Genomic DNA, 56,759 nt, shown 5'->3' with positions numbered 1-56,759 from the left:
GCCGGTCCTCGACCTCGTCGACGGCGACGCCGAGCTGGCCCACGACCCACTCGGCGACGATCGGCTCCACGAGGTCCATCTCGTCGGGCAGCTCGTGGGGCTCGGGGGTGGGGAGGTCGGAGAGCAGCTGGGCCAGGTACTCCGCCAGCGCCGCCACCTGTGCCTTCTCCAGGCGCAGGGTCACCAGGTGGCCGCTGCTGACGCCCTGGAGGTAGAAGACCCGCTGCCCGGGCGGGCCGACGGTCCCGGTGGTGAAGCGGTCGAGGTCGGGCAGGTCGAAGGAGGAGCTCATGATCGGTCCCTAGTGTCCCGAGTCGGTGAACCATTGGCAATGTGAGGCGCAGCGGGCGCTGGTGAGTAGAGTCGAGGTCGATCGCACGGGAGTCCGGCGCACTGGGCTGAGAGGAGGGCTGAGACGGCCCTCGACCGGAGGAACCTGATTCGGGTCATGCCGACGCAGGGAGACGGAGCCATTCCCATACCGAAGTTGCACCTCATCACCCCGCCGGGCATCGACGACACGGTGCTGCGTGTCACTGCGGACGCGCTGGCCGCCGGTGCCCCTCTGGTGCAGGTCCGGACCAAGGACCACTCAGACCGGGTCCGCCTCCACAACGCCGGACTCGTCCGCGAGCGCTGCGCGACGGTCGGGGCTGTGTGCCTGGTGAACGATCGCGTCGACCTGGCCCAAGCGGTGCACGGCGACGGCGTGCACCTTGGCGACGACGACCTGCCCGTCGACGTGGCCCGCCGCATCCTCGGCGACGCCGCGATCATCGGCGCCACCTGCCGCGATCCCGAGGCCGCCCGCCGGGCTGCCGACGCCGGGGCCTCCTACTTGGGTGTGGGCCCCGCCTACGCCACCAGCACCAAGACCGGCCTTCCCGACCCGCTCGGCCCGGCCGGCATCGAGGCCGTCGCCACCGCGGTCGACCTGCCCGTCATCGCCGTCGCCGGTGTCACCGTCGACCGGGTGGCCGAGCTGCTCGATGCGGGCGCCCGGGGCGTGGCCGTGGTGGGCGCGGTGTACTCGGCCCCGGACCCGGCTGCCGCCGTCGACGCCTTGCTCGACGCGCTGGGGGGCCGGCCGTGAGGGTCTCGGTGGTCGGTGGTGGCGTCATCGGTCTGGCCGTGGCCTGGCGCTGTGCCCAACAGGGGTTGGACGTCACCGTCCACGACCCTTCCCCCCACACGGCGGCGGCCCGGGTGGCGGCAGGCATGCTGGCCCCGGTCACCGAGCTGCACTACGGCGAGGAGGACCTCCTCGCCCTCAACCTCGACTCGGCCCGACGGTGGCCTGCCTTCGCCGACGAGCTGGCCGCCGACGCCGGGATGGACCCCGGCTACATGCAGACCGGCACCCTCGCCGTGGCCCGCGACACCGACGACCTCGCCGCCTTCGAGGTGCTGCACGCCTACCAGACCGAGCTCGGGCTGAAGGCCGAGCGCCTCACCTCTCACGAGGTCCGGCGCCGGGAGCCGGCCCTGGCCACCGGGGTGCGGGGCGGCCTCTACGTGGCCGGCGACCACCAGGTCGAGAACCGGCGGCTGATGGCAGCCCTGCTGTCCGCCGCCGAGAGCCGGGGCGTCGAGGTGGTGGTCGATGCTCCTGACGGCCCCGAGGCGCTGGCCGCCATGGACGCCGACGTCGTGGTGGTGGCCGCCGGCTGGGCCTCGGCTCGGCTCCTCCCCGAGCTGCCCATCAGGCCGGTGAAGGGCCAGATCGTTCGGCTGGCCGCCACCGCCCGCTCGGTCCTGCCTACCCACGTGCTGCGTGGGCTCGAGGTCTATGTGGTCCCCCGCCACCACGAGATCGTGGTGGGGGCCACGGTGGAGGATGTGGGCGTCGACACGACCGTCACCGCCGGCGCCGTCCACGAGCTCCTGCGGGCGGCGTGGGAGCTGGTGCCCGGCATCGCCGAGGCCGAGCTGGTCGAGACCGCCGCCGGCCTGCGCCCCGGCACCCCCGACAACGCGCCCGTCATCGGCGCTGTCGACCACCGCACCGTCGTCGCCACCGGCCACTACCGAAACGGGATCCTCCTGGCGCCCGTCACCGCCGACGCCGTCGCCGAGCTCATCGCCACCGGGTCCGGCCCCGACGTGATCACGCCGTTCGGCCCCGGACGCTTCACCGGCGGCCGCGACCGCCGACCGACCGACGCGCCAGAGGAGGCGAGCGCCTGATGAAGCTCTCCGTGAACGGCGAGGAACGCCAGCTGCCCGAGGGAACCACCGTGGCCGACGTGCTCGAGGACCGCACCCGGGGCGTGGCCGTCGCGGTCAACCTCGAGGTCGTGCCCCGCAGCACCTGGTCCGATGCCGTGCTCCACGCCGGCGACCGGGTCGAGATCCTCGAGGCACACCAGGGTGGCTGACGATGTGCACGACGACGCCCTGGTCATCGCCGGCGAGCGGCTCAGCTCCCGGCTCATCACCGGTACCGGGGGCGCTCCCAGCCTCGACGTTCTCGAGCGGGCCCTGCGGGCCTCGGGCACCGAGCTCACCACCGTCGCGATGCGCAGGGTCGAGGCGTCGGCACGGGGGTCGGTGCTCGACATCCTCGAGCGCCTGCACATCCGACCTCTGCCCAACACCGCTGGGTGCTTCACCGCCCAGGAAGCGGTCCTCACCGCCCGCCTCGGCCGCGAGGCCCTCGGCACCGACTGGGTGAAGGTCGAGGTGATCGGCGACGATCGCACGCTCCTGCCCGACACCGCCGAGCTGCTCGTCGCCTGCGAGCAGCTGGTCGACGACGGCTTCGTCGTCCTCCCCTACACCTCGGACGACCCGGTGATCGCCCGACGGCTCGAGGAGATCGGCTGCGCCGCGGTCATGCCTCTCGGCTCGCCCATCGGCAGCGGGGCCGGCATCCGGAACCCCTACAACATCCGCATCATCCGCGAGACCGTCAGCGTGCCGGTGATCCTCGACGCCGGCATCGGAACGGCGTCCGATGCCGCGCTGGCGATGGAGCTCGGCTGCGACGCCGTCCTGCTGGCGTCGGCGGTGACGAGAGCCCGGGACCCCGAGCGCATGGCCCTGGCCATGCGCTTGGCGGTGGAGGCGGGCTGGGCCGCCCGTCACGCCGGGCGCATCCCCACCCGTCTCTACGCTGAGCCGTCCACCCCCTTCGAGGGCATCGCCGATCTCCACGGGGGGCAGACCCCGTGAGGGCCCTGCCCCCGCTGATCGTGCTCACCGACGGCCGGCAGGCCGCCGATGCCGGCCACGACCTGCGGGATGTGGTCGGCGCGGTCATGGACGCGGGCGGCGAGGAGCTGGCCGTGGTCGTGCGCGAGCGCCACCTCCCTCCCGCCGAGCGGGTCGCGCTCATGGCGTGGGCCGGCCAACGTGCCACGGCGAGCGGCAGCCTGGTCATCGCCGCCTCGCCCCCAACCGCTCCCGACCAGGCCGTGCACCTCACTGCCGCCGAGCCGTTCCCGACGAAGCGGCCCCACGTCGTGGGCCGGAGCTGCCACGACGCCGGCGAGCTGCGGGCGGCGGCCTCGGAGGGATGCGACTACGCCACCCTCTCGCCCATCTTCACCACTGACTCCAAGCCCGGGTACGGCCCCGCGCTCGGCGTGACCGCGCTTGGCGGCTCCCCGCTCCCCGTCTACGCCCTCGGCGGGGTCACCGGGGCCAACGCCGGCGCCTGCCGGGAGGCCGGCGCCGTCGGCGTCGCGGTGATGGGCGCCGTCATGGGCTCGTCCGACGCCGCCGCCACCGTCACCCAACTGCTCGACGTCCTCGGAGGACACCGATGAGCCCACCCCCCGTCGCCCTCACCATCGCCGGTTCCGACTCGGGCGGCGGGGCCGGCATCCAGGCCGACCTCAAGACCTTCGCCGCCCTGCGGGTGTTCGGAGCCAGCGCCCTGGCCGCCCTCACCGCCCAGAACACCATGGGTGTGAGGGAGGTCCACGTGGTCCCCCCCGACTTCGTCGTCGCCCAAGTGGAGGCGGTGCTCGACGACCTCCCGGTGGCGGCGGTGAAGACCGGCATGCTGGCCACCGCCGAGATCGTCGACGCCGTGGCCGGCCTGGCCGCCGCAGGCGAACTTCCGAACCTGGTGGTCGACCCGGTCATGGTGTCGTCCACCGGCCACCGGCTCCTCGACGAGCGCGCGGTGGTCTCCTACCGGGAGCGGCTCTTCGCCCATGCCCGGGTCGTGACGCCCAACCTCCGGGAGGCCGAGGTGCTGGTGGGGCGCGAGCTGCCGACCCTTGACGACGTGCGAGCTGCCGCCGCCGATCTGCGGGAGACGGGCTGCGAGGTGGTCGTGATCAAGGGCGGCCACCCCACCGCGGACAGCGGCGACGAGGCCATCGACATCTGGTTCGACGGCTCGGGTCCGCATGAGCTGCGTGGCCCGCGGGTGGCCACCGAGAACAACCACGGCACCGGTTGCTCGTTCGCCTCGGCCATCGTCGCCCGCTTGGCCCACGGCGACGACGTCCCCACCGCGCTGGCGACGGCCAAGGTCTACGTGGCCCGGGGCCTGGCCGGCGGCATCGGCTGGCGCATCGGCGCCGGCCACGGCCCCATCGACCACTTCGGCTGGGAAGCCGAACGGACGGGAGAGAACCGGTGAGCGCGGCCGCTGCCATCGCCGCCCTCCTGGCGACCCTCGCGCTCTTCGCGGTGGTGGGGACCACCAGCAGGTCGCGGCCCACCTCCCGCGACGACTACCTCGTGGCCCGCTCCTCGCAGCGGACCGCGCCCCTCGCCCTCAGCCTCTACGCCTCGGGCATGGGAGTGTGGATCCTGTTCACCCCACCCATCGTGGCCGCCTTCACCGGGGTGCTTGGCGCAGTGGGCTACGCCCTGGCCGCGGCGGCGCCGCTGGTCGCCTTCGCCGTGCTGGGCCCCCGGGTCCGGCGCTCGGCCCCGGCGGGCATCACCCTCACCGACTGGGTGCGCCTCCGCTACGGCCGGTCGTTCCAGGCGTACGTGGCCGTGGTGGCCGTCTTCTACATGTTCATGTTCCTGACCGCCGAGCTCACCGCCATCGGACAGGTCCTGGCCCTGCCGAGCTTCGGGGCGACCGAGCCGTGGATCGCCATCGTCGGCACCGCTGTCGTGACCACCGGGTACACCGCCTACGGGGGTCTGCCGGCGTCGCTGCGCACCGACCGCTGGCAGGGCTGGCTGGTCCTGGTCCTGCTCGCGGGCGGGCTGGCGGCCATCGTGTTCCACGTCGATGCCCCCGTGCGGGCCGCGGTCGATGGCGGCCTCACCCGCGTCGACCGGGTCGGGCTCGAGACCGTTGCCGTGCTGGTCATCGCGGTGGCGGCCGCCAACCTGTTCCACCAGGGCTACTGGCAGCGCATGTGGGCAGCCACCGACGAGCGGGCGCTGCGCTCCGCGGCGGGCACCGCCGCGGGACTGACCCTGGTGACCGTGTTGGCCGTCGGCCTCACCGGCGTGGTCGCCGCCGGCCTGGGCGGGCGTGCGGTGCCGTTCTTCGATCTCCTGGCCGAGCTGCCCGGCGGCCTGCGGCTCCTGATCGTCGTGCTCGGCGTGGCCCTCGTGGCTTCGAGCGTGGACACCCTCGAGAACGGGATGGCGGCCCTCGTCGCCCAGGACGTGACCGATCGCCGGCTCGGCATGGGAGCGGCCCGGGTCGTGACCGCCGCCCTCGTGGTGCCGGCGTGTGTCATCGCCGTGCAGGGCCTCGACATCCTGCGGCTGTTCCTCATCGCCGACCTGGTGGCAGCCGCCACCGTGGTGCCGGTGTTCCTGGGCCTCGGGCGCCGGGTGGGCGGTGGCGGGGCCATCGCCGGGTCGATGGCCGGGTTGGCCGCCGTGTTCGTGCTCGGGGCGGTGACCGGTGACGGCCTCGCCGGAGGATGGGCGCTGCTCACGATCGCCGAGTCTCCCGTCCTCGACCTGGGCGCCTTCGTGACCGCGCCGCTGGTCTCGACCGTGGTCGCCCTGGCGTGGCCGGGCTCGCGAGAGCGGGCCCCCTCAGCCGGTGAAGGTCATGGCCCAGAAGGTCGCCTCGTGCCCGACGGTGAGGGCGATGACCTGCCGAGCGGCGTCGACCTCCGCGGCTGAGGCCTCCGCCAGCGACCGGTCGGCCGCCGTCTCGAGCCGGGCGACGAAGGCGGCGAAGGCGGCGTCGGTCCAGTGCTCGACGAAGGGCCGGTAGGCCGGAGCACCCGGTAGCGCGCTTCGCCAGGCCTCCAGATAGGTGGCCTCGACCGCCCACATGGCGGACAGACCCACGGGATGGGGCCTGCCCGCCGCGTGCAGCAGGTGTGCGTTGTAGGCCTCGGTCGCGGCCAGCGCCTCGGCCGGGATGGCAAGCGCCCGCTCGGTGCCGAGCTCCTCGAACCACTCGACCTCGGCGACGAAGGCGGCGATGCCGTCCGAGATGAGAGCCAGATCGTCGGTCGGGGCATCGACCAGCAGCAGGCCCCAGGCCCGGGTGAGCGTCTCGACGAAGAGCCGGTCCTGCTCGAGCCACCGGTCGAAGGCTGCCGCGGGGAGCGAGCCGTCGGCGGCCCCGTCGAGGAACGGGTGGCTGGTCGCGGCCGTCCATCCGGCGGGGTCGAGAGCAGCGAGGTCGCGCACGGTGGTGGTCATGCCCCGGCTCCGTGGGCGGCGGCGAAGAACGCCAGCTCGAGCTCCATGGCCCGCCGGTAGTGCAAGGCGATCGCTTCGTCGTCGCCGCCGAGGCGGTCGAGGAGACCCTCGAGCCCGGCGGCCAGCTCCTGGAAGCCGGGGGCGGCGTAGGTGTGCACCCACTCGGCATAGGGGCTGCCGGCGTCGACGAGGGGGAGCAGCTCGGTGCCCAGCCAGGCGTAGAGCCGCATGCACGGCGTCATGGCGGCACACACGTGGCCCACCGGCTCGAGGGCCGCGACCCGGAGCAGGAAGTCGGTGTAGGCCGAGGTGGCGGGGGCGGGGGCCGGATCGAGGTCGACCCCCCAACGCTCGGCGTAGCCGGCGTGCAGGCGCAGCTCGTCGAAGCCGCCGTCGAGCAGGCCCTTGAACTCCTCGAGGCTGCGACGGTCGGGCGCCCTGGCCACGCACAGGGCGTAGGCCCGCACGAAGGCCTCGAGGAAGGCGGCGTCTTGACCCACGTAGAAGCAGAAGGCCCCCCGGTCGAGTGTTCCGTCGGCGATCCCCCGGAGGAAGGGGTGGTCACGGCAGGCCTCGGCCAGGTCGCGGTTGGCGTCGAATCGCTCACTCGCCTTCATGGCGGCGAACTTAGGACACGTCGTGGTTCCAGCCGGACAGGGGTGTTGGCTCGGGCTCCGTTGCGCACCGACCGGGAAGGCCTAGGAGGGGGCGAGGGTGGTCAGCGGTCCGGTGATGGAGTTCACGGTGAGCACCGTCGGGCCGGCCGTGCCGTAGGCGATGGCGGTCACCGAGCAGGGCGACACCACGATGCGCTGGAAGAGGTCGAGGTGGGTGCCGAGGGCGTCGGCCACGGCGGCTTTGATCGGGTCGGCGTGCGAGACGGCGACCACCACCCCGCCGCGGTGCGCCTCGACGAGAGAGGCGACGGCGCCGGTCATGCGGGCCTGCATCTCCACGAACGACTCGCCACCGGGGAAGCGGAAGCCGCTCGGGTAGCGCTGCACGGTGGTCCACTCGGGCAGCTTGGAGAGCGCCTTCAGCTCCCGACCCGTCCAGTCGCCGAAGTCGCACTCGATGAGGCCCTTCGTGGTGCGGACCCGCAGCCCGCGGGCCTTGGCGATCGGTGCCGCGGTCTCGCGAGTGCGCTCCATGGGGGACGCGTAGACGGCGTCGACCCGCTTCAGCTCGCCGAGGCGGGCGGCGACCGCGTCGGCCTGCTCTCGGCCGCTGTCGGCCAGGTGGAGCCCCGGGGCCCGGCCGGGCAGGGTGGCGCCGGTGGTGGGCGTCTGGCCGTGGCGGACGAAGAGCACCAGGGTCGAGGGCGGTGGCTTGGCCCCGCGCGGCGACCGGGAGCGTGAGGTCGTGGAGGCGATGGGGCCAACCTACCGTGCAGGGGTGGACTCCCTTCAGCGCCTGCACGACGAGATCGTCGACTGCCGGGCATGCCCGCGACTGGTGGCGTGGCGGGAGGAGGTCGCCCGCACCAAGCGGGCGTCGTTCGCCCACGAGGACTACTGGGGCCGGCCCGTCCCGGGCTTCGGCGATCCCGATGCGACCGTGTTGGTCGTCGGTCTGGCGCCGGCCGCCCACGGTGCCAACCGCACCGGGAGGGTCTTCACCGGCGACCGGTCAGGCGACTGGCTCTTCCGCGCCATGCACCGGGCCGGCTTGGCCAACCAGCCCACGAGCGTGAGCGCCGACGACGGGCTGCGGCTCACCGGCGCCTGGGTTAGTGCCGCCGTCCGGTGCGCCCCGCCCGCCAACAAGCCCACGCCCGAGGAGCGCGACACGTGTCGCCCGTTCCTCGAGCGGGAGTGGGCGCTGCTCGACCGGGTTCGGGTGGTGGTCGCCCTGGGGTCCTTCGGCTATCAGGTGGCCGCTGGGCTGGCGGCGCTGCGCCCCCGGCCGCGCTTCGGCCACGGGGTGGAGGTGCTCGCCGGGGGCCGGACGATCATCTGCTCGTACCACCCGAGCCAGCAGAACACCTTCACCGGCACGCTCACCGAGGAGATGCTCGACGCCGTGTTCAGTCGGGCGCGGGACCTGTCGGTGGCGCCGCCTCGCTGAGCCGGTCGGCCCGGTCGCGCCGGGTGGCGATCACGTCGAGGGCGACCATGCGCCCGCCGACGATCGACATGAGGGCGCCGAAGAGGACGGCGGACAAGGTGGGGTCGAGGCCGATCGAGACGCGCGAGGCGCCGAAGGCGGTGATGACGCCGCCGATGCCCACCGCGGCGGCGACGCGCAGGTCGGTGTTGCCGTGGTGGCGGTTGCGGTAGGTGCCGAGCAACGCGGTGGGGAGGATGACCAGGAGCGACGTGCCCTTGGCCACCACCGCGCTCATGCCGAGCAGCAGCATCATCGCCGGCACCATGACGATCCCGCCGCCCACGCCGAGCAGGCCGGAGAGCACGCCGGCGACGAGGCCGATCACCACTGCGCTCCAGTCGGGCAGCAGGGCGTCGCCCCGCTCGGCCACGCCGCCGGGGGCGAGGAGGAAGCGCAGGCCGGTGGCCACCAGGATGGCGGCGAAGCCGACGCGCAGGGTGCGCTGGGGCAGCACCGACAGCAGGTGGGTGCCGATCCAGGCTCCGACGAGGCTGCCCGAGACGAGCAACGCGGCCACCGCGAAGCTCACCTTGGCGTCGAGCAGGTAGCCGAGGGCGCCGGCGGCGGCGATGGGGACGATGGCCGCCAGGGAGACGCCGTGCGCCATGCGCTGCGTCATCTTCGTCAGGCCGGTGAGGCCCGGCACGATCACGATGCCGCCCCCGACCCCGAAGAGGCCGGAGAGGGCACCGGCGATGGCACCCACCAGGCCGGAGCGGCCCACGCTGGGACCCGGCTCCCCGGCCCGGCGGGTGGTCATCGTGAGGTCAGCCGCTCAGCTGAGGCGCTCGACGATCATGGCCATGCCCTGGCCGCCGCCGACGCACATGGTCTCGATCCCGAAGGTCTTGTCCAGCGTCTGGAGGTCGTTGAGCAGGGTGGTCATGATGCGAGCGCCGGTCTGGCCGAAGGGGTGGCCGAGGGCGATGGCCCCGCCGTTGGGGTTGAGCTTGTCCTCGATGGAGATGCCGAGCTCGTCGCACACGGGGATCACCTGGGCGGCGAAGGCCTCGTTGAGCTCCACCACGTCGATGTCGTCGATGGTCATGCCCGCCTGGGCGAGGACCTTCTTGACGGCCTCGATGGGACCGACGCCCATGATCTCGGGGGCGAGGCCGGAGACCGAGGAGGCGACGATGCGGGCGAGGGGCTTGATGCCGAGGGCCTTGGCCTTGTCGGCGCTCATGACCACCACGGCGGCGGCGCCGTCGTTCAGCGGGCAGGCGTTGCCGGCGGTGACCTTTCCGTCCTCCTTGAAGACGGGCTTGAGGCTGCCCAGCTTCTCGAGGGTGGTGCCGGCGCGGGGGCCGTCGTCCTTCGAGACGACGGTGCCGTCGGGGAGGGTGTAGGGGCTGATCTCGCGGTCGAAGAAGCCGTTCTCCTGGGCGGCCACGGCCCGGTCCTGGCTCAGCTTGGCAACCTCGTCCATGCGCTCGCGCGAGACCTTGAACTGCTCGGCCACGTTCTCGGCCGTCATGCCCATGGGGATGTAGACCGAGCTGATGAAGTCGTTGCCGCCGGGGATGAACCGGGGGTTCATGTCGTCCTTCTGGAAGCCACGACCGCCGGTGCGGCTGACGCTCTCCACGCCGGCGGCGACGTAGCAGTCGCCCTCGCCGGCCTTGATGGCGTGGAAGGCCATGCGGATGGTCTGCAGCGACGAGGCGCAGAAGCGGTTCACGGTGGTGCCGGGCACGGTGTCGGGCAGGCCGGCGAGGAGGGCGATGTTGCGGCCCACGTTCATGCTCTGCTCACCGGCGCCGTTGGCGGCACCGACGATGACGTCCTCGACGTCGGCCGGGTCGAGGCCGGGGACCTTCTTCATGGCCTCGGCCACGATGAAGCCACCCATGTCGTCGGGTCGCGCCTCGGCGAGGGAGCCCTTGAAGGCTCGGCCGATGGGCGTACGGGCGGTTGAGACGATGACTGCCTCGGGCATGTGTGGACTCCCCCTGTGGGTGCTGATTCGCGGGTCGGACGTGCGTGAGCGAGCGTAACCAGCCTGTCCGGGCCCCCGACAATCCGGTCAGGAGGCGGGCAGCACGCCCGGTGCCGCCACCGCGGTGGCGGGCCAGCGGGCGCGGCTCTTCCCGGCCAGCTTGTGCATGAGCTCGATGGCACCGGGGTCATCGTCACCAGGACGGCCGATGATGGAGCCGTCCTCGAGCATCTTGATGATGATCTCGCGCCCGAGGTCGGTGCGGACCACGGTGAGGGTCCAGTCGGGGTACTGGCCGATGCCGCCGGTGGAGATGTCGGCGTGCTCGGCGGCGAAGTCGGGGCAGAACAGGCAGCCCTCGCGCGTCCAGGCGTGGCACTCCTTGAGCGGGACCTCGCGGTAGGTGCCGTCCTTCATCCAGAGCTGGAACACGCCCTTGATGTTCATCTTGGCGATCTCGGCCTTGGGCAGGTCGTACTTGGCCTCGAAGAGCTCCTCGAAGATGGCGTCGTCGAACGTCTTCGAGCACAGCAGCCCGATGTTGAGGGCGAACTTGCGCCCCAACTTGCCGATCTTGCGGGAGCTCATGGTGGGCAGCGCCGAGGTCTGGCAGCCCATGCCGACGAGGGCCAGCTTCTCGGCGCCCCCCTCGATGGCCTCGTCGTAGGCCAGCGTGTTGGCCGAGTAGGTGTAGCGGCTGCCGGCCGAGCGGACGACGTCGTCGGCGTTGCGGGCCACGCCCGGCGTGGCCGTCCAGCCGGTGTCGCCCTCGAGGTACGACACGAGGGCGGCGTCGATGTAGCCGTGATCCAGGGCCCAGATGAGGATGGCCGACACGAGGCCGCCGTCCTGGCCCTTCTCGTGGATGAAGTCGTCGGAGGCGCGGGCGAGGATCACGTCCTTGCTGATGCCCGCGATCTCGTCGGGCTGGCGCTCGCGGCCGAACATGTAGGTGTCGGCTTCGATCTCCCATGCCCGGAAGCGGGGGCAGGCCCGGGTGCAGCTGGTGCAGCCCTTCTGGCCGTGGATGCAGTCGTCGTCGCCCAGCTCCTCCTCGAGGTGGAAGGGCCGGTAGCCGCCCTGGTTGTGGTCGTAGCCGATGACGTCGTGGGGGCAAGAGATGACGCAGGCGGCGCAGCCGGTGCAGAGGCCGCTGGTGATCACCTCGGCATAGAGCTCGGCCCACTGGGCGGTCCAGCGTTCCCTCTTCGATGCGGGCGGTGGGGCGTCCTCGGTCACTGCCATGGGCCGATCCTATTGGCGCGGCGCGGACTGGCCGGCAGTTGGGTTCGACCCTGCAGGCGGGCAAGATTGGCGGATGGACCTCACGTACCCGCCCGAAGCAGAAGAGTTCCGCAGCGAGATCCGCGCCTGGCTCGAGGCCAACCTGCCCGACGGCTGGTTCGACGACGACTTCGACCTCGAGGGCGAGGCGCGAGAGCAGTTCAACAAGGAGTGGACCAAGAAGCTCTACGAGGGCGGCTGGATCTGCTCGACCTGGCCCCAGGAGTACGGCGGCAAGGGTCTAAGCACCATCCAGGCCGTGGTCCTCAACGAGGAGTTCAGCGGGGCCAACGCCCCGATGCGCGCCGACTTCTTCGGCGACACCCTCGTCGGCCCCACCATCCTCCAGTGGGGCACCGAGGAGCAGAAGCAGGAGTTCCTCCCGAAGATCCTCTCGGGCCAGATCGCCTGGTGCCAGGGCTTCTCCGAGCCGGAGTCCGGCTCCGACCTCGCCTCGCTGAAGTGCAAGGCCGAGCTCGACGGTGACGAGTGGGTCATCAACGGCCAGAAGGTCTGGACCACCCAGGCCCAGCACGCCGACTACGTGTTCCTCCTCGCCCGCACCGACCAGAGCGTCTCCAAGCACGCCGGCATCTCCTACCTGCTGGTGCCCATGCACCAGGACGGCGTCGAGATCCGCCCCATCATCCAGCCCGACGGATCCGGCGAGTTCAACGAGGTGTTCTTCACCGACGCACGCTGCCCCAAGGACGCGGTCGTGGGTGGCGTCAACAACGGGTGGAAGGTCGCCATGACCACCCTCGGCTTCGAACGGGGATCCTCGGCCACCACCGGCTACCGCCGCTTCGAGCGCGAGCTCGACGTGATCATGGAGCGGGCCAAGCGCAACGGGAAGATCGACGACCCGGTCATCCGCCAGCGCCTCATGGAGGCCCACACCAAGGTCCAGATCATGAAGGTGAACGGCTGGCGCAGCCTCTCGGCGGTGCTGCACGACAAGAAGGACATGGGCGTCGCCGCCCTCGGTGCCACCAACAAGATGTTCTGGTCCGAGTACCACCGCGACGTCATGGAGCTGGCCATGGACATCCTGGGCATGGACGCCCAGATCCTCACCGGCGACTCCGGTGAGGACAACATCCCCGGGATGATGCGCTCCGGCCGTGGGCGCGACGACTACCCGGTCAGCCCGCTGCAGGCGGCCTTCTTCTTCTCCCGCTCCGAGACGATCTGGGGCGGCACCGCCGAGGTCCAGCGCAACATCGTCGGCGAACGGGTCCTCGGACTGCCCAAGGAGCCCAAGGCGGAGTCCGAGAAGCGCGACAAGGAGAAGGACCAGGCGAAGGCCTGAGGTCGGCGTGTCGGCCGCCTTGTGTGCTCGTCGGGCGACGGTGGCATGGTGAGGGGACACCTTCTGACCACGACGAGAGAGGTCGACACCCATGGCCACCGAGTGCCCCGCCGCCGACGGCTCCAGCCCCCGCACGACCAGCTTCGACGGGCCCCCGCCGATGTGCATCGACCCGTCCAAGCGCTACACCGCCGAGATGGAGACGTCGCTCGGGACCATGGTGATCGCCCTCGACGCCGACGCCGCGCCGAACGCGGTGAACAACTTCGTGTTCCTGTCCCGCTACCACTTCTACGACGGCGTGGTCTTCCACCGCATCATCCCGGGCTTCATGTGCCAGGGCGGCGACCCCGAGGGCAGCGGCCGCGGGGGTCCCGGCTACCGCTTCGCCGACGAGCTCCCCAAGCCGGGCCGCTACGAGATCGGCTCGGTGGCCATGGCCAACGCCGGACCCAACACCAACGGCAGCCAGTTCTTCCTCGTGAGCGGTCCGTCCGGGGTGGGCCTGCCGCCGCAGTACTCGCTGTTCGGCAAGATCGTGAAGGGCCTCGACGTCCTCGACCAGATGGAGAAGGTGCCCACCGGCTCCGGCGACCGCCCCAAGGAGGACGTCGTCATCCGTTCGGTCACCATCACCGAGTCCGACTGACGGCCGCCCCGCCTCGTGCCGGCCACGGCTGACCGACGGACCGGGCGGCTGCCATCCCCCGGCGGGCTGGCGCTGGTGGCCCTGGTGGTCACTGCAGCATCGGCGGTCGGGGCGGTGCCTCGGTGGCAGGGGTTGCCCCACCTGGTGGGGTTGCCCCCGCTCGACGTCATCGCCGACATCCGGTTCCTCCTGGTCCACGCCACCGGGCTGCCCACGTTCATCGCCGGCGTGGTGGTGTCGGTGGCCGTGCGGTCGCTGGTGCTCGCATCGCTGCTGGGCGGCATCACCCGGGCGCGGGTGCTCTTCGCCCTCCGCTTCTACCTCGTCGTGCTGGTGCCGGCCGGGCTGGCGGCGACCCTGTCGTTCGCGTCGATGGCCGTGCTCTACTACCTCTTCTTCTGGCTGGGGTGGGGGTTCACCGTCATCCTGGCGATGACCACCGGCGCCGGCCCCTGGATGGGCGGCGCCCGGTTACGGACCGCGTTCGCCACCTCGGTTCGCCGGGGGTTCCGCTCCGGGACGATCGGTTGCTACCTGGCCCTGCTGACGGTGCTGGGGGCGGTCGCCGACCTCGGCGGCGAGGTGGGGGCCGTCGTCGTCGTGCCGCTCTCGGCGGCACTCACCTGGGGTGCCGTGGTGGTGCTCAGGCTCGACCCCCCGCGCACCCGTGTGCCCCGTCGGGTCGTCGCCACCGTGCCGGCGGCGGGCATCGTCGCTCTCGCCGTCGTGGTGGTCACGGGGCCGGCGGGGCCGGTCGACCGACCGTCGGCGAGGGCTCAGGAAGGCTCGATCATGCTCATGTCGGGTGTCGACTCGTCGTCGGGTCGGGGGGCGATCCTCGAGATCGACCCGGCGGTCATGGGGTGGACCTGCGAGCAGACGATCCACTTCTCCTATGCCGGCCCGGGGGACGGGCAGCCGCAGCGGCAGGCGCAGTGTCCGATCGAGCAGGGGGCGCCGTACGGGCCGCAGGACACGCTGCGCAGCCGCGAAGACCTGGTCGGGTTCCTGGAGGCGCAGTCCGCCGAGCTCGACCCGCCCGGCGTGGTGGTCGGCCACTCACAGGGGGCCTGGCTGGTGTGGGACGCCGCCTCCCTCGACCGGCTCCCCAACACCGACCTGATCGTGCTCGTGGGGTCGTTCTCCGAGAACCGGGTGACCTATCCGGCGGCGGGTGAGCAGGGCCCGGGAGCGGTGGGACGAGGGCTGCTCGGGCTGCTCCTGTCGACCCCGCCAGTCGGCGGGATGACCGTGTTCGAGCCCGACTCGCCCCTCGGTCATGAGTGGCTGGCACACCCCGACCGGATCGAGCGCACCCTGGCCCGGCCGCTGCCCGACGGCATCCGCGCCGTCAGCGTGGCCAGCGCCTTCGACCTCCCGCTGCTACCCGGCACCCACCGCATCGACGGCGCCGTCGACGCCTGCCCCGTGCCGGTCACCCACCCGAACCTGCCATACGCCGAGGAGCTGCAGGAGGTGATCGCCCGGGCTGCCGCCGGCGAGCCGCTGCCGGGGTGCCCGGCGTGGCGAACGGCCATCGGCCCGTTGTTCCGCCACTTCGCACCGCCGCCGTCGGTGGGTGCGTCCACCGGGTAGGTGACGCTCACGGCTCGCCTGACACCAACGTCAGTCGTCGGCGTAGGGTCGAGGCATGTCGATCGCGATCACTGATGACCACCGGGCACTGGCCGACACGGCCGCCGACCTCCTCCTGAAGCGGAACGCACGCGGTGCGGCGCGCCAGTTGCTCGACGCCCCCGACGAGTCGATGCCTGCGCTGTGGGACGATGTCGCCGGCCTCGGCTGGCTCGGCCTGCACCTGCCCGAGGAGCACGGCGGCTCCGGCTACACGCTCGAGGAGCTCGTGATCGTGGTGGAGGAGATGGGCCGAGCAGTGGCGCCCGGGCCCTTCGTCCCCACGGTGATCGCCAGCGCGGTGATCGCCGCCGCCGGCGATGACGACCTCAAGGCCAAGCTCCTCCCGGGTCTGGCCGAAGGCTCGACCGTGGGCGCTGTCGCCCTCGACGGCGCGGTCAGCGTGAGCGGGGGCACGGTCTCCGGCGACGCCGGCGTGGTGATCGGCGGCGGGTTGGCCGACGTGCTGGTGGTCGCCGCCGGCGACGACGTGGTCGTGGTCCAGGTGGGCCCGGGCGTCGACATCGAGGTGCCCCCGAGCCTCGACCCCACCCGTCGAGCGGCGCGGGTGACCCTCGACGGGGCGAGCGCCACAGTCCTCGTCGGCGCCCGTCCCCTCCTCATCGACCTGGCCCGGGTGATCCTCTCGGCCGAGGCCGTCGGCGTGGCGCGGGAGTGCACCCAGCTGGCCGCTGCCTACTCCAAGGAGCGGATCCAGTTCGGCCGCCCCATCGCCATGTACCAGGCGGTGAAGCACCACTGCGCCAACATGGCCGTGGCCACCGAGCTGGCGACCTCGGCGGTGTGGGACGCCGCTCGCGCCGCCCGGACCGGTGGCGACCAGCTTCGCTACGCCGCCGCCGTGGCCGCCTCTCTCGCGGCGCCGGCCGCCGACCTGTGCGCCAACCTCAACACCCAGGTGCACGGCGGCATCGCCATCACCTGGGAGCACGACGCCCACCTCTACATGCGCCGCGCCACCACGCTGCTCACGGTCCTCATCCCGGGCCGGGCCGCGGCCGACGTCGCCGACCTCACCCGAGCCGGCGTCGTCCGGGCCAAGGCTGTCGAGCTCCCGCCCGAGGCCGAGCCCATCCGCGAGGAGGTCCGTGCCTTCGCCGAGAGCATCAAGGGCCTCTCGGCCGAGGAGCAGCGGACCCGGCTGATCGAGACCGGCTACGTGATGCCGAGCTGGCCCAAGCCCCACGGGCGGGCCGCCGGCGCCGTCGAGCAGCTCGTCATCGAGGAGGAGTTCGCCGCCGCCGGTGTCACGCGTCCCGGCTACGGCATCACCGGGTGGGTCATCCTCACCCTGATCCAGTACGGCACCGAGGACCAGGTGGCCCGCTGGGTCAAGCCTGCCCTCGACCAGGACGTCAGCTGGTGCCAGCTCTTCAGCGAGCCCGACGCCGGCTCCGACGCCGCCGGCGTCAAGACCAAGGCCACCCGCGTCGAGGGGGGCTGGCTCGTCAGCGGGCAGAAGGTCTGGACCAGCGGTGCCCACGAGGCCGGCATGGGCTTCGCCACCGTGCGCACCAACCCCGACGTGCCCAAGCACGACGGCATCACGATCATGGTCATCGACATGCACGCCGAGGGCGTCGAGGTCCGGCCCCTGAAGATGACCACCGGCAACTCGTCGTTCAACGAGGTGTTCTTCAACGAGGTGTTCGTCCCCGACGACGACGTCGTCGGCCCCGTCGACGGCGGGTGGACGGTGGCCCGCGCCACCCTCGGCAACGAGAGCGTGAGCATCGGCGGCGGCCAGGGAGGCATGTCCATGCCCGGATCGGCGCTGGTGACGCCCTTCGACGCCCACCCCGAGCGCCTGACCGGCGGCGCCGCCCGAGTGGGCCGCTACGCCGCCCAGCACCAGGCCATGGGCCTGCTCAACCTGCGCAGCGTCAACCGGGCCGTCTCCAGCGCGGAGCCCGGTCCAGAAGGGGCGATCACCAAGCTCGTGCTGTCCGAGCTGGGGCACGAGGCCGCCGCCATCCTCACCGAGCTCAACGGGCCCGACGCCGCCTTCATGGACGGCCCCGGTGGGATGAGCAACATGCTCGTCCTCATGCACCGCGGCATGTCGATCGCCGGTGGCACATCCGAGATCAAGCGCAACCAGATCGGCGAGCGGATCCTCGGCCTGCCCCGTGACCCGTTGCTCAAGTAGCGGCGGTCACTGTGGGTGGCGCCCTCGGCAGGACTCGAACCTGCGCACACGCCTCCGGAGGGCGATGCTCTATCCGCTGAGCTACGAGGGCGGGACGTTCTGACGGTGGCTGGGCCTCTCGGCCCGCCGCCGGTGCGAAGGGCCATGGTAGCGGCCCCGGCCGGCGCCCGGTCCCGCGCCGGATCGCCGATCCAAGGTGTCGGATCAACGCCCCCCCGGCGGGTCGGTCTCCACCTGGGCACTACCGTGCACCGCCAGCAGCCTGCCGATGAGGGGTCGACCCGGATGGAGCTCACGTTGGTCGCCCTCGTCGCGGCGATGGTCGCGACGTTGGCGGGGGCTGCCATCCAGGGGTCCATCGGGTTCGGCATGAACCTCGTCACCGTCCCGGTGCTCGCGCTGCTGGTTCCCGAGGCGCTCCCGGTCGCGGTGATCCTCCTCGGCCTCCCGATCTCGGTGACCATGCTGCGCCACGAGCGTGCGGCGGTCGACCGTGCCGGGGTCATGTGGATCATCTGTGGGCGGCTCCCCGGTTCGGCCGTGGGGGCATGGGTCGCTGCAACGGTGGCTGTCGAGACGCTTCAGCAGCTCGTGGGCGTGGTCATCCTGTGCTTCGTGATCGCGAGCATCGCGATGCCGCCGGTGCCGGTGCGACGTGGGACACAGGTGCTGACCGGCGCGGTGTCGGGCGTGACCGGCACCGCAGCGGGCATCGGTGGACCACCGCTGGCCCTGCTGTACCAGCACCACACGGGTCCGACCATGCGGTCGACGCTGGCCGCGTCGTTCTTCGTCGGCACCTTCGTGTCGATGGTGGCTCTCGGCATCGCGGGCGCCGTCGGCGCGGGTCCGGTCCTCCTCGGGCTCGTGCTGGCGCCCGTCGTCGTCCTTGGCTCCCACTTCGGTCGCCGTTCTCACGCGTTCCTCGCCCGGGGGTGGCTGCGCTCGGCGGTGCTGGTGTTCTCGGCGGTCTCGGCGGCGGTGGTCATTGCCGACTCACTGACCTAGAACAGTTGCCATGCTGGGTCCACCCACCGCCATCCCCCCTGCAACCACGGAGGTCCGGTCATGAGCGACCCCTCGCCACGTCGTGTCGCCATGATCTCGGCGGCCGGGACCTATGCCGGACCTGCCCTCGCCCGGCTCCTCGCCGGCCGTGGCCACGATCTCGTCCTGGGCGATCCCACCCCTGCCCTCGTCGACGAGCTACGGGCGGTGGGGTCCGAGGTGGCCGTCGTCGACGACGTCGCCGACCTGGCCACCGATGGCGCCACCGAGCGGCTGGTCGACGCCGCCCGCGAACGGTTCGGTCGCCTCGACGCCGCCACCATGGCCTCGGGCGTCATCGTCACCGGCCGGTTCGCCGACGCCACGGTCGACGACCTCCACCTGGCGGTCCGCGGTTGCATGGAGGCGCCCTTCCGCTTCCTCAAGGCCGTGGTCCCGGCCATGGTCGATGCCGGCGGCGGGCAGGTGCTGGTCCAGACGAGCGCGGCGGGTGCGCGGACGACGCCGGGAGCCCCGCTGTACTCCGCGGCTCGCGCCGGGGCGAACCACCTCGTCCGCAACGTCGCCGGCGAGGTCGCCCGCCACGGCGTGCAGGTCAACGCCGTCGGCACCAACTTCATGGACTTCCCCGCCTTCTTGAAGGCCAGTGGCGCCGAGACCCCCGAGGGGCGAGAGCGGGTCGAGGCCATGGTCCCGATGAGGCGCCTCGGCGCACTCGAGGAGTTCGCCGCCTTCTGCGCCGTCTTCCTCGACGGCACCAGCGGCTTCACCACCGGTCAGTTCGTCCCCTACGCCGGCGGGTGGGCGTAGCCGCCGGTCACGCTCGAAGGCGGGCAGAAGCTCCGCTGACGTGACTAGAATTCTGGTCATGTCTGATGTGGTGCTCTCGCTGGCGGAGATCAAGAAGCGGCTCTCCGAGATCGTCGACGGTGTCGAGGGCCGTCACGATCGCGTTGTGCTCACCCGCCACGGCCGACCCGCAGCCGTGATCCTGAGCCCCGATGACCTCGAGTCGCTCGAGGAGACCCTGGATCTCCTGTCGGACCCGGAGGCGATGCGTGAGATCCGCGAGGCCGAGGCAGCGGTCGACGCTGGCGACGTGGTGACCGCCGATGAGCTCCGTGCCACGTACCTGAAGCGCTGATGTCGTGGACGCTGGTGGTCGCTGCACCAGCAGAGCGGTCACTTGCTCGACTCACTGAAGGCGTCGCTGCCGCGGTCATCGAGTTCATGCTCGGCCCACTGACCGAGGCACCGACCGCCGTCGGGAAGCCGCTGCAACGGGAGCTCTCGGGCTACTGGTCGGCCCGACGCGGCTCCTATCGCGTCATCTACCGGCTGGACGACGACCAACGACGAATCGTCGTCGTCCGCATCGAACACCGAAGCGACGTCTACCGGCGGAGATAGGTCCTCCAGCACCCGCGCGGCGTCGTCACAGCGTCCGGATCGTCACCGAGATGTCGAGCACCTTCTCCCTGGGCCATCGACGATCGGTCGTGACTCCGGTCCCCCGATCGGGTCGCGCGCCCTCTACCCTTCGCTGGGTGAGCGAGCGGAGGTGGCAGGTCGTGGCGGCGGTGGTCGCGGTGGGCGTGCTCGTCGCGCTCGGCCGTCTCCTCCTGGCGCTGACCGACAGCGACGAGGGTCCTCGCAGGGTGTCCTCGAGCGCTGACTCCCTCTCGGTGCGCGACGCCATCAGCCGTCAGATCCCCCGGTCGGTGCCCGTCACCGGCTTCGCCTTCGTCGACGAGGACGGGTCGCTGCGCCTGTGCGATGGCCGGGAACCGGGGTCGCCGCCCCAATGCATCGGGCCGTGGCTCGACGTCACGGGGATCGACCCGGGCCGGCTCAACCTGCGGCGGAGCGACCCGCCCACCGGGGTCTCGTGGTCGCGCGGCCCGGTGGTGCTGGCGGGCGTGGTCCAGCCGGGCCGCCTCCTCGCCGAGGAGATCGTGTCGTGAGCTTCGGGCGCCGAGCGGTGTCGGTGCTGCTGGTCGCCTCGCTGCTCGCGTCGTGCAGCGGCGACGACGGCGGGACCGACGAGACAGGCGAGGTGGACCCCCAGGTCGTCCGCGACTCGATCAACCTGGTCGCCTCAGACGGCACCACGGCGATCGCGTTCTCGGTGCGGCTGGAGGGCCTCCCCCCGGACTTCGGAGACCTCTCGGTCACCGGCGAGGGGCTGGCGTCGCTGGACCACGATGGCGCCCGCATCGAGTTGGAGGTCAGCGAGGGGATGGCCGAGGTCGTCGGAGCTGAGGCCGGCGTGGTCGAGCTCGTCGACGACGGCACCGAGGCGGTGGTCCGGGCCCAAGGGGAGCCGTGGCGTCAGGTCACCGGCGAGGCGCGGCAGGGTGGCGGTGGCGGTTTCACCCTCATCCGGGGCACCGACGCCCTCGCCGGCGTGCGCTTCATGGAGCGGGCGGTGGTAACCGCCCGCCTCCTCGGGTCGAACGACGTGCGGGGCCGGCCAGCCACCCGGTACCTGGTGACGCTCGACCCGTCCGTCGTCGAGGGCGACGACGCCGCCGCAGCGATTGCCGCCGACCTCGACGCCGCCGGCTTCGGGATCCTGGCCGGCTACGCGTGGGTCGACGACGACGGGCGCCTGGTCCGGGCCCGCTACGACGTCGACCTCGGTGACCTGACCGGGGGCGGGCCCTTCGGTGCCGGGGGCCGCTTCGTCAGCGAGGTCGAGCTCTTCGACGTCGGGGCCGACCTCGACCGCACGCTGCCCACCGTGGGAGGCCGGGGAGGCCAGGCCGTCGAGCCGACGGAGCTCCGACGCCTGCTCGGCGGCGTGGCCTCCTGATCAGGGTCGGCCGGGCGGACGCCATGCCGACATCCGCGTGCGAGCTCACTCGAGGTTGGCGTCGACCTCGGTCCCGTAGGCTCAGGTGATGGTCGTGCGACCTCGGGACGTGAGGCCGTGGACGCCTGTCGTGGTCGCCCTTGTGGTGCTGGCCAACGGCTGTGGCGGCGGCGACCCGCGGGCAACGACTGACCCTCCGGAACACTCGTACGGCGTCGACACCACGTCGACCGCTCCGGTGGCCCCGGTGGAGGACGCCCACGACGGTGTCGAGGAGGGCCCCACGCAGCCCACCGCACCGCCACCGCCGCCACCGCCTCCAGCGGCCACGCCGCCTCCCACCAGTGGCGAACTAGTCGTGGCGAACCGGTCGGTCCGCGACGACCCGAACGGCTTCCGGATGACCCTCGTGGTCGCCGACAAGCTCGAGTTCGGGTCCACCGAGGACATCCGGATGCAGCTGCAGTTCGAGAACATCTCCGATCGGACGCTTCGACACGACAGCAACCAGACGGTGACCTTTGCGATGTCCGCCGCCGATGGCTCGAGCGAACCCCGGTGGTCGGATGCCGACTGCAGCCCGCAGACCGGTCACACGATGACCACAGGCCCGCTCGAGCTCGCGCCGGGGGAGAGCGGGTCGTCCATCGGCGACTATCCGGCCAAGGTGGTCCCGGGCGGCGATGGCGGGCGCGATCCCGACTCGTGTCGCCTTCCTGCCGGCAGCTACCTCGTGATGGGCAAGGTGGACTGGTGCCCGGACGACGCCGTGCTCACCGCCTCTAACGGTCAGCCGTACTGTGATCCCGACGGTGTGGTGCACGTTGTCAGCGCACCCCTGACAATCAGGATCGGCTGACCTCTCCGCTCGTTCGGCGTCGCCCGCTCAGGTGGTGGCGGTGGCCTGGCGGCGGCGGGGGAGAGCGGCCCACACCAGCGCGGGGTTGGCGCGGACGAGGAGCCAGCCTGCGGTGGCGAGGAGCAGGAGGGGGACGAGGCCGAACCACAGCGCCAGGACGAGACCGGAGGGGGCCTGGGCGGCGGCGATGGTGCGGGTGGGCACGACCACCCGCTCGGGCGGTGCGGCCAGCGCCGACTCGAGGTCGCGGCCGCCGATGGCTGCGAAGTCCGGGTCGTCGTCGAACGGGGCGGGCTCGAGCGACACGGTCCCGTCGGCTGGCCCCTCGATGACCGGCGTGGGTGCGGGGCCGGAGTCGGTCGAGGGAGAAGGACCGGCCGTTCCGGCGCCCCCGGAGCTGGGGCTCGAGGTGGTCCCGCTGGACGGCCGCGGGGTGGCCGTGGGGTCGAGCGACTCGAAGGGCCGCTCGATGCTGCCCGAGACGTAGGCCACCTCGAGGGTGTAGGGCACCGGCGCGGTCGAGAGCCAGTTGGTGATCACGATCTGGTAGTTGCCGGGCTGATCGGTGAAGAAGTTGATGCGTTCGGGGACGCGGGCGCTGGCGCCGGGGTTGCGGGCGCCGTCTTCCTCGTTGGAGCGGATGTCGATGGTCTCCTCGCCGGAGGGGTCGTCCCACAGGTACATGTCGAGGTCGTTGCTCTGGGCGGTGAGCAGCGGCGCCACCGGCTCGGCCTCGAAGAACAGGGTGAACCGGATGAGGAACTCGCCCGGTTGGGCGGGGGCGCGCACCGTGATCGGCACGACATCGCACGCGCCCTCCAGATCGCGGCAGCTCTCGGGGGGGATCGGGCCGCCTTCGACCTCGCCGCGGACGGGGTCGCTGACCGGCAGAGGTGGGTACTCGCGGACCACCGTCTCGCCCTCGAACACGGTGATGCGGCCTTCCTCGGCGCCGATGGCGGGCAGGGCCGCCCACGCCAGGGCGACCCACGCCAGGGCGAGCACGGAGAGCACGGCAGGCAGACGGACGCGCACGGGGCTCCTCGTCATGTGGGGTCGGGAGGGTTGGGGTCGATGAAGGCGTTGCCGGTGTAGGCGCTACAGACGTCGACGTCCGCATCCTTGATGTTGAGCGCGTCGCCCTCGGGCCACTGCCCGGCGACGTAGCGCAGGCCGTCCTGGGCCAGGCGGTAGCAGCCCGGCTGGTTGGAGGCCCCGCCTCTGGCGGTGCCGTCCCACCACCACACGGCGGCGTCCTTGATGCACGTGTAGTCGTCGGGCTCGTAGAAGCAGGCCGGTACCTGGGGGTCGGTGCTGGGCACGGCGGGGATGGCGTGGAAGCCCACGTCGACCGACGTGGGGCCGAGCCGGGGCCCGGCCACCTGGATGCCAGTGAAGAGCTGGCGGATGTCGTCGTAGAAGCTGCAGGCGTCGCCGGCGTCGATGCGGGAGGCCTCGGGGTCGGCCTCGCGGTAGGCCTGGAAGCAGAGCGACTCCTCGATGGGCAGCGTCTTGATCCGGTTGGTCATGACCCACACCCGGCCGTCCCAGGTGCGCTGGTCCTGGTACTGGTTGACGCCCTGGCTCTCGGATTGCCCGTCGCCGAGCAGCACCCACTCGGGCTGGTAGCCCAGCTGGGCGGCGGCCTTGGAGTAGTTGGTCTCCAGGCCGGCGGGCCAGAGGATGGTGGTGACGCCGCTCTCCTGGAAGGCCGCCATGCCCTGGAGCGCGTAGTCGGGAGCCGTCGAGTTGTCCTGCACGTATCCCGACCGCGGGAACTGGGTCTGGTTTGACGACGGGATCTGCACGCCACAGAGCTCGCGCAGCTGGAGGAGCACCTCGTCCTTGAGGCCACGCAGCTGGGGCTGAGAGGGGTCGCTGGTGTACACCAGACCCAGCTTGCGCTCCCTGCCCTGAAGGTCCCCGCCGGCGAAGGTGGCGGTGCCGGGCTCGACGATCTTGGTGCACACGTAGGTGGCGTACTGGCGGGCCTGGACCTCGAGGGAGGGCAGATAGCCCCAGATCATGCGGGGGAACTCCTGGAAGAACGACGCCGGCCGGCCCAGGAAGGAGCCGAAGTTGAGCACGCCGCGCTCGGCCATGACCTGCAGGTAGGCGTCGTTGTTGCTCTGGCCCCGGCTGATGACCGCGAACGGGTTGACCTTGGCGATGTTGTCGATGGCGTCGGCTCGGCGGGCCTCGGGGCTGTCGTCGCTGCTGCTGAAGTAGACGTGGAACCGGACGAACCGGCCGTAGGTCTGATACCGGGTGTTGAAGTAGCGCTGCCACACCCGCAGCACCCGGACCATCACGTGCTCGTCGCTCTCTGGCTCGGCGCCGAGGTCGAAGTACTCCTGGTCTGGCGTCGTCTCGTTGCCCTGGCTGCGGGTCAGGTAGACGAAGTTGCCCTCGAGGTAGAAGAGGATGTGGACCGTCTCGCCGTCGACCCCCTGATAGGTCTCGCCGAAGTTGTCGCCGTCAAAGTGGGCCTGGCACGGCGGGGACAGCGGGTCCTCGGTCTGGCGGGGCGGGTTGCCGATGCAGTTCTTGGTGGAGGGGGACTTGCCCTCGAAGGCGACCTCGGCCGGGGGTGGCACCCGCACGTCGCCACCGATGCCGCCATCGCCCTCGCCGCCGAGCCCGCCGGCGCCCTCCGGGCCGGACGAGACGCCGAGGCCGAGCGAGGCCAGGTTGCCGTCGGCCGGGGGTGGCACGTCGTCGTCCTCGGGGGGGACCGGCGCAAGCTCGAGCGTCTGGCTGGGGTTGGGCTGCTGGAGGTTGAGCGACGAGGGCAGCACCAGGAGGGCGATCAGGATCGCCACGCCAAGGGTGCACAGGGGCGGGTACCGGCGTGCCCACGCCGGCCCAGCGCCACTCGACTTCGCAACGACCGTCTCGGCCATGGGTCCCTTCGTCGGGAGGACGCGGGGCGCCCTCTCCAGGGCCTTCTACGACGCCGCACGCCCCGGTTCCTCCCTGATCCTGCACTTTTTTCGGCAAAAGATCCGGGCGGGGGAGGAATGCGGTCGCCGACGGCGAACCTACCGTGAGAGAGCCGGCGGCCCTGGTACCCGCCCCGGTCGAACCCCACACCCCGAGGACGGACCCCATGGCCACCCAAGCTCGCAACCGACGCAGCCCCGTCACGGCCAAGAGCGGCGGCGCCCGCCCCGCAGGCGGTGCGATGGACGCGGCCCGCTTCAAGCGGGCGTTCGACCTCGTCGAGACCAACGTCGAGTCGGTCATCAAGGGCAAGGCCGACGTGGTGCGCCTTGCTCTCGTCGCCGTGTTCTGTGAGGGCCACATCCTCTTCGAGGACCTGCCCGGCACCGGCAAGTCGATGCTGGCCCGGGCCCTGAGCGAGTCGATGAACGCCACCAACAACCGCGTGCAGTGCACCCCCGACATGCTCCCAGGCGACATCACCGGCAGCTCGATGCTCGACCAGCGCTCCGGCGACCTCGAGTTCCGTGCCGGCCCGGTCTTCTGCAACGTGCTCCTCGCCGACGAGATCAACCGTGCCACGCCCAAGACCCAGTCGGCCCTCCTCGAGGCCATGGCCGAGCGGCGGGTCACCGCCGACGGCACCACCTACAACCTGCCCCGCCCGTTCGTCGTCCTCGCCACCCAGAACCCGGTCGAGCAGGCCGGAACCTTCCCCCTCCCCGAGGCCCAGCTCGACCGCTTCCTCTTCAAGCTCTCCATGGGCTACATGAGCCGGGAGTCGGAGTTCGAGGTCATGTTCGACAACGCAGTCCAGCTGTCGATCGACACCATCGAGCCCGTGATCGAGCCTGCCGAGGTGCAGGCCATGATCAGCTACGCCGGCACCGTCGAGGTGTCCGACGAGGTCGGCTACTACGTCGTCGACCTCGTGCAGGCCACCCGCAAGGACCCCTCCATCGCCGCTGGTGGGAGCCCCCGCGCCTCGATCGCCCTCCTCCGGGCGGCCCGAGTCCTCGCCGCCAGCGACGGCCGGCGCGAGGTGTACCCCGACGACGTTCGGGCCGTGCTGCGCCCGGTGCTCGGCCACCGCATCATCCTCAACCCCGACGCCATGCTCCGTGGCGACGACACCGACGCCGTGCTCGAGCGGGTCACCGCCGCCGTCCGGCCGCCCGTCTCCGGGAAGGGTCGCGCTCTGGCATCGACGGCGAGCGCGTGACGGCCGGGACCGTCCGGCCCGTCCAGCCAGGCAGCGCGCGGGCCCTCGATCGCCTGCGCGCCGCCGGCGACCGCCTGGCCGACTCCCTCGGGCCGGCGCGGCTCCGCGGGCTGTGGCAGGACCTCGAGCGGCGACTCGGGCTGACCCGCTCGGGCCAGATCGCCGTGCTCGCCGCGGTGGTCATCTGGCTGGCGGCCCGCATCGTGGCCGGCACCGCCATGTTCCTCTTCGCCTACGGCATGGTGCTGCTGCTCGTGGCGAGCTTCCTCATCGCCCCTCGCCGCCTGCGCGTGGTGGGCGAGCGGGCCGGGTTGTTCCCGCGGGCCCAGGAGGGCGACCGCCTCGATGTCGAGGTGCGCCTCACCGCCCAGCGCCGGCTGTCGACGTTCGTGATCGAGGAGCGGGTGCCCGACCGCCTCGGCTCCACCGTCACGGTGCCCATCACCAAGCTGGCTAACGGCGCCACCGTGAGCCACCGCTACGGGCTGCGCTGCTCGCGCCGTGGCGTCTACCAGGTGGGGCCGCTCGTCGCCGTCGCCGGCGACCCGCTGGGCCTCGCCGAGCGGGAGACGGTGGTGGCCGAGCCCTTCGAGCTGCTGGTGCACCCACGGGTCGAGCTGGTCTCCGACCGCCCCCTCACCCGCCAGTTCGAGGACCCGCCCATCCGCCCACCGGTCTCCAAGCCCTGGCCATCGGGGCTCGAGTTCTTCGGCATGCGGGAGTACGTCCGTGGCGACGACCTGCGCCGCATCGTGTGGCGGGCCTCTGCCCGCACCGGCAAGATCATGGTTCGCGAGGCCGAGCAGGGCATCACCGACCACGTCACCGTCGTCCTCGACACCGACCGCGGGACCCACAGCCGCGACGGCGAGGGGCTCTCGGAGTCGTTCGAGACCGCCGTGCGGGCCGCCGCCTCGCTGGCGGTGCGCCACCTCCGCGAGGGCTACGAGGTCAAGGTCGTCACCAACGGCGGGCCGCTCACCCGGCCGCTGCGGGGCTCGACCTCACAGCTCATGTGCCTCGACGCCATGGCTCGTGTGGAGCTCGACCGCCAGCCGCTCAGCCAGGCGATCAGGGGCCTGCTGTCGGGACGCCAGCGTGACGCCCACAACATCATCATCACCCCGCACCTCGGCATCGCCGAGGCCGCCCAGCTGCGGATGCTGCTCAACACGGGCGTGTCGGTGCTGGTGGTGGCCCTGCTCTGGGACAACGACGAGCACGAGGCCGAGACCGTCGGGCGGGCCGCGGGCCTCGGCTGCCAGGTCGTGTCGGTCCGGCCCGGCGACGACCTCGCCAGCGCGCTGTTCCAGGACATCGGCGCCGGGAACCGGATCTGACGTGGGAGGCCGACGATGACCCTCGTGACCGACCCCGAGGTCGAGTCCGTCGCCCCTGAAGCGACCGACCCCGACCCGACGCGCGACGTCAGCGTCGATCTCGCTGCCGCCAACGGCGGGGCACCCGACGACGAGACCACCGACGAGGCGGGCGTCCCGCTTCGGATCGCCCTCGCCGTCGCCTTCCCCACCCTCGCCGCCGCCGTCATGGTCGGTGGGATCTTCGTCGGCGCCACCCCTTACATCCACGCCGGTGTGGCGGGCGTCGCCGGCATCGCGCTGGCGGTCGGGGTGGCCCGCATCCGCCGGCCGCTCCTCGCCAACGCCGTCGTGGTGGCCGGCATCGTCGCCGTCGGCCTGGTCCTGCTCGCCACCGCCGGGGTCGGGCGCGTCTTCCAGGTCGGCGACCTGATCGCCGCCGCCGCGCGCGAGAGCAACCTGGCGCAGCCGCCGGTCCCCTTCGACGCAGGCTGGCACGCCATCGTCGGCTGGCTCATGGCCATCGTCGGCTTTGCCACCGGGTGGGTCGCCCTGGTGGTCCGCCGCCCCGCCCTCGCCCTGATCGTGCCCATGCCCCTCGCCGCCCTCGCCGGGATCAGCGTCCCCGAGGACGCCCAGGTCGCCAGCGGCGCAGCCGTGCTCGTGCTCTTCGCCATCGGCCTCGGCCTGCTGTCGTCGGAGCAGGCGACCGACCCCGACGGCCAGCGTCCCTCGATCGGCTACGAGGTGCGCAAGGCCCTCAAGGCCCTCCCCCTGATCGCGGTGGTCACCGCCGCCCTCGTCGGCCTGGCTCAGACCGACTTCTTGTTCCCTCCTCCCCTGATCGACCCGGCACGTGAGCCGCAGACCCCCAAGACGGTGCCGCTCAGCGAGGTGGAGGACCGCGTGCTCTTCACCGTCGAGTCCGAGCTGAGCGGTCCCTGGCGGATCGGCAGCCTCGACATCTTCGACTCGTCGGACAGCACCTGGAAGCTGCCACCGGTGGCCGACAGCGCCATCGAGCCCGTCCCCTCCGACGGCTTCGTCGACCGCAGCCTCGCCCCCAGGGCCCGTGCCCGCTTCACCGTCGCCGGCCTCGGCGGGGTCGTCCTGCCCGGCCTGCCCAACACCGTGGGCATCATCGCCGCGGGGCCCAAGCTCAGCTACGACTCCCGCAACGGCAACGTGCGCCTCGCCGAGGGCGAGGTCGAGCCCGGCCTGACCTACGAGGTGGCGGCCGCCGGTTTGCCCACCGTCGCCGAGCTGCGGCAGGTGACCAGTGAGCCGCCGGTGTCGGTGCGCCCGTTCACCGAGATCGGGTCGCCTTCGCCTTCCGCAGCCGAGCTCATCGCCCGTGCCGAGACCGAGCTCGACAACCGGTGGGACCGCTTCGACTTCCTCCGGACCCACGTCCTCGACAACGTCGTCGCTTCCGGCGCCGGCACCCCCGCGGCGATCACCGACGACCGGGTCGAGGACATGCTCACCGGCTCGATGACCGGCTCGCCGTTCGAGATCGTGGCCCTCCAGGGGATGTTTGCCCGGTGGGTCGGCGTGCCCAGCCGGCTGGGCTACGGCTACGACGGCGGTGAGGTCGTCAACGACATCCTCGAGGTGCGTCCCCGCAACGGCGCAACCTTCGTCGAGGTCCACTTCGAGGGCTTCGGCTGGCTGCCCGTGGTCGGCACGCCCAAGAAAGCCGAGCCCAGCGTGGGCAGCGAGGGTGAGCAGCAGCTCGACCCGAGCATCCTGCCGAGCGACGACATCGCCGTGCAGCTCTTCCTTCCGATCCTGGTGCCTCCGGCCAGCGTGCTCGGTGCCCAGGTCCTGCGGATCGCCCTCGCTGTCGCGCTGGCCGCGCTGGTGATCGGCACGGTGTACGTCCTGTGGCCGGCAGCGCGGAAGTCGATCGTGCGCTCGCGGCGTCGGTCGGCGGCACTCGCCGCCGGGCCCCAGGCGCGGGTCGCCCTGGCCTACGCCGAGTGGCGTGACGCGGCCGCCGACCTCGGCTTCGTCCACCCGACGGACACACCGCTGGCATTCCTCGAGCGCTTCCACACCGATGAGGAGCACGAGGAGCTGGCCTGGCTCACCACCCGGGCCCTGTGGGGCGACCTGCGCGACGATGTCACCGGCGACATGGCGAACACCGCCGAGGAGCTCTCCCGGACCCTCCGACGCCGGCTGGCCTCGTCTCAGCCCGCCACCGTCCGGGCGGTTGCCGCGGTCTCCAGGATCGCCCAGCGCCGGCCCTACGCCCCCGACACCGATCTCACCCAGACCGACCGCGCCCGCCTGGGCCGCCGTCGCCGAGGACAGGAGCGAACCGATGCACCGGTCCCCGTGTGAGCGTTGGGGGCGCCCTGCCGGGGTCGCCCTCGTCGCGGTCCTCTTTGCCGGGGCGTGCGTCGCCCAGGACCCCCCGGGGGTCGCGGTCGACTCCGTCGAGGCCAACCTCGTCTTCGGCGTGGGCGACCTCACCGACGCGGTGCCGCCCAACTTCGGCGCCTCCCCGCCGCCGCCTCCCGTGAGCGAGGGGCCGGCACAGACCGACGGCCGCGGGTTCCCCGACGAGCCGGCGCGCACGTTTCCCAGCAACAGCCGGTCGGTGATCGACCGCCTCCCCGCCACCCGGGCGGACCGCCCGTCATGCCCGCCGGCCGCCCGCGAGGACTTCCCCGAGGAACAGGCCGGGATCAACGTGGTGAGCGCCCCCACCGAGGGCATCTCACGCTGGAAGCGCGAGGGGACCCGCACCGTGGTCAACCCCATCGACGGGTCGACCAGCGAGATCCCCGTCGACGGCTTCGAGCGCCGCACCGTGAGCGAGGTCGAGGTGATCGAGGCCGACGCAGAGAGCGGCGAGCCGATCATCCTCGAGTACGTCACCGCCCAGCCCGACGTCACCGCCAACAGGGCGGTGACGGTGCAGACCTTCCGGGTGCGGACCAACAACCCTCCCCAGCGGGTGCAGCAGACGGAGCTGGCCGGCGACTCGCAGCGCTCGGCGGTCCGCCCCGACTCGGGTCTCCAGCTCGTCAAGATCGAGACCTTCGACGCCCGCACGGGCAACCTCCGGGGGACCTTTGAGCCCTCCCCGGCGATCAGCTACCTCCCGCTGCGGGTCAACCCCGGTGAGAGCTACACCGTCGCCGGCTTCGACGCCCGCACGGGTGCCTCGCTGACCCACGAGGCCACCGTCGTCGGCCGGGAGCGGGTCGACGCGTGCGGCGATGTCATCGACGGGTGGCGCGTCCGTGCCACCCAGACCTACACCGGCTCGATCAGCGCCCGGCGGACCTACGACTACATCGTGGCCACCCAGTTCGGCGGCGTCATCATCAGCGAGACGATCGAGACCACCACCGAGGACGGCGGCTCGATCTCGATGACGACCTCGCTCGGCCAGCTGACGCCCGACCCGCTGCCGGAGGACGACTCGTGAGCCTCGCCACCCAGCTTCCCGCGGGGTCCAGTCGACGGAAGGTCGTCGTCGCCGTCGCCCTGGTGGCGGCCCTCTTCGTGTTCACCCAGCTCGTCCTGCCCGGCAGTGGCGCCGGTCGGGGCACGCCGGCGGCGATCCTCTTCGGCGGCCTGGTCGCCGGCCTGGTCAACGCCCTCACCGCCACCGGGCTCATCCTCCTCTACCGCACGCAGCGCATCATCAACTTCGCCCAGGCGTCGCTCGGGGTCGCAGGCGCCGTGCTCGTCTTCGAGTTCGTGCGCTACACCGCCGTGCCGTTCCCGATCGCCTTCGTGCTCGGGCTGGCCCTGGCCGGCGGGGTCGGCTTCCTCGCCGGCCTCCTCGCCCTCCGCTTCGCCTCCGCCCCGCGCCTGGTGCTGACGGTATTCACCATCCTCGTCGCGGTGTTCCTCGCAGAGCTGAGCCAGTCGGTGGCGGGGCTGCCCTTCTTCCCCCCGGCCGATGAGCGCACGAGCACCGAGTTCCTCGGTATCGGCGACATCCAGGCGTTCCTTCCGTTCCCGGGGCTCAGCTTCCAGGTCGGCGACCTGCCCATCACCTTCGGCTTCGCCCACCTCTTCGCCATCTACGTGTCGGTCTTCGCCCTGCTCGCCCTGGCGGCGTTCTTCCGGTTCACCCGGGCGGGCATCGCCGTGCGCGGCCTGGCCGAGAACCGCGAGCGGGCCGCTCTGCTCGGCATCAGCGTGGGCGGGCTGTCGTGCACGGTCTGGGCCCTCTCGGGGGTGCTGGCCGGCGCCAGCGTGACGCTCACCGGGGCGCTCGTGTCGCCCGGCGCGGCGACTGGCTTCGCCCCCGCCATCCTCCTGCCGGCGCTGGCGGCGGCGGTGCTCGGCCGGATGCGCAGCCTGCCGATCACCGTGGCGGCCGCCGTCGGGCTGAGCATCTTCAACCAGGCCATGCTCTGGAGCCTCGACGACAGCGCGCGGTCGATCGTCCAGGTCACCTTCTTCCTCGTCATCGCCGTCGGCCTCTTCACCCAGCGCCGGACGATGCTCCGCAGCGAGGACGGTGACGCCTCCTCCTGGGAGGCCACCGAGGAGACCCGTCCCATCCCCGTGCAGCTGGCGGCGATCCCCGGGGTCCGGTTCACCCGCTACGCCCTGATCTTCGTCGGACTCGCGGTGCTGGTGCTCTACCCCTTCGTGGTCTCGGCTGGCGCCCAGAACCTCGGGGGCGTCATCGCCCTGCAAGCCATCGTGGTGCTCTCGCTGATCGTGCTCACCGGCTGGGCCGGCCAGGTCAGCCTGGGCCAGTTCGCCTTCGTCGCCATCGGGGCAGTGGTCGGTGGCGCCCTGAGCGGACGGGTGGGCATCCCGTTCTGGTTCGCCGCGCCGATGGCGGCCGCGGTCACCGGGGCACTCGCGGCTGCGGTGGGTGTGCCTGCCCTGCGGGTCAAGGGCCTGATGCTGCTGGTGAGCACGTTCGCCTTCGCGGTGGCCGTCCGGGCGGTGCTCTTCGAGGAGCGCTTCTTCGGGTGGCTCCTACCAGGCACGGTGCCACGGCCCCGCCTCCTCGTGTTCGACTTCGACGACGAGCGCAGCATGTACTTCCTGTGCCTGGCCAGCCTCCTCCTGGCCGTGGTCGTGGTGGTGAACCTGCGCCGCAGCCGCTTCGGTCGCGTGCTCATCGCCCTCCGCGAGAACGAGGCCAACGCCCAGGCGTTCGGCGTCTCGGCGCTGCGGATGAAGCTGTTGGCCTTCGGCGTCTCGGGGGGGATGGCCGGCTTCGCCGGCGCCGTCCTCGCCACACAGGCGGGCGCCGTGACCGCCGACTCCTTCGGCGTCCAGGCGAGCATCGACGTGTTCATCATCAGCATCTTCGGGGGAGTCAGCTCGATCCCTGGCGCGCTGCTCGGCACCGCCTACTTCCTCGGGCTCCGGTTCTTCTTCACCAACGCCCTCTTCCTCGCCTTCCTGACCGTCGGCATCCCCCTCTACCTGCTCTACGTGGCGCCCGGTGGCCTGGCCTCGCTGATCGTCAAGCTCCGCGACGCTGTCCTGCGGATCGTCGCCCAGCGCCGCCAGCTGGTCGTCCCGAGCCTGTTCGACGGCCAGGACACCGACGACCCCGACAGCCTCCTCATCCCGCTCGGCGAGCCGCTGCCCGGTGCCGGTCTCTCGGTGGTGGGCGCCCGGCGCTACACCGCCGACTCCGAGCTGTACGGGTCGAAGGCAACCCGAACCGCCACCGTGCACGTGGCCGCCGACACCGCCGCCCTGGGCGCCGCAGCCCAGGCGATGTCAGACCTGGAGCTCGAGCGCGAGCTCGACGACGACCGCACCACCGTCACCGAGGGAGCCCGATGACGACCACCGAGCAGCCCTCCCGGCCCCGGCGCGAGCAGCCGCTCACCGCCGGCGCGTCGACCGAAGTCGAGGACCGTCCCGACGATCGCCCGAATGACGTCGACCTCCCCGGCTCGGCGGGCACGCCCGACTTCCTGCAGCACGACGAGGTCGCCGACCGCCGCTCGCTGCTGGCCCGGGCCCTGGCCGACCTGCGCTCCTACGCCAGCCTGCGGGGCACCCAATACGGCCTGGCACCCGTGGTCGTGCTCGGGTCCATCACCTTCTTCCAGCGCCTCGACTCCACCGCGTTCAGCATCGCCGCGCCGTTCATCGCCCAGGAGCTGGAGATCAACATCCTCCAGCTCATCGGCATCCTCCAGGTCGTGGGCGTCTTCTCGATCCTCGCCGCCCTCGGTGCCGGCTGGTACGCCGACCGCCACCCCCGGGTGCCGTTCGTCGCCATCGGCACGTTCTTCTCCGGCCTGTTCTCCATGGCCACCGGCCAGATGCGCACCGCGTTCACCCTCGGCACCACCCTGGTGGGCGACCAGGTCGCCGACGAGGCCAGCGCCGTCCCCCGGTTCTCGCTGATCGCCGACTACTACCCGCCCCAGACCCGCGGCCGGGTCTTCGCCCTGCTGGGGATGTTCCGCAATGCCGCAACCCTGATCGCCCCGCTGGTGGCCGGCACGCTGATCTTCACCTTGGGCTTCCGGGTCTCGTACCTGTTCCTCGGCGCTCCCCTCGTCGTCCTCGGCGTGGTGGCAGCCATCGTCCTCCGCGAGCCGGTCCGGGGGTACATGGAGCGCCGCTCCCTCGGTGTCGACGAGGAGCACTCCACGGTGGAGGACGAGCCCCTCTCCTTCGCCGAGGGGTGGCGAACCGTCTTCGCCATCCGCACGGTGCGGCGCCTCTTCGCCGCCAGGGTGATCGGAGACGCGCCGCTCATCGTGACTGGCCTGTTCGTGGTGCTGTTCCTGCGCGAGGAGTACAACCTCAACGCCTTCCAGATCGGCATGGCCTTCACCCCGGCCGCCGCCGCCTCGCTCGCCGGGTCCGCCTACGGTGGCGCCATCATCGACCGCCTGCTCGGGCGCAACCCGGGCCGGGTGCTCACCGTGGTGGGGCTCTTCGCCATCCCCAGTTCGATCGGTCTGGCGCTGTTCGCCCTGCGGCCACCGCTGCTCGCCATCGTCGTGCTCCAGGCCATGATCGGCTTCGGGGCGTCGCTGACCGGCCCTGCGCTGGGTGCCATCTACTCCCAGGTGATCCCGCCCCGGGTCCGCACCCAGGGCCTCCAGGTGCTCAACCTGACGGAGCTGCCGGGGCTGGTGATCTTCACCCCCATCTTCGGGCTCATGCAGTTCGAGTACGGCTACGAGACGGTGTTCCTCTTCGCCGCTCCGCTGGTGGCGATCGGGGGCCTCGTTGCTGCCACCGCGGGCGGGTTCTTCGAGCTCGACATCCGGGCATCGTTCGCCACCGCTGTGGCCGATCGCGAGTGGCGCGAGGCCAAGGCCGCCGGTCGGGCCAAGATGCTCGTGTGCCGCGGGGTCGAGGTCGACTACGACGGCGTGAAGGTCCTCTTCGGCGTCGACCTCGACGTGGAGGAGGGCGAGATCGTGGCCCTCCTCGGCACCAACGGCGCCGGCAAGTCGACCCTGCTGCGGGCCATCAGCGGCTCCAAGGAGGCGTCGGCCGGTGCCATCGTCTTCGACGGGCGCGACATCACCCACATGCCGCCCCACGAGGTGGCCGGGCGCCGGGTCATCCACATGCCGGGCGGGCGCGGGGTGTTCCCCGGGCTCAGCGTGCAGGAGAACCTCCTCCTCGGCGGCTGGCTCACCGACGACGCCGACGAGGTCGCCCGCCGCCTCGCCGATGTCTACGAGATCTTCCCCGTCCTGGCCGAGCGGGCCGACCAGATGGCGAGCTCGCTGTCCGGCGGCGAGCAGCAGCAGCTCAGCCTCGCCCAGTCGTTCCTGGCCGACCCGAAGCTGCTGATGATCGACGAGCTCTCCCTCGGGCTGTCGCCCGTCGCGGTGGGTGCCCTCATCGAGATCGTCCGGGAGATCCACCGGCGGGGCGTGACCGTGATCGTGGTGGAGCAGTCGGTCAACGTGGCGCTGACGCTGGCCGACCGCGCCGTGTTCATGGAGAAGGGCGAGGTTCGCTTCTCGGGCCCCACCTCCGAGCTGCTGGCCCGTCCCGACATCCTCCGCGCTGTCTACGTCAAGGGCACCGGCGCCCTCACCGACGGCCCCCTGCGGGCCGGCACCAAGGTGGGAGGCGATGCAGGAGAGGTCCGCAAGGTCCTCGAGGTCGAGGGCCTGGTGAAGCGCTTCGGCGGCATCACCGCGGTCAACGGTGCCAGCTTCCATCTCGGTGAGGGCGAGGTGCTCGGCCTCATCGGCCCCAACGGCGCCGGCAAGACCACCATCTTCGACATGATCAGCGGCCAGCTGCGCCCAGACGAGGGGATCATCCGCCTCGACGGGGTCGACATCACGTCGATGAGCCCCGAGGAGCGTGCCCGCCGCAAGCTGGTTCGGCGCTTCCAGGACGCCAGGATGTTCCCGTCGCTCACCGTCTTCGAGACCCTCCTGGTGGCACTGGAGCAGCGCCTCGAGGTCAAGAGCACCGCGCTCAACGCTGTGGCGATGCCTCGCGCGCGCGCCGCCGAGCGGCGCCTGCGGGTCCGGGCCGAGCGCCTGATCGAGCTCCTCGAGCTCGGGCAGTACCGCGACGCCTTCGTCAAGGAGCTCTCCACCGGCCTGCGGCGCATCGTCGACCTGGCGTGCGTGCTGGCTGCCGAACCCCGCGTGCTGCTGCTCGACGAGCCCTCGTCGGGCATCGCCCAGCGCGAGGCCGAGGGCCTCGTCCCCCTCCTCAAGCGCATCCGGTACGAGACCGGGTGCAGCCTGCTGATCATCGAGCACGACATGCCGCTCATCTCCGCCGTCTCCGACGAGCTGGTCGCGCTCGACCAGGGTGCCGTCGTGCTGCGTGGCACTCCCGAGGTCGTCCTCGAGGACGAGCGCGTCATCACCTCGTACCTCGGCACCTCCGAGGCCGCCGTCAACCGTTCCGGGAGCCTCTCATGACCATCGGCCGCCGCCTGGCCGCCGCCCTGATCGCCGCAGCTGTCCTCCTCGCCGCTTGCGGCGGTGACACCAGCGTCGGCAGCGACGAGCTGCGCAGCTTCGAGGAGCAGGAGGCAGGCGAGGGCCGCCTCGGTGAGACCACCACGACGGCAGTCGACCTCGGCAGCGGCCCGCTCTCGGAGGAGGCGACACCCGACACCGCTCCGCCTGAGACCGCCCCACCCGCCACCACCGCGCCGCCGCCTCCGCCCCCGCCGACGACTGCCCCCGTCGACAACGCGGCCATCACCATCGCCATCCGCAGCGACGACTTCAGCCCCCAGTTCAACCCGAGCGTGGCGCGGGTGTTCGCCGGATCGGTTGTCCGGTGGGTCAACGAGGACTCCGAGGTCCGGTCGGTCAACGCCGGTGACGGGTCGTTCGCCTCCGGTGACATCGCTCCCGGTGGGACCTTCGAGCGCCGCTTCGACCAGCCGGGGATCTTCGACTACCGCGACGGAACCCGCCCCTACGTCACTGCCAGGCTCGAGGTGCTCGAGTGAGGGCCCTCACCAGCGTGGCCGCCCTCATGGCCGTGGCCGGCATGGTCGCCTGCGGTGGCGACGACGGGACCTCAGCAGCGACGCCGCTCTCCGTTCTCGACGCCGACTTCGTGCCCGCATCGATCCTCGGCCTCGAGGTGGAGGAGGAGGACGTGGAGGAGTCGCTCGACAGGCGCACCCGCACGTACCTCGACGCGGTCGGGATGTACAGCGTCCGCGACGACGAGCTGCTCCAGGCCACGCTCCAGATCAGCCGGTTCCGCGACGACGTCGACCACGACCGATCGGCCTTCCAGCACTCGATCATCACCCAGATCGGCAGCTCGGCACCCCGGGCCTACCGGATCGGTGACCGGACCGTGTGGCTCACCACCGGCAAGTCGCAGCAGGTCACGATCTGGTTCAGCGAGGGCTACCTCTACGTCCTCGGGGTGCGCGACGACTTCCGCCAGGGTCGGACCCTGCTGCGCGGCCTGCTGGAGACCCTGCCGTGAGCCGGTGGAGCGCGTGCAGGGGTGTGGTCGTGGTTGCCCTGGCAGCGGCGGCCCTGGCCGGCTGCGGCAGCAACGACGACGACGCCGACGTCCTCCGCGACGCACTGCGGGCCACGGAGACGATGGCCCGGAGCTTCGTCTACGTCGAGGACGCCGGCGGCGAGCGGGCCGAGGTGCGCGGCCTCGTGGAGGACGACTTCCGCTTCAAGACCCGTCTCGCCATCGCCGGCCGGCCCGTCTCCGAGGAGGTGGTCAGCGACGACGCCCGAGCCATGCGGTTCCTCGATGCGCGGCGTTTGGCCGACGTCGTCCGCAACCCCACTGCCGGCCAGGCCGAGACCGACCGCGAGGGTGTCACCGTCATCGATGCCCTCCGCTCGGGTCGCTGGGTGTCGGACCCCACCGGTGCCGCCCCCACGGTGACCACTGCCGCCGAGTTCGAGCTCCAGGGAGTCGACCACGTCCGGGATGCCCTCGTCGTGCTCGGCTACGTCGACCGTGCGATCGGTCGTGCGTTCACCGTGCAGCAGTTCAACCCCGACTCGCTCGACTACAAGCCCAGCGAGGACCCCTTCCCGACGCCGGAGAAGGGCTCCGGTGTGACCCGCTACGACCTCGTCCCGCCGTTCCTCCCCCGCCCCGAGGCGGTCCGCGAGCAGGGCACGGGGGCATCTCTCCCTGGGGTGAGAAACCTGCGGAAGCTGGCCGTCTACGTGGAGGACGGGCTCGTCATCCGGGTCGCCGAGGAGATCGCCGCCGAGGGCGACATCGCCGACCGGCTGCGCAACTACCTTCGGGCCTACCTGGCCGACACCTCGCCGGAGGCACGCGACCTGCTCGACGCCTCCCTGGAGGCGGCGGGGGAGGAGCGGCGCAGCGAGGTGCTGATCGCCGCCCTCAACCAGCTCCGCGTCGCCTTCGGCGAGGACCCGATCCGGTTCCGCTCCATGGCCATCGACTTCGTCGGCCTCGGCGAGGACCTCGAGGTCGACTACCCAGACGACGTCATCCAGGGGGCGCTCGGTCCCCTCTTCGCCGAAGAGGTGGAGGACGTGACCAGCCAGACCGAGCCAGAGACCGATCCCGTGACCGAGCCGGAGGGCGAGTCGCCCCCGGTTGAAACCGTCGACCCTGAGGACGCACCATGACCGCCACGACCCCGCCCCTGATCCCCCTCGAGGACCTCTTCGAGAACCCCGAACGAGCCGGCGCGCGGATCAGCCCCGACGGCACGAAGCTCGGCTACCTCGCCCCCGAGGAGAACCGCCTCAACGTCTGGGTGCGCTCCCTCGACGCCTCCGACGACGACGCCGTGTGCGTGACCCACGACCACGTCCGGGGGATCATGGACTGGCGCTGGAGCCGCGACTCGCAGCGCATCCTGTACATGCAGGACCAGGGCGGCAACGAGAACTACCACCTCCACGTGGCCGAGCTCGACCGGCCCACGCAGGCGGCCCGGGACCTGACGCCCTTCGACGGCGTGCGGGTCATGATCGCCCACGTCCCCCACGACGACCCGACCCACATCCTGATCGCAATGAACCAGCGCGAGCCGAGCGCCTTCGACGTCCACCGCCTCGACCTCACCACCGGCGAGCTCGAGATGGTGGCCGAGAACCCGGGCAACATCGGCGACTGGACCACCGACCCCCAGGGGCGCCTGCGGGCGGCGACGGCCCAGACGCCGGAGGGCGACACCGAGATCCTGGTGCGCGACGACGAGGGCGAGGACTTCCGCTCCCTCACCGTCTACGCCAACGAGGACGGCGGCGACGTCTTCGGCTTCACCCCCGACGGCGACGCCCTGTGGGTCTCCTCGGCCCGGGACACCGACCGGCGGCGCCTGGTCCGGCTGCGCCTCGACTCGGGCGAGGAGGAGATCGTCGACGAACACCCCGACGTCGACCTCGCCAGCGCGGTGATCCGCGAGCGGACGGGTGAGCTCCTCGCTGCCGTCTACGTCGTCGAGCGCCTCGAGTGGCACTTCCACGACGACACCTTCGAGGCGGCCTGCCAGGCAGCGCGGCGCCTGCACCACGGCGACCTCCAGGGCGTCACGATGTCCGAGGACGAGCAGCGCTGGGTCGTGGTCTTCAACGACGATCGCGAGCCCGGCGTCACCTTCTCGTTCGACGCCGGCACCGCCGCGGGCGAGTTCCTCTTCAAGCCCCGACCCAAGCTCGACCCCGAGGCGCTTGCCCCCATGCGGCCGGTGACGATCACCTCGCGCGACGGTCTCTCCCTCAGCTCGTTCCTCACCCTGCCCCTCGGTGTCGAGCCGACCGGGCTGCCCATGGTCCTCCTGGTGCACGGCGGTCCGTGGGCCCAGGACGTCTGGGGCTACCAGCCCGAAGTGCAGCTGCTGGCCAACCGCGGCTACGCGGTGCTGCAGGTCAACTACCGGGGCTCCACCGGCTACGGCAAGGGGTTCACCCACGCCGCCGAGCGCGAGTTCGGCCGCAAGATGCACGACGACCTCGTCGACGCCGTGGAGTGGGCGATCAAGGAGGGTGTCGCCGACGCCGACCGGGTCGCCATCTACGGCGGCTCCTACGGGGGCTACGCCTCGCTCTGCGGGGTGACGTTCACCCCCGACCTCTTCGCCGCCGCCATCGCCTACGTCGGCCCTTCGAGTCTGGTGACGCTCATCCGCTCGTTCCCCGCCTACTGGCGACCGTTCTTGCAGGGCAGTTGGTTCCGCTACGTGGGCGACCCCGGCACCGAGGAGGAGCCGGTGGAGGAGGTCGTCGCCGACCTGCTCGACCGCTCGCCCCTGACCCACGTCGACCGGATCACCACCCCCCTGATGGTGGTGCAGGGCGCCAACGACCCGAGGGTCACCAAGGTCGAGTCGGACCAGATCGTCGCCGCCCTCGAGGAGCGGGGGGTCGAGGTGGAGTACCTGGTCAAGGACGACGAGGGCCACGGCTTCGCCAACCCGGAGAACCGCCTCGACCTCTACCGGGCCATGGAGCAGTTCTTCGCCCGCCACCTCGGCGGCCGGACGACTCCCGACCCCACCTGACGAGGCCGGAGCCTCCGCTCAGCGACCGTCGCGCCGCGCCTTGCCCGCCGGTCCTCCTGTCATGTGACCAGCCAATTGTCGGCGGATCGGTAGCATCGCCGGCATGAGCCAGGAGGTGTCAGCCGCCGCGACGGGCGACGGGGAGGCCAAGGTCGACGGGCGCCACGCCCGTCGGGCGGCCAACCGCGAGGCCATCCTGGCCGCCCTGGCCGCCCTGCACCGTGAGGGCGACCTGTCGCCGAGCACGACCACCATCGCCGAGCGGGCGGGGCTCTCCGCCCGCTCCCTCTTCCGCTACTTCGACGACGTCGACGACCTCAACCGGGCCGCCATCGAGGCGCAGCTGGCCCTGGTCCAGCCGCTCCTGCGGGTCGATGCCCACGCCGCCGACGCCACCGACGTCAAGGTCGAACGTCTGGCCGCGAGCCGGTCCGAGCTGTTCGAGGTCATGGCGCCCACGGCCCGGGTGGCACGCATGGTCGCCCCCCGCCACGAGGTCGTCGCCGCCCAGCTGGCGGAGGGCCGGGCCTTCTGGCGGGAGCAGGTCCGCCGGCTCTTCGCCCCCGAGCTGGCGGCGATGGGCCGGGCCGAGGCCGACCTGGCGCTGGCGTCTGCCGACGTCCTGTGCTCCTTCGAGTCCTACGAGCTCCTGCGCCACGACCACGGCCTCACCAGCGCGAAGGCGACGGCGACCATGCGCCACGGCCTCACCGCCCTCTTCGCCCCCACCGGGTGAGGCTTGCGTTCGCGGCCCCGCCCGGCGCGGCTGAGCCCGAGGTGCTGCCGGGCCGCGACTCCTAGGCGCGACGCGCTCGGCGACGACGGTACGTTTCGGGGCGATGCCCGACGTGCCTGCGCCCCTGCCCCACGCCCCCAGGTGGTTCCACCGGGCGCTCGAGGTGCCCTTCACCGACGAGGAGGTGCAGGTCGACGGCGCCGCGGTGCACTACCTGGCGTGGGGTCAGCCCGGTCAGCGGGGCCTCGTCTTCGTGCACGGCGGGGGCGCCCACGCCCACTGGTGGACCCACGTTGCCGCCACCTTCGCGCCCGGGTACCGGGTGCTCGCCGTCGACCTGTCGGGCCACGGCGACAGCGGCCGTCGCGACGCCTACGACTTCGAGCAGTGGACCGACGAGGTGGTGGCCGTGGCAGCCGCCGGGGGCGTCGACGGCCCGCCGGTGGTGGTTGGCCACAGCATGGGTGGCTTCGTCACCATCGCCACCGCAGCACGCCACGGTGACCGCCTGGCCGGCGTCGTGGTGTGCGACTCGCCCGTGACCGAGGCCGACCCCGAGGTCACCTCCTCCCGCCACGACGCCTTCGGCCGCCCGCGTGTCTACGCCTCGGTGGACGAGGCACTCGGGCGTTTCCGCACGGTGCCGCCCCAGGAGCACTACCTGGACTACGTCGTGGACCACGTCGCCCGCCGGTCGCTGCGCCCCGTGGAGGGCGGCTGGGAGTGGAAGTTCGATCGGCGGGTGTTCGAGCAGTTCGCCGGGTCCATGCGGGCGGTGGCGCTGCCGTACCTGGAGCAGGTGCAGTGCCGCTTCGCCCTCCTGCGCTCGGAGCGCGGCCTGGTGACGCCGGGCATCGGCGCCTCCATGTACGAGGTGCTCGGCCGCGTGGCGCCGGTGATCGAGCTGCCTGAGGCCGGTCACCACGCCATGCTGGACCAGCCGCTGCTCCTGCTCACCGCACTGCGGACGCTGCTCGCCGACTGGGACCACTCCGAACCCCATCGGGCGGCCGGCTGATGGGCGTGCTCGACGGCATCCGGGTGCTCGACTTCGGCCGCTACATCGCGGGCCCCTACTGCGCCGCCCTGCTCGGCGACCTCGGGGCCGACGTCATCCGCGTCGAACGCCGGGAGGGCGGGGAGGACCGCTGGATCACACCGGTGACCAGCGATGGTGTGGGCTCGATGTACCTGCAGTGCAACCGGGGCAAGCGGGGCCTCACGCTGGATCCGACCACGGCCGAAGGGCGCGAGGTCGTCGCCCGCCTGGTGGCCACCGCCGACGTGGTGATCGCCAACCTGCCGCCCGCCGCCCTGTTGTCCATGGGGCTCGACGATGCCACCCTGCGGGAGGTCAAGCCCGACGTCATCCTCGTCACCACCACCGCGTTCGGCGCCGGCGGTGACTGGAGCGACAAGGTCGGCTTCGACGGCCTGGCCCAGGCGGCGTCGGGGAACATGGCGATGAGCGGCCCGCCCGGCGCGCCCTCGCGTTCGTCGGCGCCCTACGTCGACTTCTCCACCGCCACCCTGTCGGCGCTCTCGGTCATGGCGGCGCTGCGCCACCGGGACCAGACCGGCGAGGGTCAGCTGATCGAGGCCGCGCTGCTGCGCACCGCCCTCACCTGGAACAGCCCGACCCTCGCGGAGCAGGCGATGCTCGGCGTCGACCGCACGTCCACCCACAACCGGTCGCAGACCGCGGGGCCCGCCGACACCTTCCGCACCCGCGACGGCTGGCTGATGTGCGCGGTGATCGGCCCGTCGCAGTTCCGGAAGTGGGCGGCGATGATCGGCCGCCCCGACCTGGTCGACGACGAGCGCTTCGGCGACGACCTCGCCCGCGGCGACCACGGCGAGGCCCTTTCGGCGTACATGGCGGCGTGGTGCGCCGACCGCAGCACCGACGAGTGCCTCGACGCCATGGCCGAGGCGAGGATCCCGGGGGGACCGGTGCTCACGCCCCAAGAGGCGCTCGACCTCCCGCACGTTCGCCAGATCGGCGTGTTCGAGGAGGTCGAGTACCCGACGGCGGCGAGGCCCGTTCCGATCGCCCGCTTCCCCGTCGAGCTGTCGGCCTCGCCTGGTGCCGTCCACGGCCGCGCCCCGGAGCTGGGGGAGCACACCGACGAGATCCTCGCCGAGCTCGGTTACGACCCCGCCGCCGTCGACGCCCTCCGGGAGGCGGGGGTGGTTTGAGGCACTTGGGCCGCCGGCTGAGCCGGCGGCCCACGCCGAACCTAGGCGGTGGCGAGCTCCAGCTCGGCCAGGCGGTCGCTGAGGGTGTTGAGCAGCGACAGGGCGATGCCGGGCATCTCCTCGACCAGCGTCCTGAACTGTGAGGTGTGGATGACATAGGTGCTCACCCGCGTGGTGGTCACCGCGGTGGCGACCCTCGGCCGGCGGTTCAGCAGCGCCATCTCACCGAGGACCTCTCCGGCCCCCACGGTCCCGAGGTAGCGGCCCCCGATGGAGACCTGCACCTCGCCGTCGATGAGGAAGAAGCACTCGCGTGCCGGCGCCCCCTCCCGGCAGAGCACGTGGTCGGCGTCGATGTCGACGCGGTCGACGATCGTCGCCAGCCGCTGGAGCTCCTTCTTCGAGCAAGCGCTGAAGAGGGCGAAGCGTGCGAGCTGCTCCACCTTCGGGTCCTGCTTGATCATGATCGCCTCCGTGGTCTCGGTGTTCGTGGAGGTCATCGTCTCGTGGATCCGGGTCCCCGGCGGTGACGTGCATCACCCTCGGGGGGAGACATCGGTCACACGGTCCGGCCTGCCGGGGCCGAGGCGCCCGCGGTGTGGGCGGCGAGCTGCTCGACGTCGACGACGGTGACGCGACCGGGTCGGGTGACGACCGCACCGCTGCGTCGCAGCTGGGCCATGGCCCGGGTCACCGACTCCCGCGTGGTGGAGGTCCACGCCGCCAGGTCGTCGTGACTGAGGCGAAGGGGGACCACGACCGAGGGGCCGTCGTGTTCGTCGAAGCGTCGGGCGAGGGTCAGCAGACGGGCGGCAACCCGCTCGGTGACGGTGCCGTCGGTGCGCACCAGCTGATCATTGCCGGCAGCGCGCAGCTCGCCCGACAGCCCGTGCAGCAGCTGGAACGCGACACCAGGCCGCGCCTCGGCGACCTCCCGGAACCGTCCGGCCGTCACCACCGAGGTCCGCACGTCGTCCACCGCTGACGCCGTGGCCGATCGGGGCAGGTCGTCGATGGCGGCGAGCTCGCCCAGCAGCTCACCGGGCTCCTTGAAGGCGAGGAGCAGCTCGCGACCGGTGGGGGCGACGGTGTGGACCTTCACCCGTCCCTCGAGGAGGAGGTGGACGGCACCCGGCGCGTCACCTTCGCGGAAGAGGACGGCGCCGGCGCGGTACCGGCGCTCGCGGCCGAGGCCGGTCAGGACCGAGCGGTCGGCGTCGTTCAGCACCGGCGCTCAGGCGTCCCGGAAGGCGTCGGCCATCGACCGACGCCACTCGTACAGCGCCGGGTAGCAGGCTTTGTCGCTCTTGCCCAGGCGCACCACCACCAGGTCGAGGGCGGGCACCACGAGGATCGACTGGCCCTCGTAGCCGTTGGCCCAGAAGCCACCGAGGTCGTCGTCGACCACCCACCACTGGGCGCCGTAGCGGCGGCCATCGACGGGGTCGACGGACCGGGGTCGCCGGCCGTGGTCGACCCAGCCCTCGGGCAGGACCCGCCGGCCCTCCCACACGCCGTCGCGCAGGTAGAGGTGACCGAAGCGGGCGAAGTCCTGTGCGGTGGCGTAGAGGTACGACGAGGCGATGAACGTGCCGGCGGCGTCGAAGCGGGGCTGGGCCGAGCTCATGCCGATCGGGTCGAGCAGCGCCGAGCGCAGGAATGCCTCGAAGCCGGCGGCACCACCCCCCACCTCGTCACCGACGATGCGGGAGATGATGTTGCTCGTGCCCGACGAGTAGTTGAAGACCTTGCCTGGCGGGTGGGCGAGTGGTCGCTCGGCGGCGAAGCTGGCGACGTCGTCCGCCCCTGAGCCGAAGAGCATCTCGATGACCTCGCTCGCCTCGCCGTCGACGTAATCCTCCCGGAACTCGAGCCCGTCCCGCATGGCCAGGAGCTGCTCGAGGGTGATGGCGCCGCGAGGGTCGCCGGGCTCCTGCCAGGCGGGGACAGGGGCCGGGGCGTCGAGGTCGAGCCTTCCCTGGTCCACCAGGATCCCCACCACCGCGTGCAGCACCGACTTGGCCATCGACCACGACAGCAGCCGGGTCTCGGGGCCGACGGGCTCGTCGGGACCGTCCCAGTGGGTGATCGCACCGTCGTAGCGCTCAGCGACCAACCGGCCCCGGTGGACGACCACGGCGGCGTAGGTGGAGCCGAAGCGGTCGGTGTCGGTGAAGAGGTCGTCGAGCAGCGGCGTGAGCTGGACCCCGTCGGGCCTGGTGGGCCACGTCTCGGTGGGCCAGGGCACGTCCGCGGGTTGTGACGGCAGGGCGACGAGGTCCATCACCACAGTCTCGACCAGCGGGCGGACCCGCGCCCGGGAGAGCTGCTCATGCCGGTGGTTGTGGGCGTGACTCGACCTCGCCCAGCGTCGCCTCTCCGGGAGGCTCGACCGGCTCGGTCGCAGGTGGCGTCTCGGGCTCCAGAGCCTCGCGCTCCAAGGTCTCGCTCGCCACGAGGGCGAACACGGCGGTCGCCACCACAACGAGTCCGGCGTTGGCCACGAGTGCCACCCGGATGGTGGTGGCATCGGCGATGGCGCCCAGCAGCGGTGGCCCGATCACGAATCCGATGTCGCCGGCGGTGCGGTACATGGCCATGCCGAGGCCCCGCAGGTGTGGCGGGGCCACGTCGGCGGCGTAGGCCGCAGGTGCCGGCCCGGCGATCGAGGTGGCCACGGCGAGCGCCAGCGCGCCGAGGAGGAACGTCAGCTGGGAGTCGCCGGTGGAGAGCAGCACCAGAGCGGCGCCCACCGCCAGGCCGCTCGGGACGATGGCGTGCTTGCGTCCGAGCGTGTCCGCCATCCAGGCCGCCGGCGCCAGGCCGACCATGTTGATCACCGCCATGGCGGTGAACACCAGGCCCAGGCTGGCGACCGAGAAGTCGAGCAGCCCCACCGCCAGCAGGGGCATCAGGGTCATGCGCGAGCCGGTGCGGGTGAAGAAGATCGCCATGGTCACCAGCGCCACCGAGAGGAAGTCCTTCGACAGCACCAGCGCCACCCACGGCCGCCGGCCCGGCGGCGCTCCGTCGGGAGCGGCGGGTTCCTCCACCGGTTCGGGACGGGTCTCGGGGAGGCGGAACCAGCTGTAGGCGCACGCCACCAGGGCAGCCGCGCCGACCACGTAGAAGGGCGCTTCGAGGCCGGCGGCGTCGGCCAGGTACCCGCCGATGGCCGGGCCGATGGCGGTGCCGAGCAGGAGCGCGCCCTGGTTGGTCCCGATGAGCTTGGCCCGGTTGGCCGGTGTCGAGATGTCGGCCAGGTACACCTGCGCGCCGGTCATGTACATGGCCGAGCCGGCGCCGGCGACCAGGCGCCAGGCCAGCAGGACCACGATGGAGGACGCCAGGCCCGACCCGATCATGCCGACGGCGGTGACGAGTGGCCCGCCGACGAGCAGGACGCGCCGGCCCCGCCGATCGGACAGCACGCCGAGGGGCACGTTGAGCACCAGGCGGGCGATGGCGAAGAACGACAGGGTGAGGCCGATGGTCGCCGCGCCCACCCCGAAGCTCTCGGCGTAGAGAGGCAGCACCGGGGCGATGACGCCCTGCCCGGCCATGACCAGCACGGTGGCGACGCTGATGGCCAGCAGGCGCTCGTTGCGCAGCAGCAGAGCGGCGCTCGACCGCAGTCCTCTCAGCACCATGCGGTCCGGAGAGTACTGCCGGCGGGTCGGGCCTCGATCTCTGCTCGTCGGGGATCAGCTTCTCGTGGCGGTTCCTCGCGCTTCTGGCGCCTCGGCGGCGCCTTTCTGCAAAGAAGCGCCATGAGAGCGCGGTGGCTCCGGTCGGTCAGGTCACGGAGGCGGCGACGCTGGCCATGTCGGCGTCGAGGCGGGCGAGGACGCGGTCGATCATGGGCTGGCGCAGTGTGAGCTTGGTGTGGCGGTAGGGGCCGCCGGGGAGCTGGCCGAGGCGTGCTGCCTCGGCGACGGCCTCGGGCACGCAGTCGGCCGCTGGCACCACCCGGTCGAGGTAGCCGGCCTCCACCGCGCCGGCAGGGTCGTAGATCTCGGCCTGGACCGCGCTTCGGGTGAGGTGGGCGGGGGAGAGGCGGGCGCTGGCCAGCTCGATGGCGAAGTCGGGCAGGCCCATGCCGATGGCCGTCTCGTTGAGGCCGATCTTGGCCGGTACGTCGGCACCGATGCGGGTGTCGCACGACAGGGTGAGCAGGGCGCCGGCGGCCAGGGCGTGGCCGGTGACCGCGATCACCACCGGCTGGGGGTGGCCGTAGATGCGCATGAGGAGCCTGCCGCCCGAGCCCACCAGCGCTCCGGCAGCCTCGGCGCCGGCGGTCATCTCGGCCAGGTCGAAGCCGGCGCAGAGCTTGCCCTCCCGGCCCACGATGGCCACCGCCGTGGCCTCCTCGAGGGCTCGGTCGAGGCCGGCGCCGACCAGCTCGATCACCCGGTGGCTGATGACGTTGACCTTGCCGTCGTCGAGTCGCAGGACGGCGACGCCGTCCTCGATCGTGCAGGTGACCGGGTCGGCGGCTGTCGTGTCGGACATGCCGGGGAGCCTACGAGCCCCGGCGGGCACCGGTCAGCGTCGCGGCGGGTCGTGCTTCGCCCTCCACGTCGTGGTCCGCCGACGGCGCCCCAGGCGGTGAGGCCCACCCGGCGTGGGTCCGGTCAAGACCAGTCCCCATCGCCGCGAAGTGATTCGAGGAAGCCGAGGAGGGCCGCGTTGACCTCGTCCGGCTTCTCTTGTTGCACCCAGTGACCGGCGTCGTCGATGAGCACGGTGCCACGGTGGTCGGTGAGCCACTCGTCCTGGGCGGCGGGCGGGCTCATGACGAGCACGGGGTCGAGGGTGCCGCCGATGAACAGCGACGGCACCTCCACCTTTGCCCCATCGAGCTGGGGCGTGAGCTCCCAGTTGCGGTCGAAGTTGCGGTACCAGTTGATGCCGCCGGTGAACCCGGTGCGGGTGAACTCGGCCACGTAGTGGTCGAGCTCGGCTTGGCTGAGCCAGTCGGGCAGGCGGTCGGGCTCGGGCAGTCGGTCGACGAAGCCGCGGCCGTCGTTGGCCGACATCTTCGCCACGGCGGACCCCGGGTCGCCGTCGAGCCGCACGCCGGCGAGCATGCGCCGCATGGTGGTCGCCGGGTCGGCTCCGAGATCGGCGTCGGCCACCCCTGGCTCCTGGAAGTAGAGGATGTAGAAGAACATGTCGGCGAAGACCTGGCGCATGAGCTGCACCGGGGGCATGGGCCCGCGCGGCAGGAAGGGCACGCTCATGCCCACCACGCCGGCGACGCGGTCGGGGTGGAGCAGCGACAGCTGCCACACCACGATGGAGCCCCAGTCGTGGCCGACGAAGACGGCCTTGTCCTCGTTGAGGTCGTCGAGCACGTAGATGAGGTCGTCGGTGAGGTGGAGGATGTCGTAGTCCTCGATCGCTTCGGGCCGGCTCGACCGCCCGTAGCCCCGTTGGTCGGGCGCCACGGCCCGGTGGCCGGCGGCGGCCACCGCGGGCAGCTGGTGGCGCCACGAGTACGACAGCTCGGGGAAGCCGTGGGCGAAGATGACCGGCGGCCCGCTCCCCTCGTCGACGACGTTGAGCTCGACGCCGTTGACGGCGATGGTGCGCTCAGGCATGGGCTGTCTCCTCGGTGGTGAGTGCCTCGAAGGCCAACCTACGACGCTGCCGTTTGCCACGCCGCGGCCGTGTCGCGATGACCCCCGCCGGGCCCTAGGTCAGGCGGGTGGCCGAGGCGGGCAGCACGGTGCCGTAGCGGTGGGCGGTGAGCGCCACCGCCTGCTCGCGCACCCAGCGGAACAGCTCGACGCGGCCGTGGCCCACGACGGGCTGGCGGTCGACGGTGATGCCGGCCCGGTGGGCGGCGGCGAGCACCGAGGTCGGCGGCTCGCCCAGGTACCGCAGGCGCTCGGCGCCGGTGTGGACAAGGCGGGCGGCGAGGACGTCGTCGTCCTCCACCACCGCGTCCACACCCGAGCGCGGTGACGGCACCGAGAGCTCCACGGAGGTGCCGGTGACGCGGGCGGCCTCGGCCACGAGGGCCACGCTCACCTCGTCGATATCGGCATCGACCCGCACCACGACGTGGCGCAGCGGCCGGTAGCGCAGCACGTTGCGCTCAACCCGCAGGCCGGTGGGGTCGTGCTCGAGGGCGAAGTGCCGCTCCCACCAGTCGGCGTAGGAGGCGGCGGCCGCCTCGACGGTGGGCGTCGCGGTGGGACGCCACCAGCCGAGGGAGGCCACGTAGTCGGGCCCGCCCGCCTTGGCCGTGGGCCCCACAGACGACCGCTTCCAGCCGCCGAAGGGCTGGCGGCGCACCACCGCGCCGGTGGTCGTGCGGTTCACGTAGGCGTTGCCCACCTCCACCGCGGCCAGCCACCGGCGCACCTCGGCCGGGTCGAGCGAGTGGATGCCGCCGGTGAGCCCGTACGGCGGGGCGTTCTGCAGCGCAACCGCGTGGTCGAGGTCGTCGGCGCGCATCACCCCGAGGACGGGGCCGAAGACCTCGGTGAGGTGGAACGTCGAGCCGGGGCGCACCCCGAGCTTCACCCCCGGCCGCCAGCGCAACCCGTGGGCATCGAGGCTCGCCGGGGCCACCAGCCACTCCTCGCCCTCGTCGAGGTGGAGCAGCGCGTCGGACAGCGGCCCCTCGGGCGGGCGGATCAGCGGACCGACCACCGTGGCCGGGTCGGTGGACGCGCCCACGGCGAGGCTGGTGACGGCGTCGTCGAGCTGGCGGCGGAAGCGGGGGTCGTCGTAGACGCTCGCCTCCACGATGGCGAGGCTGGTGGCCGAGCACTTCTGGCCGGCGTGGCTGAAGGCGGAGTGGGCCAGGTCGCGCACCGCGGCGTCGAGGTCGGCGGCCTCGGTGATCACCATGGCGTTCTTGCCGCTCGTCTCCGCCAGCAGGTGCAGGTCAAGCCGCCACGACAGGAATCGCATCGCCGTGGCGTGGGCGCCGGTGAGGATCACGCCGTCGACGCCGGGGTGGGTGATGAGGTGGCGGCCCACGGCGCCGTCCTCGCACGGCAGGAGGTGCAAGGCGTCGGCGGGGACCCCGGCGTCCCAGCACGCTCGGGCCAGGGCGGCGGCGACGAGGACCGTCTCGGGGGCGGGCTTGAGCACCACGGTGTTGCCGGCGGCCAGGGCGGCCACCACCCCGCCGAGGGGGATGGCGAGGGGGAAGTTCCACGGTGCCGCCACCACCACCACGCCGAGCGGGTCGAAGGCCACCCCCTCGACGGCCAGCGACTCGATCCCCACGGCCGAGACGCCGTAGGAGCGGGCGAAGTCGATGGCCTCGCTCACCTCGGGGTCGCCCTCGGCGAGGGTCTTGCCGGCGTCGTGGGCCATGGTGGCCAGCAGGTCGAACCGCCGCTCGGCGACCACGTCGGCCACCCGGTCGAGGACGGCCCGGCGCTCGGCGGCCGGGCGGGCCGACCACCCGGGCAGGCCGGCGCGTGCCGCCACCACGGTCCGGTCGACCAGGGCGAGGTCGGCCACGCCGTAGGTGTGCAGGGCGGCGCCGGTGGAGGGGTCGACGGCGGTGACCGACCCACGGGTGTCGACCTCCTCCCCGTCGACCACCGGCGACACGCGGCCCGGTGGCCGCCACGCCCGGAGCACCTCGAGCATCCGCTCCCGTACCTCGGCCACGGCCACGTCGGTGTCGGGTTCGTTGGTGAACACCGCGCCGGCCGGTCGCTCGAGGGCGACGCCCCGGCGGGGGATGGTCGACACAATCGTCCGGTCGGCCACCGCCTCGGCGAAGCGGTCGCGCTGCTCGTCCCACGCCGGCGTGCCCGGCGCCAGGGCGAGGAGGTGGCGGAGGAAGTTCTCGGGGGCAGCGTTCTCGTCGAGGCGGCGGGCGAGGTAGGAGATGGCTGCTTCGAGGTCGGCGTCGCGCACCACCGGCGTGTAGAGGATCACGTTGCCCACGGCCCGGGCCTGGGCGGCGGCCATGCCGGTGAGCATCTCCACGTCGAGGCGGTCCTCGGCGTCGAGGTGGCGGGCCCGCACCAGGCCCCACGCCACGTCGAAGAGGTTGTGGCTGGCCAGGCCCACCCGCACCGCGGGGTCGTTCTCCGGGGCGAGGGCGGCGTCGAGGAGGCGCTTGTAGCTGGCGTCGACCTCGGGCTTCGACCCGTAGGGCGCCTGGGGCCAGCCGTGCAGCTCGGCCTCGGCCCGCTCGACCGCCAGGTTGGCCCCCTTCACCAGGCGGACCTTGGTGACCGCCCCGGTGCGCTCGTGGCGGCGACGGGCCCACTGGCAGAGGTCGTCGAGGGCGGCGTGGGAGTCGGGCAGGTAGGCCTGGAGGACGATCCCGGCGTCGAGGTGCTCGTAGGGGGCCTCGTCGAGGACCCGGCGGAACACCGAGGTCGTCAGCTCGAGGTCGCGGTACTCCTCCATGTCGAGGTTGACGAAGACCGGGGGCGTGGAGGCGGCTGCCTGGTCGAACACCCGCCGCACGGCCGCCGAGGCGCGGGTCACGCCGTCGTCAAAGGCGACGGGCTGGAGCTGGGCACAGATCGAGGAGAGCTTCACCGACGCGTAGCCCACGTCGGACCGCCGCACCTGGGCCAGCACGGCGGCAAGGCGCCGGGCCGCCTCGCCGTGACCAAGCACCGCCTCGCCGAGCACGTTGAGGTTCACCCGCGACCCCTCGGCCCTGACCGCCTCGAGGTGGCGGGTGAGGGTGGGCTCCTCGGCGGGCACGACCACCGAGCGGACCTGCTGGCGGATGCGCCGGGCGGCCAGCGGCACCACCGGCCACGGCAGTGCCGGCGCCAGACGGGCGCCGAGCTGGAGCGAGAGCCGGTCGAGCAGCGGCAGCGACGACGGGGCACCGTGCTCGGCGACGAGGTCGGCGAGGCGCTGGGCGGCGCGGCGACGGGTGCGGATGCGCAGCACCTCGTCGGTCAGCGCCAGGGTGAGGCGACGGCCGGCCTCGTCCTCGACCAGCCGTGACAGCTGCTGGCCCCGCCGCGCCTCGTCGGGCGTCGTCAGGGGGGCGGCCTCGGTGACCAGCCGGGCGGCCAGCGCCACTGCCTCGTCGATGGCGCTTGCATCGGAGGCCATGGGGCAAGCCTGCCCGAACCGGCACCCAATCCGCCGGATCCCTGGGGATCCGGTCGGTGGCCCGACGGCGGCGCGTCACATCACCAGGGTGGTGCCCCCGTCGACGACCAGCACGTGGCCGGTCACGTAGGCGTTGCGGACCAGGCCGACGACGGCCTCGGCGCAGTCATCGGGGGTGGCGGAGCGCTTCAGCGGCGCCATCTGGGCGATTGCTGCGTGCTGGGCGTCCCAGTCGGCGGTCCACGGCGTGGCCACCAGCCCGGGGGCCACGGCGTTGAACCGCACCGGCCCGTGGCTCTTGGCAAGCAGCAGGGTCATGTGGTTGAGGGCGGCCTTGCTCATGGCGTAGGCGATCGAGGAGCCCACCGGGCGCACCCCGGCGATCGAGGTGACCGTCACCACGCTCGGGTCGGGCGACTCCCGAAGGTGGGGCATGGCCGCCATGGTCAGCCACCACGTGCCGAACACGTTCACGTCGACGGTCTTCTGGAAGACGTCGTCGGTGAGGGCGTCGAGGTCGTGGTGGGGGACCACCGTTGTCCACCCGGCGTTGTTGACGAGGATGTCGAGGCGCCCGAAGCGCTCGATGGTGGCGTCGACGAGGGCGTGGCCCTGGGCCTGGTCGCTGATGTCGGCCTGGACGTAAGTCGACTCGGTGGGCAGCGACTCGGCCACCGCGGTGCCGGCCTCGACCGACGTCGCCGAGTTGACCACCACGTTGGCGCCGAGTCCGGCGAGGCGGTGGGCGGTGGCCTCGCCGATCCCGCTCGACGACCCCGTCACGATCGCCACCCTGCCGTCGAGCTCGCCCATCGGTCCTCCTCGTATCGTCGGCACCACTCGGCACCGACGGTCGGATCCTATGAGCGGCGGCGTCGGCGGGGTGCCGAGCATGCCCGTCGGTCGACGCGGCGGGCACCACACTGTGCCGGTGGACCGGCCGACCGAGGAGCTGCTGGCGCGCACCGAGCAGTGGTTCATCTCGCGCGGCACCCCGCACTTCATCGAGGACTACAGCGCAGCGCGTGACGTCTTCACCAGGGCGGCGCCGGTGCTGACGGTGATCTTCCTGGTGGAGGTGCTCGCCGCCGTCAACACCGATTGGCACCCGGCGGTCAACGCGGTGGTGCTGTTGGCAGGTGTCGGCCTGCTCCTCGGGACCTGGGCCGCGGTCAACCGGCTGCGCGGGCGCCCCGCCCTGGCCCGGCCCGAGTCGGTGGGGCCGGTGGAGCTGACCGTGTTCGTCGTGGCTCCCGCCGCCCTCCACGTCCTCTTCGGCGCCCAGGCCGGGGCCGCCGTTGCCGTGGCGATGACCAACCTCCTCCTGCTCGGCGCCATCTACGCCGTCACCAGCTACGCCCTGTTGCCGCTGACCCGCTGGGCACTGGTGAAGACGGCTCGCGAGCTGGGGGCGGTGGCCGGCCTCTTGGCACGCGCCCTGCCGCTGCTGCTGCTGTTCATGACCTTCCTCTTCATCAACGCCGAGGTGTGGCAGGTGGCGGCCGTGCTCGAGGGCGGCTTCCTCGCCCTGGCCGTGGGTCTGTTCACCCTCGTCGGCACCGCCTTCATCCTGGCCCGGCTCCCGAGTGAGATCCGGCGCCTGTCGGCGTTCTCCTCCTCCGACGACGTCGCTTCCCTCTGCGAGGGATCGCCCCTCGACGGCTGGTGCGACCGGGTGGCGCCGGTGGAGGCCGCCCCGCTGTCGGGTCGCCAGCGGGCCAACGTGGTGCTGGTGATGCTGTTCAGCCAGGGCCTCCAGGTGGTGCTGGTGGGGCTGACCATCGCAGCGTTCTTCATGGTCTTCGGTCTCCTCACCATCACCCCCGCCATCGTCGAGCACTGGACCGGCAGCCCCGGCGACGCGCTGGTGACCTGGCAGCTCTGGGGCAGGGCAGTGGTGCCGAGCGTGCAGCTGGTGCGGGTGTCGGTGTTCCTCGGTTCGTTCTCGGCGCTGTACTTCGCCGTCTACGCCATCACCGACGCCACCTACCGCCAGGAGTTCTTCGACGTGGTGGTCGACGACGTGCGCCGTTCGCTGGCCGTTCGCACCGTCTACCTCGGCCTGCGGAGGTAAGGGGCCACCGCGAGCTGCTCAGCCCTGCCAGCGCCCCCGGTGCACGAGGTCGTCGAGCTCGACCCGCTTGCTCTTCAGCGGGCTGTCCGACGGGGGGCCGGGCCGGCCCAACGTGACGCCCATCGTCCCCTCGTGATCGTCGGGGATTCCGAGGAGGGCGCGGATGCGGCCCTGGTGCTGGAAGGTGACCGGGCAGGTGGCCAGGCCCTCGGCGTTGGCCGCCACCATGAGGTTCTGGGCCATGCGGCCCACGTCGAACATCCGCCCCGTCTCGGCCGGGACCACGAAGACGATCACCACCGGGGCCGAGCCGATCCACGAGGTGAAGTCGCCGCACTCGGCCAGGCCGTCGCGGTCGGCCTGGTCGGTGACCACCACCAGGCGGGTGAGCTGCATGTTCTTGGCGCTGCCCGCCATGCGGGCGGATCGCAGCACCTTCTCGAGCTGCTCCTCGGGCACCGGCTCGGGCAGGTAGCTGCGGGTGTCGCGCTTGGTGACGATGGCCTGGTGGGCGTCCATCACCTCAGTGTGACCTGCCGGGGTCGTCGGCGCGCCGGCGATCACTCGTCGGCCAGCTCGGGCGGGAAGCCGCCGGTGGCGATGGGGCCCCAGCGGTCGATGGTGATGCGGATGAGGCACTTGCCCTGGTCGACCATGGCCTGGCGGTATTCGTCCCAGTCGGGGTGCTCGCCCGCGAGACGGCGGTAGTACTCGACCAGCGGCTCGAGCGCCTCCGGCAGGTCCAGCACCTCGGCGGTGCCGTCGACCTGCACCCACGGCCCGTTCCACTCGTCGGAGACGACGCAGACCGAGGCGGCGGGCCGCTTGCGGAGGTTGGCCGCCTTGGCTCGCTTCGGATAGGTGGAGATGACGATGCGCCCCTCGGCGTCGACGCCACCGGAGACAGGGGAGAGCTGCGGCGATCCGTCGGAGCGGGTGGTGGAGAGGATCAGCTTCCGGCGAGGCTCGAGGAACTCGAGGAGCTCCTGCCGGTCGACGGTGCGGTTCTGGGCGATCTTTCGGGCCATGGCACGAGTCTGGCCCGAGCGTCCTCGGGCTGCGCGGTCACCGACCTTGGTCGATGACGCGGCGTCGGCGCGAGGCTGTGGCCGCTGGGATCGGGTCGATCCTGAGGAGGGTCTGATGATGAAGACGCGCTTCACCGAGATGTTCGGACTGGCCCATCCGGTCATGTCGGCGCCCATGGCCGTGCACAGCGGCGGGACGCTGGCCGCCGCGGTGACGGCAGCGGGCGGGTTGGGCTCCTTCGGGGCCATGCACCCGACCAAGGGACCCGAGTGGGTCGTCGCCGAGATCGCCGCCATCCGCGCGGCCACCGATGGGCCGTTCGCAGTGGGCTTCATCACGCCCTTCCTCTCCTTCGCCGAGGCGCTCTTCGACGCCACCTTGGCCGAGCACCCACCGGTGGTCGCCCTGTCCTTCGCCGACCCTGGGCCGTGGGCCGCTCGGGCCAGGGAGGCCGGGGCCAAGGTGATGTGCCAGGTCCAGACCTTCGACGGTGCTGCCATGGCCGTCGACGCCGGTGCCGACGTCATCGTCGCCCAGGGCACCGAGGCCGGAGGCCACACCGGCTCGATGAGCCTCCTGCCGTTGCTGGCCGGGGTCGTCGAGCGCCACCCCGAGGTCCCCGTGCTCGCTGCCGGCGGCATCGCCGACGGCCGGACCCTCGCCGCTGCCCTCATGGCCGGCGCCGAGGGGGCGTGGGTCGGCACCGCCTTCCTGGCCACGCCGGAGGCGGTCGAGGTGCACGACGTCCACAAGCGCCTCATCGTGGAGAGCGACGGCGACGACACCGTCTTCACCCGCGCCTACGACATCACCTCGGGGTTGCCGTGGCCCGCGGAGATCGGCGAGCGGGTGCGCCGGAA

At 72.1% G+C, this 56,759-nt stretch carries 53 protein-coding genes, 1 tRNA gene and 1 riboswitch (1 of these 55 running past the window's edge); of the genes, 34 read left to right on the top strand and 20 right to left on the bottom strand.

Annotated features, from left to right (window positions below; all coding sequences use genetic code 11):
* A protein-coding gene (locus VMN58_08460) for a DUF3090 domain-containing protein (GenBank protein HUF33221.1) crosses the window boundary here: on the bottom strand, positions 1-292 show its 5' portion. The gene continues 230 nt to the left of window position 1, outside the view; only the first 292 of its 522 coding nucleotides appear in the window; its start codon is at positions 290-292; its stop codon lies off the left edge, out of view.
* Positions 293-367: 75 nt separating this feature from the next.
* Positions 368-481, top strand: a riboswitch (TPP riboswitch).
* A 6-nt stretch (positions 482-487) separates the two neighbouring features.
* On the opposite strand from VMN58_08460, the gene thiE reads away from it, so the two are divergent.
* From thiE to VMN58_08425, 7 genes are read left to right on the top strand one after another with little or no spacing between them, the layout of a single operon-like run.
* On the top strand, positions 488-1,093 hold the full coding sequence (gene thiE / locus VMN58_08455) for a thiamine phosphate synthase (GenBank protein HUF33220.1): 606 nt from the start codon (positions 488-490) through the stop codon (positions 1,091-1,093).
* Entirely contained in the window at positions 1,090-2,187 is a 1,098-nt protein-coding gene (thiO, locus tag VMN58_08450; protein HUF33219.1) for a glycine oxidase ThiO, read from the top strand. The genes thiE and thiO overlap by 4 nt, the downstream gene beginning before the upstream one ends.
* Positions 2,187-2,378 (top strand): sulfur carrier protein ThiS, encoded by a 192-nt coding sequence (gene thiS / locus VMN58_08445; protein ID HUF33218.1) that lies wholly within the window; start codon positions 2,187-2,189, stop codon positions 2,376-2,378. Before thiO ends, thiS begins: the two co-directional genes overlap by 1 nt.
* The gene (locus VMN58_08440; GenBank protein ID HUF33217.1) at positions 2,371-3,174 is read left to right on the top strand and encodes a thiazole synthase; all 804 of its coding nucleotides are present in this window, start codon (positions 2,371-2,373) and stop codon (positions 3,172-3,174) included. The genes thiS and VMN58_08440 overlap by 8 nt, the downstream gene beginning before the upstream one ends.
* Positions 3,171-3,770 carry a thiamine phosphate synthase gene (locus VMN58_08435; GenBank protein ID HUF33216.1) on the top strand — a complete coding sequence of 200 codons (600 nt, stop codon included), beginning with the start codon at positions 3,171-3,173 and terminating at the stop codon, positions 3,768-3,770. Before VMN58_08440 ends, VMN58_08435 begins: the two co-directional genes overlap by 4 nt.
* Complete coding sequence (gene thiD, locus VMN58_08430; protein ID HUF33215.1) at positions 3,767-4,597, top strand: bifunctional hydroxymethylpyrimidine kinase/phosphomethylpyrimidine kinase; 831 nt, start codon at positions 3,767-3,769, stop codon at positions 4,595-4,597. The genes VMN58_08435 and thiD overlap by 4 nt, the downstream gene beginning before the upstream one ends.
* The gene (locus tag VMN58_08425) at positions 4,594-6,063 is read left to right on the top strand and encodes a hypothetical protein (GenBank protein HUF33214.1); all 1,470 of its coding nucleotides are present in this window, start codon (positions 4,594-4,596) and stop codon (positions 6,061-6,063) included. The genes thiD and VMN58_08425 overlap by 4 nt, the downstream gene beginning before the upstream one ends.
* On the opposite strand, the gene VMN58_08420 is transcribed toward VMN58_08425, so the two are convergent.
* The 3 genes from VMN58_08420 to VMN58_08410 form a co-directional block, all read right to left on the bottom strand.
* Complete coding sequence (locus tag VMN58_08420; protein ID HUF33213.1) at positions 5,974-6,594, bottom strand: hypothetical protein; 621 nt, start codon at positions 6,592-6,594, stop codon at positions 5,974-5,976. The genes VMN58_08425 and VMN58_08420 overlap by 90 nt on opposite strands.
* The gene (locus VMN58_08415) at positions 6,591-7,211 is read right to left on the bottom strand and encodes a TenA family protein (GenBank protein HUF33212.1); all 621 of its coding nucleotides are present in this window, start codon (positions 7,209-7,211) and stop codon (positions 6,591-6,593) included. The genes VMN58_08420 and VMN58_08415 overlap by 4 nt, the downstream gene beginning before the upstream one ends.
* Positions 7,212-7,292: 81 nt before the next feature.
* Complete coding sequence (locus tag VMN58_08410) at positions 7,293-7,904, bottom strand: MSMEG_4193 family putative phosphomutase (GenBank protein ID HUF33211.1); 612 nt, start codon at positions 7,902-7,904, stop codon at positions 7,293-7,295.
* 85 nt (positions 7,905-7,989) lie between these two features.
* On the opposite strand from VMN58_08410, the gene VMN58_08405 reads away from it, so the two are divergent.
* The gene (locus tag VMN58_08405) at positions 7,990-8,661 is read left to right on the top strand and encodes a uracil-DNA glycosylase (protein ID HUF33210.1); all 672 of its coding nucleotides are present in this window, start codon (positions 7,990-7,992) and stop codon (positions 8,659-8,661) included.
* Here VMN58_08405 and VMN58_08400 read toward each other — a convergent pair.
* The 3 genes from VMN58_08400 to VMN58_08390 form a co-directional block, all read right to left on the bottom strand.
* Complete coding sequence (locus VMN58_08400) at positions 8,621-9,463, bottom strand: sulfite exporter TauE/SafE family protein (GenBank protein HUF33209.1); 843 nt, start codon at positions 9,461-9,463, stop codon at positions 8,621-8,623. The two genes, VMN58_08405 and VMN58_08400, sit on opposite strands and share 41 nt — an antisense overlap.
* A gap of 15 nt (positions 9,464-9,478) precedes the next feature.
* A complete protein-coding gene (locus VMN58_08395) occupies positions 9,479-10,642 on the bottom strand; it encodes an acetyl-CoA C-acyltransferase (GenBank protein ID HUF33208.1) in 1,164 nt (387 codons plus the stop codon).
* An 87-nt stretch (positions 10,643-10,729) separates the two neighbouring features.
* The gene (locus tag VMN58_08390; protein HUF33207.1) at positions 10,730-11,887 is read right to left on the bottom strand and encodes a Coenzyme F420 hydrogenase/dehydrogenase, beta subunit C-terminal domain; all 1,158 of its coding nucleotides are present in this window, start codon (positions 11,885-11,887) and stop codon (positions 10,730-10,732) included.
* A 73-nt stretch (positions 11,888-11,960) separates the two neighbouring features.
* Here VMN58_08390 and VMN58_08385 point away from each other — a divergent pair, with 73 nt between their 5' ends.
* The 4 genes from VMN58_08385 (at position 11,961) to VMN58_08370 (ending at position 17,692) form a co-directional block, all read left to right on the top strand.
* On the top strand, positions 11,961-13,238 hold the full coding sequence (locus tag VMN58_08385) for an acyl-CoA dehydrogenase family protein (protein HUF33206.1): 1,278 nt from the start codon (positions 11,961-11,963) through the stop codon (positions 13,236-13,238).
* Between the two features lie 91 nt (positions 13,239-13,329).
* Positions 13,330-13,887 carry a peptidylprolyl isomerase gene (locus tag VMN58_08380; GenBank protein ID HUF33205.1) on the top strand — a complete coding sequence of 186 codons (558 nt, stop codon included), beginning with the start codon at positions 13,330-13,332 and terminating at the stop codon, positions 13,885-13,887.
* A 75-nt stretch (positions 13,888-13,962) separates the two neighbouring features.
* Complete coding sequence (locus VMN58_08375; GenBank protein ID HUF33204.1) at positions 13,963-15,483, top strand: hypothetical protein; 1,521 nt, start codon at positions 13,963-13,965, stop codon at positions 15,481-15,483.
* A 55-nt stretch (positions 15,484-15,538) separates the two neighbouring features.
* Positions 15,539-17,692 (top strand): acyl-CoA dehydrogenase, encoded by a 2,154-nt coding sequence (locus VMN58_08370; protein ID HUF33203.1) that lies wholly within the window; start codon positions 15,539-15,541, stop codon positions 17,690-17,692.
* A gap of 16 nt (positions 17,693-17,708) precedes the next feature.
* Here VMN58_08370 and VMN58_08365 read toward each other — a convergent pair.
* A tRNA-Arg gene (locus tag VMN58_08365) sits at positions 17,709-17,783 on the bottom strand.
* A gap of 194 nt (positions 17,784-17,977) precedes the next feature.
* Here VMN58_08365 and VMN58_08360 point away from each other — a divergent pair.
* From VMN58_08360 to VMN58_08330, 7 genes are all read left to right on the top strand, one after another.
* The gene (locus tag VMN58_08360) at positions 17,978-18,700 is read left to right on the top strand and encodes a sulfite exporter TauE/SafE family protein (GenBank protein HUF33202.1); all 723 of its coding nucleotides are present in this window, start codon (positions 17,978-17,980) and stop codon (positions 18,698-18,700) included.
* A gap of 60 nt (positions 18,701-18,760) precedes the next feature.
* Positions 18,761-19,510: an SDR family oxidoreductase gene (locus tag VMN58_08355; GenBank protein ID HUF33201.1), complete on the top strand. Its 750-nt coding sequence runs from the start codon at positions 18,761-18,763 to the stop codon at positions 19,508-19,510.
* 58 nt (positions 19,511-19,568) lie between these two features.
* Positions 19,569-19,844: a type II toxin-antitoxin system Phd/YefM family antitoxin gene (locus VMN58_08350; protein ID HUF33200.1), complete on the top strand. Its 276-nt coding sequence runs from the start codon at positions 19,569-19,571 to the stop codon at positions 19,842-19,844.
* A complete protein-coding gene (locus tag VMN58_08345; protein HUF33199.1) occupies positions 19,844-20,110 on the top strand; it encodes a type II toxin-antitoxin system RelE/ParE family toxin in 267 nt (88 codons plus the stop codon). Before VMN58_08350 ends, VMN58_08345 begins: the two co-directional genes overlap by 1 nt.
* A 137-nt stretch (positions 20,111-20,247) precedes the next feature.
* A complete protein-coding gene (locus tag VMN58_08340; protein ID HUF33198.1) occupies positions 20,248-20,664 on the top strand; it encodes a hypothetical protein in 417 nt (138 codons plus the stop codon).
* Complete coding sequence (locus VMN58_08335) at positions 20,661-21,515, top strand: hypothetical protein (GenBank protein HUF33197.1); 855 nt, start codon at positions 20,661-20,663, stop codon at positions 21,513-21,515. Before VMN58_08340 ends, VMN58_08335 begins: the two co-directional genes overlap by 4 nt.
* 409 nt (positions 21,516-21,924) lie before the next feature.
* Positions 21,925-22,374: a hypothetical protein gene (locus VMN58_08330; GenBank protein ID HUF33196.1), complete on the top strand. Its 450-nt coding sequence runs from the start codon at positions 21,925-21,927 to the stop codon at positions 22,372-22,374.
* 27 nt (positions 22,375-22,401) lie between these two features.
* Here the strand turns inward: VMN58_08330 and VMN58_08325 are convergent, their stop codons facing one another.
* Positions 22,402-23,409 (bottom strand): hypothetical protein, encoded by a 1,008-nt coding sequence (locus VMN58_08325; protein ID HUF33195.1) that lies wholly within the window; start codon positions 23,407-23,409, stop codon positions 22,402-22,404.
* Between the two features lie 11 nt (positions 23,410-23,420).
* Positions 23,421-25,277 carry a hypothetical protein gene (locus tag VMN58_08320; protein HUF33194.1) on the bottom strand — a complete coding sequence of 619 codons (1,857 nt, stop codon included), beginning with the start codon at positions 25,275-25,277 and terminating at the stop codon, positions 23,421-23,423.
* A gap of 206 nt (positions 25,278-25,483) precedes the next feature.
* Here VMN58_08320 and VMN58_08315 point away from each other — a divergent pair, with 206 nt between their 5' ends.
* The 13 genes from VMN58_08315 (at position 25,484) to VMN58_08255 (ending at position 43,733) form a co-directional block, all read left to right on the top strand.
* Positions 25,484-26,539, top strand: a complete 1,056-nt coding sequence (locus VMN58_08315) for a MoxR family ATPase (GenBank protein HUF33193.1) — start codon at positions 25,484-25,486, stop codon at positions 26,537-26,539.
* Positions 26,536-27,879, top strand: a complete 1,344-nt coding sequence (locus tag VMN58_08310; protein HUF33192.1) for a DUF58 domain-containing protein — start codon at positions 26,536-26,538, stop codon at positions 27,877-27,879. Before VMN58_08315 ends, VMN58_08310 begins: the two co-directional genes overlap by 4 nt.
* Before the next feature lie 15 nt (positions 27,880-27,894).
* Positions 27,895-30,207: a transglutaminaseTgpA domain-containing protein gene (locus tag VMN58_08305; protein HUF33191.1), complete on the top strand. Its 2,313-nt coding sequence runs from the start codon at positions 27,895-27,897 to the stop codon at positions 30,205-30,207.
* Complete coding sequence (locus VMN58_08300; protein HUF33190.1) at positions 30,188-31,303, top strand: hypothetical protein; 1,116 nt, start codon at positions 30,188-30,190, stop codon at positions 31,301-31,303. Before VMN58_08305 ends, VMN58_08300 begins: the two co-directional genes overlap by 20 nt.
* Entirely contained in the window at positions 31,300-33,648 is a 2,349-nt protein-coding gene (locus VMN58_08295) for an ABC transporter permease (GenBank protein HUF33189.1), read from the top strand. Before VMN58_08300 ends, VMN58_08295 begins: the two co-directional genes overlap by 4 nt.
* Entirely contained in the window at positions 33,645-36,734 is a 3,090-nt protein-coding gene (locus VMN58_08290; GenBank protein ID HUF33188.1) for an MFS transporter, read from the top strand. The genes VMN58_08295 and VMN58_08290 overlap by 4 nt, the downstream gene beginning before the upstream one ends.
* Positions 36,731-37,276, top strand: a complete 546-nt coding sequence (locus VMN58_08285; protein HUF33187.1) for a hypothetical protein — start codon at positions 36,731-36,733, stop codon at positions 37,274-37,276. The genes VMN58_08290 and VMN58_08285 overlap by 4 nt, the downstream gene beginning before the upstream one ends.
* Positions 37,273-37,770, top strand: a complete 498-nt coding sequence (locus VMN58_08280; protein HUF33186.1) for a hypothetical protein — start codon at positions 37,273-37,275, stop codon at positions 37,768-37,770. Before VMN58_08285 ends, VMN58_08280 begins: the two co-directional genes overlap by 4 nt.
* A 29-nt stretch (positions 37,771-37,799) precedes the next feature.
* Positions 37,800-38,918, top strand: a complete 1,119-nt coding sequence (locus VMN58_08275; GenBank protein HUF33185.1) for a hypothetical protein — start codon at positions 37,800-37,802, stop codon at positions 38,916-38,918.
* Positions 38,915-40,798 (top strand): S9 family peptidase, encoded by a 1,884-nt coding sequence (locus VMN58_08270; protein HUF33184.1) that lies wholly within the window; start codon positions 38,915-38,917, stop codon positions 40,796-40,798. Before VMN58_08275 ends, VMN58_08270 begins: the two co-directional genes overlap by 4 nt.
* Positions 40,799-40,901: 103 nt before the next feature.
* The gene (locus tag VMN58_08265; GenBank protein ID HUF33183.1) at positions 40,902-41,534 is read left to right on the top strand and encodes a TetR/AcrR family transcriptional regulator; all 633 of its coding nucleotides are present in this window, start codon (positions 40,902-40,904) and stop codon (positions 41,532-41,534) included.
* A gap of 103 nt (positions 41,535-41,637) precedes the next feature.
* The gene (locus VMN58_08260) at positions 41,638-42,552 is read left to right on the top strand and encodes an alpha/beta hydrolase (protein HUF33182.1); all 915 of its coding nucleotides are present in this window, start codon (positions 41,638-41,640) and stop codon (positions 42,550-42,552) included.
* A complete protein-coding gene (locus tag VMN58_08255) occupies positions 42,552-43,733 on the top strand; it encodes a CoA transferase (GenBank protein HUF33181.1) in 1,182 nt (393 codons plus the stop codon). The genes VMN58_08260 and VMN58_08255 overlap by 1 nt, the downstream gene beginning before the upstream one ends.
* A 41-nt stretch (positions 43,734-43,774) precedes the next feature.
* Here the strand turns inward: VMN58_08255 and VMN58_08250 are convergent, their stop codons facing one another.
* From VMN58_08250 to VMN58_08215, 8 genes are all read right to left on the bottom strand, one after another.
* Positions 43,775-44,233 (bottom strand): cyclic nucleotide-binding domain-containing protein, encoded by a 459-nt coding sequence (locus tag VMN58_08250; GenBank protein ID HUF33180.1) that lies wholly within the window; start codon positions 44,231-44,233, stop codon positions 43,775-43,777.
* A 59-nt stretch (positions 44,234-44,292) separates the two neighbouring features.
* A complete protein-coding gene (locus VMN58_08245; GenBank protein HUF33179.1) occupies positions 44,293-44,961 on the bottom strand; it encodes a Crp/Fnr family transcriptional regulator in 669 nt (222 codons plus the stop codon).
* Positions 44,962-44,967: 6 nt separating this feature from the next.
* Positions 44,968-46,017, bottom strand: a complete 1,050-nt coding sequence (locus tag VMN58_08240; protein ID HUF33178.1) for a serine hydrolase — start codon at positions 46,015-46,017, stop codon at positions 44,968-44,970.
* 46 nt (positions 46,018-46,063) lie between these two features.
* Positions 46,064-47,383 carry an MFS transporter gene (locus VMN58_08235; protein ID HUF33177.1) on the bottom strand — a complete coding sequence of 440 codons (1,320 nt, stop codon included), beginning with the start codon at positions 47,381-47,383 and terminating at the stop codon, positions 46,064-46,066.
* Between the two features lie 145 nt (positions 47,384-47,528).
* A complete protein-coding gene (locus tag VMN58_08230) occupies positions 47,529-48,245 on the bottom strand; it encodes a crotonase/enoyl-CoA hydratase family protein (GenBank protein HUF33176.1) in 717 nt (238 codons plus the stop codon).
* Between the two features lie 122 nt (positions 48,246-48,367).
* Entirely contained in the window at positions 48,368-49,336 is a 969-nt protein-coding gene (locus VMN58_08225; protein ID HUF33175.1) for an alpha/beta hydrolase, read from the bottom strand.
* Positions 49,337-49,430: 94 nt separating this feature from the next.
* Entirely contained in the window at positions 49,431-52,796 is a 3,366-nt protein-coding gene (locus VMN58_08220) for a bifunctional proline dehydrogenase/L-glutamate gamma-semialdehyde dehydrogenase (GenBank protein HUF33174.1), read from the bottom strand.
* Between the two features lie 75 nt (positions 52,797-52,871).
* Positions 52,872-53,609, bottom strand: a complete 738-nt coding sequence (locus VMN58_08215; protein ID HUF33173.1) for an SDR family oxidoreductase — start codon at positions 53,607-53,609, stop codon at positions 52,872-52,874.
* 118 nt (positions 53,610-53,727) lie between these two features.
* Here VMN58_08215 and VMN58_08210 point away from each other — a divergent pair, with 118 nt between their 5' ends.
* Positions 53,728-54,870, top strand: a complete 1,143-nt coding sequence (locus tag VMN58_08210) for a hypothetical protein (protein HUF33172.1) — start codon at positions 53,728-53,730, stop codon at positions 54,868-54,870.
* A gap of 18 nt (positions 54,871-54,888) precedes the next feature.
* Here VMN58_08210 and VMN58_08205 read toward each other — a convergent pair whose 3' ends face one another.
* Positions 54,889-55,389, bottom strand: coding sequence for a nitroreductase (locus VMN58_08205; GenBank protein HUF33171.1), 501 nt, complete (start codon positions 55,387-55,389; stop codon positions 54,889-54,891).
* 41 nt (positions 55,390-55,430) lie between these two features.
* Positions 55,431-55,898, bottom strand: a complete 468-nt coding sequence (locus VMN58_08200) for a PPOX class F420-dependent oxidoreductase (protein HUF33170.1) — start codon at positions 55,896-55,898, stop codon at positions 55,431-55,433.
* Positions 55,899-56,016: 118 nt separating this feature from the next.
* On the opposite strand from VMN58_08200, the gene VMN58_08195 reads away from it, so the two are divergent.
* A partial coding sequence (locus VMN58_08195; GenBank protein ID HUF33169.1) for a nitronate monooxygenase occupies positions 56,017-56,759 on the top strand: 743 nt, incomplete at its 3' end.

The organism is Acidimicrobiales bacterium, from assembly GCA_035512495.1.
In the GTDB taxonomy this organism is placed as follows: domain Bacteria; phylum Actinomycetota; class Acidimicrobiia; order Acidimicrobiales; family CADCSY01; genus DATKDW01.
This window is presented reverse-complemented; position numbering and strand designations above follow the sequence as displayed.

What these genes read in the sequence shown, in the direction of transcription:
- VMN58_08225 (HUF33175.1), bottom strand. Translation starts at nt 49,336, where the DNA reads ATGCCTGAGCGCACCATCGCCGTCAACGGCGTCGAGCTCAACGTCGTC.
- VMN58_08355 (HUF33201.1), top strand. Translation starts at nt 18,761, where the DNA reads ATGAGCGACCCCTCGCCACGTCGTGTCGCCATGATCTCGGCGGCCGGG.
- VMN58_08230 (HUF33176.1), bottom strand. Translation starts at nt 48,245, where the DNA reads ATGTCCGACACGACAGCCGCCGACCCGGTCACCTGCACGATCGAGGAC.
- VMN58_08260 (HUF33182.1), top strand. Translation starts at nt 41,638, where the DNA reads ATGCCCGACGTGCCTGCGCCCCTGCCCCACGCCCCCAGGTGGTTCCAC.
- VMN58_08370 (HUF33203.1), top strand. Translation starts at nt 15,539, where the DNA reads ATGTCGATCGCGATCACTGATGACCACCGGGCACTGGCCGACACGGCC.
- VMN58_08220 (HUF33174.1), bottom strand. Translation starts at nt 52,796, where the DNA reads ATGGCCTCCGATGCAAGCGCCATCGACGAGGCAGTGGCGCTGGCCGCC.
- VMN58_08205 (HUF33171.1), bottom strand. Translation starts at nt 55,389, where the DNA reads ATGGACGCCCACCAGGCCATCGTCACCAAGCGCGACACCCGCAGCTAC.
- VMN58_08305 (HUF33191.1), top strand. Translation starts at nt 27,895, where the DNA reads ATGACCCTCGTGACCGACCCCGAGGTCGAGTCCGTCGCCCCTGAAGCG.
- VMN58_08235 (HUF33177.1), bottom strand. Translation starts at nt 47,383, where the DNA reads ATGGTGCTGAGAGGACTGCGGTCGAGCGCCGCTCTGCTGCTGCGCAAC.
- thiD (HUF33215.1), top strand. Translation starts at nt 3,767, where the DNA reads ATGAGCCCACCCCCCGTCGCCCTCACCATCGCCGGTTCCGACTCGGGC.
- VMN58_08390 (HUF33207.1), bottom strand. Translation starts at nt 11,887, where the DNA reads ATGGCAGTGACCGAGGACGCCCCACCGCCCGCATCGAAGAGGGAACGC.
- VMN58_08400 (HUF33209.1), bottom strand. Translation starts at nt 9,463, where the DNA reads ATGACCACCCGCCGGGCCGGGGAGCCGGGTCCCAGCGTGGGCCGCTCC.
- VMN58_08200 (HUF33170.1), bottom strand. Translation starts at nt 55,898, where the DNA reads ATGGCCCGAAAGATCGCCCAGAACCGCACCGTCGACCGGCAGGAGCTC.
- thiS (HUF33218.1), top strand. Translation starts at nt 2,187, where the DNA reads ATGAAGCTCTCCGTGAACGGCGAGGAACGCCAGCTGCCCGAGGGAACC.
- VMN58_08250 (HUF33180.1), bottom strand. Translation starts at nt 44,233, where the DNA reads ATGACCTCCACGAACACCGAGACCACGGAGGCGATCATGATCAAGCAG.
- VMN58_08240 (HUF33178.1), bottom strand. Translation starts at nt 46,017, where the DNA reads ATGGACCTCGTCGCCCTGCCGTCACAACCCGCGGACGTGCCCTGGCCC.
- VMN58_08395 (HUF33208.1), bottom strand. Translation starts at nt 10,642, where the DNA reads ATGCCCGAGGCAGTCATCGTCTCAACCGCCCGTACGCCCATCGGCCGA.
- VMN58_08345 (HUF33199.1), top strand. Translation starts at nt 19,844, where the DNA reads ATGTCGTGGACGCTGGTGGTCGCTGCACCAGCAGAGCGGTCACTTGCT.
- VMN58_08300 (HUF33190.1), top strand. Translation starts at nt 30,188, where the DNA reads ATGCACCGGTCCCCGTGTGAGCGTTGGGGGCGCCCTGCCGGGGTCGCC.
- VMN58_08380 (HUF33205.1), top strand. Translation starts at nt 13,330, where the DNA reads ATGGCCACCGAGTGCCCCGCCGCCGACGGCTCCAGCCCCCGCACGACC.
- VMN58_08415 (HUF33212.1), bottom strand. Translation starts at nt 7,211, where the DNA reads ATGAAGGCGAGTGAGCGATTCGACGCCAACCGCGACCTGGCCGAGGCC.
- VMN58_08420 (HUF33213.1), bottom strand. Translation starts at nt 6,594, where the DNA reads ATGACCACCACCGTGCGCGACCTCGCTGCTCTCGACCCCGCCGGATGG.
- VMN58_08385 (HUF33206.1), top strand. Translation starts at nt 11,961, where the DNA reads ATGGACCTCACGTACCCGCCCGAAGCAGAAGAGTTCCGCAGCGAGATC.
- VMN58_08285 (HUF33187.1), top strand. Translation starts at nt 36,731, where the DNA reads ATGACCATCGGCCGCCGCCTGGCCGCCGCCCTGATCGCCGCAGCTGTC.
- VMN58_08320 (HUF33194.1), bottom strand. Translation starts at nt 25,277, where the DNA reads ATGGCCGAGACGGTCGTTGCGAAGTCGAGTGGCGCTGGGCCGGCGTGG.
- VMN58_08255 (HUF33181.1), top strand. Translation starts at nt 42,552, where the DNA reads ATGGGCGTGCTCGACGGCATCCGGGTGCTCGACTTCGGCCGCTACATC.
- VMN58_08270 (HUF33184.1), top strand. Translation starts at nt 38,915, where the DNA reads ATGACCGCCACGACCCCGCCCCTGATCCCCCTCGAGGACCTCTTCGAG.
- VMN58_08315 (HUF33193.1), top strand. Translation starts at nt 25,484, where the DNA reads ATGGCCACCCAAGCTCGCAACCGACGCAGCCCCGTCACGGCCAAGAGC.
- VMN58_08360 (HUF33202.1), top strand. Translation starts at nt 17,978, where the DNA reads ATGGAGCTCACGTTGGTCGCCCTCGTCGCGGCGATGGTCGCGACGTTG.
- VMN58_08350 (HUF33200.1), top strand. Translation starts at nt 19,569, where the DNA reads ATGTCTGATGTGGTGCTCTCGCTGGCGGAGATCAAGAAGCGGCTCTCC.
- VMN58_08290 (HUF33188.1), top strand. Translation starts at nt 33,645, where the DNA reads ATGACGACCACCGAGCAGCCCTCCCGGCCCCGGCGCGAGCAGCCGCTC.
- VMN58_08215 (HUF33173.1), bottom strand. Translation starts at nt 53,609, where the DNA reads ATGGGCGAGCTCGACGGCAGGGTGGCGATCGTGACGGGGTCGTCGAGC.
- VMN58_08265 (HUF33183.1), top strand. Translation starts at nt 40,902, where the DNA reads ATGAGCCAGGAGGTGTCAGCCGCCGCGACGGGCGACGGGGAGGCCAAG.